This window comes from uncultured Tenacibaculum sp. (genome assembly GCF_947498805.1).
GTDB lineage: Bacteria > Bacteroidota > Bacteroidia > Flavobacteriales > Flavobacteriaceae > Polaribacter.
The window spans coordinates 115343-173013 of the sequence record NZ_CANMLT010000005.1 but is presented as its reverse complement, the minus strand read 5'-3'; the positions used below and the strand labels follow the sequence as shown (position 1 = coordinate 173013).

61 protein-coding genes (2 of these 61 running past the window's edge) are annotated in these 57671 nt (G+C 31.6%); 13 read left to right on the top strand and 48 right to left on the bottom strand.

The window, feature by feature from the left end:
• The 7 genes from Q0873_RS11365 to Q0873_RS11335 all read right to left on the bottom strand — a co-directional run.
• Window positions 1-1206: the 5' portion of a DUF2306 domain-containing protein gene (locus tag Q0873_RS11365; protein ID WP_299107256.1), read on the bottom strand. 894 nt of this gene lie to the left of the window's left edge; only the first 1206 of its 2100 coding nucleotides appear in the window; it begins with the start codon at window positions 1204-1206; the stop codon falls past the left edge of the window.
• A gap of 148 nt (window positions 1207-1354) precedes the next feature.
• Window positions 1355-2095 (bottom strand): LytTR family DNA-binding domain-containing protein, encoded by a 741-nt coding sequence (locus Q0873_RS11360; protein WP_299107253.1) that lies wholly within the window; start codon window positions 2093-2095, stop codon window positions 1355-1357.
• A 134-nt stretch (window positions 2096-2229) separates the two neighbouring features.
• On the bottom strand, window positions 2230-3078 hold the full coding sequence (locus Q0873_RS11355) for a CPBP family intramembrane glutamic endopeptidase (RefSeq protein ID WP_299107250.1): 849 nt from the start codon (window positions 3076-3078) through the stop codon (window positions 2230-2232).
• A 50-nt stretch (window positions 3079-3128) separates the two neighbouring features.
• A complete protein-coding gene (locus tag Q0873_RS11350; RefSeq protein WP_299107247.1) occupies window positions 3129-3890 on the bottom strand; it encodes a helix-turn-helix domain-containing protein in 762 nt (253 codons plus the stop codon).
• Between the two features lie 448 nt (window positions 3891-4338).
• Window positions 4339-5190 carry a GNAT family N-acetyltransferase gene (locus Q0873_RS11345; RefSeq protein ID WP_299107245.1) on the bottom strand — a complete coding sequence of 284 codons (852 nt, stop codon included), beginning with the start codon at window positions 5188-5190 and terminating at the stop codon, window positions 4339-4341.
• The gene (locus Q0873_RS11340; RefSeq protein ID WP_299107243.1) at window positions 5187-5675 is read right to left on the bottom strand and encodes a hypothetical protein; all 489 of its coding nucleotides are present in this window, start codon (window positions 5673-5675) and stop codon (window positions 5187-5189) included. Before Q0873_RS11340 ends, Q0873_RS11345 begins: the two co-directional genes overlap by 4 nt.
• Before the next feature lie 48 nt (window positions 5676-5723).
• A complete protein-coding gene (locus Q0873_RS11335; RefSeq protein WP_299107241.1) occupies window positions 5724-6155 on the bottom strand; it encodes a helix-turn-helix domain-containing protein in 432 nt (143 codons plus the stop codon).
• Window positions 6156-6237: 82 nt separating this feature from the next.
• Between Q0873_RS11335 and Q0873_RS11330 the strand changes: the two genes are divergently transcribed.
• Window positions 6238-7248: an NAD-dependent epimerase/dehydratase family protein gene (locus Q0873_RS11330; protein ID WP_299107239.1), complete on the top strand. Its 1011-nt coding sequence runs from the start codon at window positions 6238-6240 to the stop codon at window positions 7246-7248.
• 133 nt (window positions 7249-7381) lie between these two features.
• On the opposite strand, the gene Q0873_RS11325 is transcribed toward Q0873_RS11330, so the two are convergent.
• The 6 genes from Q0873_RS11325 to Q0873_RS11300 all read right to left on the bottom strand — a co-directional run bounded on the left by Q0873_RS11325 (window position 7382) and on the right by Q0873_RS11300 (window position 15130).
• Window positions 7382-8230 (bottom strand): hypothetical protein, encoded by an 849-nt coding sequence (locus tag Q0873_RS11325; protein ID WP_299107237.1) that lies wholly within the window; start codon window positions 8228-8230, stop codon window positions 7382-7384.
• A 129-nt stretch (window positions 8231-8359) separates the two neighbouring features.
• Window positions 8360-8875 carry a hypothetical protein gene (locus tag Q0873_RS11320; RefSeq protein ID WP_299107235.1) on the bottom strand — a complete coding sequence of 172 codons (516 nt, stop codon included), beginning with the start codon at window positions 8873-8875 and terminating at the stop codon, window positions 8360-8362.
• A gap of 256 nt (window positions 8876-9131) precedes the next feature.
• Window positions 9132-10940: an acyl-CoA dehydrogenase family protein gene (locus tag Q0873_RS11315; protein WP_299107233.1), complete on the bottom strand. Its 1809-nt coding sequence runs from the start codon at window positions 10938-10940 to the stop codon at window positions 9132-9134.
• A gap of 25 nt (window positions 10941-10965) precedes the next feature.
• Window positions 10966-12156, bottom strand: a complete 1191-nt coding sequence (locus tag Q0873_RS11310; RefSeq protein WP_299107231.1) for an acetyl-CoA C-acyltransferase — start codon at window positions 12154-12156, stop codon at window positions 10966-10968.
• An 86-nt stretch (window positions 12157-12242) separates the two neighbouring features.
• Window positions 12243-14648, bottom strand: coding sequence for a 3-hydroxyacyl-CoA dehydrogenase/enoyl-CoA hydratase family protein (locus Q0873_RS11305; RefSeq protein WP_299107229.1), 2406 nt, complete (start codon window positions 14646-14648; stop codon window positions 12243-12245).
• Between the two features lie 17 nt (window positions 14649-14665).
• A complete protein-coding gene (locus Q0873_RS11300) occupies window positions 14666-15130 on the bottom strand; it encodes a MarR family transcriptional regulator (RefSeq protein ID WP_299107226.1) in 465 nt (154 codons plus the stop codon).
• 185 nt (window positions 15131-15315) lie between these two features.
• Here Q0873_RS11300 and Q0873_RS11295 point away from each other — a divergent pair, with 185 nt between their 5' ends.
• Genes Q0873_RS11295 through Q0873_RS11270 form a run of 6 tightly spaced genes read left to right on the top strand, consistent with a single transcriptional unit; the run spans window position 15316 to window position 20575 of the window.
• Window positions 15316-16245, top strand: coding sequence for an ABC transporter ATP-binding protein (locus Q0873_RS11295; protein WP_299107224.1), 930 nt, complete (start codon window positions 15316-15318; stop codon window positions 16243-16245).
• A 3-nt stretch (window positions 16246-16248) separates the two neighbouring features.
• A complete protein-coding gene (locus Q0873_RS11290; RefSeq protein ID WP_299107221.1) occupies window positions 16249-17574 on the top strand; it encodes an ABC transporter permease in 1326 nt (441 codons plus the stop codon).
• Between the two features lie 14 nt (window positions 17575-17588).
• Window positions 17589-17903 carry a hypothetical protein gene (locus tag Q0873_RS11285; protein WP_299107219.1) on the top strand — a complete coding sequence of 105 codons (315 nt, stop codon included), beginning with the start codon at window positions 17589-17591 and terminating at the stop codon, window positions 17901-17903.
• Between the two features lie 7 nt (window positions 17904-17910).
• Window positions 17911-18753 carry a mechanosensitive ion channel domain-containing protein gene (locus Q0873_RS11280; protein WP_299107218.1) on the top strand — a complete coding sequence of 281 codons (843 nt, stop codon included), beginning with the start codon at window positions 17911-17913 and terminating at the stop codon, window positions 18751-18753.
• A 48-nt stretch (window positions 18754-18801) separates the two neighbouring features.
• The gene (locus tag Q0873_RS11275) at window positions 18802-19434 is read left to right on the top strand and encodes a hypothetical protein (protein ID WP_299107216.1); all 633 of its coding nucleotides are present in this window, start codon (window positions 18802-18804) and stop codon (window positions 19432-19434) included.
• Window positions 19412-20575 carry a sigma-54 dependent transcriptional regulator gene (locus Q0873_RS11270; RefSeq protein WP_299107215.1) on the top strand — a complete coding sequence of 388 codons (1164 nt, stop codon included), beginning with the start codon at window positions 19412-19414 and terminating at the stop codon, window positions 20573-20575. Before Q0873_RS11275 ends, Q0873_RS11270 begins: the two co-directional genes overlap by 23 nt.
• A gap of 32 nt (window positions 20576-20607) precedes the next feature.
• On the opposite strand, the gene Q0873_RS11265 is transcribed toward Q0873_RS11270, so the two are convergent.
• From Q0873_RS11265 to katG, 3 genes are all read right to left on the bottom strand, one after another.
• Window positions 20608-20853 (bottom strand): hexameric tyrosine-coordinated heme protein, encoded by a 246-nt coding sequence (locus tag Q0873_RS11265; RefSeq protein ID WP_299107212.1) that lies wholly within the window; start codon window positions 20851-20853, stop codon window positions 20608-20610.
• 71 nt (window positions 20854-20924) lie between these two features.
• Window positions 20925-21548 (bottom strand): Crp/Fnr family transcriptional regulator, encoded by a 624-nt coding sequence (locus Q0873_RS11260; RefSeq protein WP_299107210.1) that lies wholly within the window; start codon window positions 21546-21548, stop codon window positions 20925-20927.
• 81 nt (window positions 21549-21629) lie between these two features.
• Window positions 21630-23837, bottom strand: coding sequence for a catalase/peroxidase HPI (katG, locus tag Q0873_RS11255; protein ID WP_299107208.1), 2208 nt, complete (start codon window positions 23835-23837; stop codon window positions 21630-21632).
• Window positions 23838-24138: 301 nt separating this feature from the next.
• Here katG and Q0873_RS11250 point away from each other — a divergent pair, with 301 nt between their 5' ends.
• The 3 genes from Q0873_RS11250 (at window position 24139) to Q0873_RS11240 (ending at window position 25528) form a co-directional block, all read left to right on the top strand.
• Entirely contained in the window at window positions 24139-24780 is a 642-nt protein-coding gene (locus Q0873_RS11250) for a peroxiredoxin (RefSeq protein ID WP_299107206.1), read from the top strand.
• 108 nt (window positions 24781-24888) lie between these two features.
• The gene (locus Q0873_RS11245; protein WP_299107204.1) at window positions 24889-25197 is read left to right on the top strand and encodes a thioredoxin family protein; all 309 of its coding nucleotides are present in this window, start codon (window positions 24889-24891) and stop codon (window positions 25195-25197) included.
• A 73-nt stretch (window positions 25198-25270) separates the two neighbouring features.
• Complete coding sequence (locus Q0873_RS11240) at window positions 25271-25528, top strand: hypothetical protein (protein WP_299107202.1); 258 nt, start codon at window positions 25271-25273, stop codon at window positions 25526-25528.
• 32 nt (window positions 25529-25560) lie between these two features.
• Here the strand turns inward: Q0873_RS11240 and Q0873_RS11235 are convergent, their stop codons facing one another.
• Window positions 25561-25983, bottom strand: a complete 423-nt coding sequence (locus Q0873_RS11235) for a hypothetical protein (protein WP_299107201.1) — start codon at window positions 25981-25983, stop codon at window positions 25561-25563.
• A 129-nt stretch (window positions 25984-26112) separates the two neighbouring features.
• Here Q0873_RS11235 and Q0873_RS11230 point away from each other — a divergent pair, with 129 nt between their 5' ends.
• Window positions 26113-27081, top strand: a complete 969-nt coding sequence (locus Q0873_RS11230; RefSeq protein WP_299107200.1) for an oxidoreductase family protein — start codon at window positions 26113-26115, stop codon at window positions 27079-27081.
• Here the strand turns inward: Q0873_RS11230 and Q0873_RS11225 are convergent.
• Entirely contained in the window at window positions 27076-27768 is a 693-nt protein-coding gene (locus Q0873_RS11225) for a LytTR family DNA-binding domain-containing protein (RefSeq protein WP_299107199.1), read from the bottom strand. The two genes, Q0873_RS11230 and Q0873_RS11225, sit on opposite strands and share 6 nt — an antisense overlap.
• Window positions 27765-28829 (bottom strand): sensor histidine kinase, encoded by a 1065-nt coding sequence (locus Q0873_RS11220; protein ID WP_299107197.1) that lies wholly within the window; start codon window positions 28827-28829, stop codon window positions 27765-27767. The genes Q0873_RS11225 and Q0873_RS11220 overlap by 4 nt, the downstream gene beginning before the upstream one ends.
• Before the next feature lie 236 nt (window positions 28830-29065).
• Between Q0873_RS11220 and Q0873_RS11215 the strand changes: the two genes are divergently transcribed.
• Window positions 29066-31249, top strand: coding sequence for a DUF5916 domain-containing protein (locus tag Q0873_RS11215; RefSeq protein ID WP_299107195.1), 2184 nt, complete (start codon window positions 29066-29068; stop codon window positions 31247-31249).
• Between the two features lie 132 nt (window positions 31250-31381).
• Here Q0873_RS11215 and Q0873_RS11210 read toward each other — a convergent pair whose 3' ends face one another.
• The 7 genes from Q0873_RS11210 to Q0873_RS11180 form a co-directional block, all read right to left on the bottom strand.
• Window positions 31382-32044: an SLATT domain-containing protein gene (locus Q0873_RS11210; protein WP_299107193.1), complete on the bottom strand. Its 663-nt coding sequence runs from the start codon at window positions 32042-32044 to the stop codon at window positions 31382-31384.
• 131 nt (window positions 32045-32175) lie between these two features.
• Window positions 32176-33360 (bottom strand): reverse transcriptase domain-containing protein, encoded by a 1185-nt coding sequence (locus tag Q0873_RS11205; protein WP_299107191.1) that lies wholly within the window; start codon window positions 33358-33360, stop codon window positions 32176-32178.
• Window positions 33361-33735: 375 nt separating this feature from the next.
• On the bottom strand, window positions 33736-34287 hold the full coding sequence (locus tag Q0873_RS11200) for a hypothetical protein (protein ID WP_299107189.1): 552 nt from the start codon (window positions 34285-34287) through the stop codon (window positions 33736-33738).
• Between the two features lie 194 nt (window positions 34288-34481).
• Window positions 34482-35726, bottom strand: coding sequence for a hypothetical protein (locus tag Q0873_RS11195; protein ID WP_299107187.1), 1245 nt, complete (start codon window positions 35724-35726; stop codon window positions 34482-34484).
• A 365-nt stretch (window positions 35727-36091) separates the two neighbouring features.
• On the bottom strand, window positions 36092-36922 hold the full coding sequence (locus tag Q0873_RS11190; RefSeq protein ID WP_299107184.1) for a sulfite exporter TauE/SafE family protein: 831 nt from the start codon (window positions 36920-36922) through the stop codon (window positions 36092-36094).
• A gap of 43 nt (window positions 36923-36965) precedes the next feature.
• Window positions 36966-37994, bottom strand: coding sequence for a methionine synthase (locus Q0873_RS11185; RefSeq protein ID WP_299107182.1), 1029 nt, complete (start codon window positions 37992-37994; stop codon window positions 36966-36968).
• A 25-nt stretch (window positions 37995-38019) separates the two neighbouring features.
• Window positions 38020-39018: a DUF1852 domain-containing protein gene (locus Q0873_RS11180; RefSeq protein WP_299107180.1), complete on the bottom strand. Its 999-nt coding sequence runs from the start codon at window positions 39016-39018 to the stop codon at window positions 38020-38022.
• Window positions 39019-39202: 184 nt separating this feature from the next.
• Here Q0873_RS11180 and Q0873_RS11175 point away from each other — a divergent pair, with 184 nt between their 5' ends.
• Window positions 39203-39688 carry an Lrp/AsnC family transcriptional regulator gene (locus tag Q0873_RS11175; protein ID WP_299107178.1) on the top strand — a complete coding sequence of 162 codons (486 nt, stop codon included), beginning with the start codon at window positions 39203-39205 and terminating at the stop codon, window positions 39686-39688.
• Window positions 39689-39953: 265 nt separating this feature from the next.
• Here Q0873_RS11175 and Q0873_RS11170 read toward each other — a convergent pair whose 3' ends face one another.
• The 22 genes from Q0873_RS11170 to Q0873_RS11065 all read right to left on the bottom strand — a co-directional run.
• The gene (locus Q0873_RS11170; RefSeq protein WP_299107176.1) at window positions 39954-40724 is read right to left on the bottom strand and encodes a trypsin-like serine protease; all 771 of its coding nucleotides are present in this window, start codon (window positions 40722-40724) and stop codon (window positions 39954-39956) included.
• A gap of 72 nt (window positions 40725-40796) precedes the next feature.
• Window positions 40797-41357, bottom strand: coding sequence for a hypothetical protein (locus Q0873_RS11165; protein ID WP_299107174.1), 561 nt, complete (start codon window positions 41355-41357; stop codon window positions 40797-40799).
• A 176-nt stretch (window positions 41358-41533) separates the two neighbouring features.
• Window positions 41534-41719, bottom strand: a complete 186-nt coding sequence (locus tag Q0873_RS11160; protein ID WP_299107172.1) for a hypothetical protein — start codon at window positions 41717-41719, stop codon at window positions 41534-41536.
• Between the two features lie 23 nt (window positions 41720-41742).
• Entirely contained in the window at window positions 41743-42171 is a 429-nt protein-coding gene (locus tag Q0873_RS11155) for a hypothetical protein (RefSeq protein ID WP_299107170.1), read from the bottom strand.
• Complete coding sequence (locus Q0873_RS11150) at window positions 42171-43685, bottom strand: hypothetical protein (protein WP_299107168.1); 1515 nt, start codon at window positions 43683-43685, stop codon at window positions 42171-42173. The genes Q0873_RS11155 and Q0873_RS11150 overlap by 1 nt, the downstream gene beginning before the upstream one ends.
• A gap of 228 nt (window positions 43686-43913) precedes the next feature.
• A complete protein-coding gene (locus tag Q0873_RS11145) occupies window positions 43914-44918 on the bottom strand; it encodes an alpha/beta hydrolase (protein ID WP_299107166.1) in 1005 nt (334 codons plus the stop codon).
• Between the two features lie 126 nt (window positions 44919-45044).
• Complete coding sequence (locus tag Q0873_RS11140) at window positions 45045-45635, bottom strand: hypothetical protein (protein WP_299107164.1); 591 nt, start codon at window positions 45633-45635, stop codon at window positions 45045-45047.
• A 981-nt stretch (window positions 45636-46616) separates the two neighbouring features.
• A complete protein-coding gene (locus Q0873_RS11135) occupies window positions 46617-47399 on the bottom strand; it encodes a DUF6193 family natural product biosynthesis protein (protein WP_299107162.1) in 783 nt (260 codons plus the stop codon).
• A gap of 98 nt (window positions 47400-47497) precedes the next feature.
• A complete protein-coding gene (locus Q0873_RS11130) occupies window positions 47498-47923 on the bottom strand; it encodes a hypothetical protein (RefSeq protein ID WP_299107160.1) in 426 nt (141 codons plus the stop codon).
• Window positions 47924-48026: 103 nt separating this feature from the next.
• Window positions 48027-48554, bottom strand: coding sequence for a hypothetical protein (locus Q0873_RS11125; protein ID WP_299107158.1), 528 nt, complete (start codon window positions 48552-48554; stop codon window positions 48027-48029).
• 55 nt (window positions 48555-48609) lie between these two features.
• The gene (locus tag Q0873_RS11120; protein ID WP_299107157.1) at window positions 48610-49218 is read right to left on the bottom strand and encodes a hypothetical protein; all 609 of its coding nucleotides are present in this window, start codon (window positions 49216-49218) and stop codon (window positions 48610-48612) included.
• Window positions 49219-49329: 111 nt separating this feature from the next.
• A complete protein-coding gene (locus tag Q0873_RS11115) occupies window positions 49330-49842 on the bottom strand; it encodes a Clp protease N-terminal domain-containing protein (protein ID WP_299107155.1) in 513 nt (170 codons plus the stop codon).
• A gap of 70 nt (window positions 49843-49912) precedes the next feature.
• A complete protein-coding gene (locus Q0873_RS11110) occupies window positions 49913-50812 on the bottom strand; it encodes a hypothetical protein (protein ID WP_299107153.1) in 900 nt (299 codons plus the stop codon).
• A 108-nt stretch (window positions 50813-50920) separates the two neighbouring features.
• Window positions 50921-52504 carry an NAD(P)/FAD-dependent oxidoreductase gene (locus tag Q0873_RS11105; RefSeq protein ID WP_299107151.1) on the bottom strand — a complete coding sequence of 528 codons (1584 nt, stop codon included), beginning with the start codon at window positions 52502-52504 and terminating at the stop codon, window positions 50921-50923.
• Between the two features lie 164 nt (window positions 52505-52668).
• A complete protein-coding gene (locus Q0873_RS11100) occupies window positions 52669-53442 on the bottom strand; it encodes a LytTR family DNA-binding domain-containing protein (RefSeq protein WP_299107149.1) in 774 nt (257 codons plus the stop codon).
• Between the two features lie 40 nt (window positions 53443-53482).
• Complete coding sequence (locus Q0873_RS11095; protein ID WP_299107147.1) at window positions 53483-53935, bottom strand: hypothetical protein; 453 nt, start codon at window positions 53933-53935, stop codon at window positions 53483-53485.
• Between the two features lie 17 nt (window positions 53936-53952).
• The gene (locus Q0873_RS11090) at window positions 53953-54411 is read right to left on the bottom strand and encodes a GNAT family N-acetyltransferase (protein ID WP_299107146.1); all 459 of its coding nucleotides are present in this window, start codon (window positions 54409-54411) and stop codon (window positions 53953-53955) included.
• Between the two features lie 150 nt (window positions 54412-54561).
• On the bottom strand, window positions 54562-55062 hold the full coding sequence (locus Q0873_RS11085) for a cupin domain-containing protein (RefSeq protein WP_299107144.1): 501 nt from the start codon (window positions 55060-55062) through the stop codon (window positions 54562-54564).
• Entirely contained in the window at window positions 55040-55222 is a 183-nt protein-coding gene (locus Q0873_RS11080) for a hypothetical protein (RefSeq protein WP_299107142.1), read from the bottom strand. The genes Q0873_RS11085 and Q0873_RS11080 overlap by 23 nt, the downstream gene beginning before the upstream one ends.
• A gap of 1 nt (window position 55223) precedes the next feature.
• Window positions 55224-56813 (bottom strand): sodium:solute symporter, encoded by a 1590-nt coding sequence (locus Q0873_RS11075; RefSeq protein WP_299107140.1) that lies wholly within the window; start codon window positions 56811-56813, stop codon window positions 55224-55226.
• 120 nt (window positions 56814-56933) lie between these two features.
• Window positions 56934-57563 (bottom strand): NAD(P)H-dependent oxidoreductase, encoded by a 630-nt coding sequence (locus Q0873_RS11070; protein ID WP_299107138.1) that lies wholly within the window; start codon window positions 57561-57563, stop codon window positions 56934-56936.
• 83 nt (window positions 57564-57646) lie between these two features.
• Window positions 57647-57671, bottom strand: the 3' end of a protein-coding gene (locus Q0873_RS11065) for a peroxiredoxin family protein (protein WP_299107137.1). It continues 803 nt past the right edge of the window; only the last 25 of its 828 coding nucleotides appear in the window; its start codon lies beyond the right edge, outside the window; it ends in the stop codon at window positions 57647-57649.

Genomic DNA, 57671 nt, shown 5'->3' with positions numbered 1-57671 from the left:
TTTGTCTTGAAGAATAGAGCTAGCAACGTTATAATCCCAATTATTTATCATAAAATAATCTCCTGGTTTTACGGACCCTCGTTCTCGTTCTCTTGGGAAAGTATACACGTACCTTTGAATTTTAGGATGCAATACGCCCGATGTTGAGGTAAGAAGATTTTCTATGGTTGCTTGTTTTTCAATAGCTAACAAGCCGTTATATTCGTTGATGTTATTCGCTTTAAGTGTTTCTTGTAAATTAATAGTACCATTTTCCACATATTTTCCAAAAAGCAAACTTATAAGTCCTGCTTTAGAATCTTTGATGTCACTAATTTCAGAAACATCACCATATTCAAACACAACTTTACCGTTTTCCAATACTATCATACTGGTGGTTTCTGATTCTTCTTTTAAATAGTCATGTAGCTCTTTAAACTTTTCTTTTGAAAAGTAGGAAGTATCATCTATGGTTATTTTTGCGATGGCTGTTCCTTGGAAAGAAGGTTTACTATAAAACCAAGTTTGTAAGCTTGTATAGGATAAAATAAGCATAATCACAGCAATAGCGGCAGTTCCTTTTAAAACAGCTTCAATTTTATACTTTTTATAATAATAGCGCACAGTATCTTTTTTATGGATAATCAAATAAGCTACAAAAAAATTAGGAATCCAACTTAACCAAACAGAAATTCCATAGGCTAAGTCAAAATTTTTGGTAATTGAAATCAGCATTGGTAACCAAAAACGCAATGTTACAGCGGCAAAAGTACCTGCATAGCTATAAGTCATGTATTCTTTATGAGCAGCGACATCTCCTTTTCTAATGGTTCTGTAACCCATATAGGTTGCTGCTATCCAAAGAAGAGCTCCAAAGGTAAAACCTATTTCAGTTGGTAGCCCACCTCTAGCAAAGAAGCCTATGTAAAATCCAACTGGTCCTGCAATAAGAATAGCCCCTACATAAATCTTACCTATGATTCTATGAAATTTAGGGTATTTCTTTCTAATCTGACCTATGAATTGAATCCAACCAATTAATAAGGCAATTCCTCCGAAAGCAATATGAATAAAAAAAGAAGTTTTATAAATAAGACTGTTTAATACTTCTTGTGGTTTCATAGCTAATAGATCTATTGGACCATCAGCAAGAAAATATTTTAAAGGTCTTGTAACACCAATAAATAAGCAAAAGCAAATAAATATAAGCCATAATAATCTTTTCATTTTTTGATAAGTTTTTTGAGTTTTATGGACCCAAAATAGAATCTAAAAAGAAGGATGTACTAGAAAAGAATTACGAAGGTATAAAACCTCTTTTATTTGGTTAAAATAAAGGGATGTGGTATAAAATAGCCTTTTTTTGGTACGAATTTTATAGGTTAAGTAGGTTGTTTTTATAGCTTTTTGAAACAGGAAGTTCCAGTTGAGCAAGGAAGATTGTATTGGTATCTTTCCAAGACTTAAAGTACGTTGGGTTGATTAAATGTGACCTATGAATTTGGATAAGAAAATCAAAATCTGTTTGAATTTTTTTCAAAGTACTCCTAATCAATTTTGTTTTTAACTCTTCGTTTTCCATGTAGAAGATTTCTACATAATTTTGAGCATTAGAAACACAAACTAACTCAGCTTGTTTAATTTTTAAGAAATCTAATTTATTGCTTCCTTTAATGATAATTTCTTTTGTTTCTTCTTTAGAAATTAGTTTAAGAGTATATTTCCTAGCTATAACAATTATTGGAGTTAGAATTAAAAAAACATTAATAATTATCTTGAAAAAAAACTCAGGGAAATGGTAAATCCCTTTTATAAATGAACTTTTATAAAAAGCGTAGGTAATAATTGTATACAGTGTATATAGAATAATATAGGTGCAAACCTCATAAAGAAGTGTCCATTTTTTAGTCTTATTATACGTGATTTTTTGTAGAAAACTAATAGTAAAGTAACTTATGAAAATAGCAAGACCAAACCCTGTACTTACCTTTAACCATATTTTTAAATCCATATAACCATGTTCAAAGGGTCTAGCTAAGATGCTAAACAAGAAGCTCCAAATGGTTAATACAATGGCTACAATCGTGTGGTGTTCTACTGATGGGTTTAATTTCATTGATTCAAAAAAATACGTGCTAAAATTACATTTTAAATTGAATAAAAAAAGAAATTACTATTTCTTTAAAGCTAAATAAGAAAAAGTCACCCTGAGTAAAGAGCGACTTTCTTTTTTCAATAACAATTTTCCCACTACACTTTTTGGATACTTTGTAGTTTTACTTTTTTTATTTTTCTCCAGTATAAGAAACCAAATATTAAGATTAAATCTACGCACACAAAATTACTTAACATAGCAAATGCAAATTCATCTTTCAATTCAGTAATTGATAATGCTATTGCATTAAAATGATTGTTTGCACCATGTGCTAAAGCAGCAATGATTATTGAGTGTCTATTAAAACCTACATAAGCAATAATTAAAGAGAAAGCTACACATACTAATGGGTAGGTAATGAAAGCTTCCATATAGGGGTGGTTCGGGAAATTGTATCCTTTTAATGCCACAGGTAAGTGCCAAAATGCCCATATAAAACCAAGAATAACCACTCCTTTTATTTCTCCAAAGGCATTCATTAATTTTTCCTGTAGATAACCTCTCCAGCCAATTTCTTCTCCCATAACCAAAAAACTTGTAGCTAAATACCCTAAGGCTATTACTAATACAATTTCAGTAGTACTTCCTAAGATAGCCCAATTGGGTGCAGAACGATATCCTAGTTCTACTTGACAATAGAAACCAATGATTACATAGATTAAAGGAATGACAATGGCCAAAAGAGTACCTTTTAATGAAGGCTTAAAAAAGCGTAAAGATTTCCAGTTTCCACCTTCTTTTTTATTAATTATGATGGCAATTATAGCCGGTAAGAATCCATAGACTAAAGAAAAAACGGTTCTAAAAATAAGGTCTGAAAAATTAAAGATGTTTAAAAACAAGAAACCAAGTCCCCAAGAAACACCTAATATCCAGAGTGTATATTTTTTGGCTTTTTTTAGGTTTGTTTTTTGATCTGTGTTGCTGTTGATTGTTGTATTCATAATTGTTGTTACTCATTTAAATTTTGAGCAAAACAACTGATAAACAATCGTTAAATCGACTCACTGGAAGCAATGAGACTTTTTTCTATGCTTTTTTTGAATTGTAGCGGTGTTATTCCTTCCTGTTGTTTGAAAACTCTATTAAAAGTTGCTTTTGAATTAAATCCTGCATCAAATGCGATAGCCAATAGTGTTAGGTTTTCAAATTGTTTATTACGAATGTTTTCTTTAAAATGTTCAATTCGATAAGAGTTTACATATTCGTAAAAAGTAGTGTCAAGAGAAGTGTTCAGATAGTTTGAAAGTTTTTTATCCGTAGTTGCTAATTGAATCGCAGTTTCTCTTAATGTAAGATTTTGATTTTTATAAATCTGTTGGATTTTGAAAAGTTCTTCGAGTTTCTTTTGTAATTCAGGAGAGGTATTTACTGCTGAAGGTGGTTGCTCCGTTTTAATTTCCTCTATTTCTAAATTGTTATCACTTACAGATGGTTCTCTTTGTAGAAGAAATACATGTGTTTGATGTAAACTATAATACCCAATATACCATATTAAACAGGCTAAAAAAGTAAGGTTAAGAAATAATATTACCTCTAGAGAAGGATACACAAGAAGTATTCCTCCCGAAATAAAATCTATAACAACAAAAGAAATCAAGCCATAAATCCAAATAGAAAGCCATTTTAAATCAATTCCTCTACTATAAGAGTAGTTTTCTTTTACTTGTTTTCTGTATTTTTTTAAAAGTTTAAAACTTAAAACTAAGTGGTAAATAAAATATACAAAACCAATAAATGGAATGATAAAACTCATTAAAACCAGTTTGTTTTCTAATGAGTTATTGGAATTAGTTAATAGATATTTAGGGACAGTGAATAGTAAGATGGAGATAAAAAATGGGATTAACTCTTTTACTATTTTTTGTGAATTGATTTTTGGGTTGTAGATAGACTTTATATAATTAAGTAACAATGGGCCCAAAGCCATGGGGATAATAGTTCCTATTGGTAAAATGACAAACAAAAAGCTTGAATTGTTGATGTAGTACGCAGCGTAGGTTAGAAATAATGCCAGTAAACACCCAATAATTCCAATTAGAATTTTGTTAGAAAAATGCTGCTGGGTTCGTTTTATTAGTAGTATTATTAATAATATACAAAGACTAGAACCTGAGTATAAAAGAAAAGTGAAAAGCTCTTTCAAGAGTAGCAGTTTTTAGATGTTTTTGCTACACAAAGATAAAAATGTAAGCTTGTTTTACTTAGATTTTAGTGTTTAATTTTAGTTCCATTTCCAATTGATCTAGGGTGTTTTTAAGACCTAAGTGTTCAAAGAAGCCATTTAACTTTTTAGAGTTTTTATCGACATTAATTACAGATACTACACTTTCATTACCGTTTAGCAAAGCACTCATTAGTGAGGTCCCGATTTTTTGTTTTCGGAACTCTGAGTAAACCGCTATTTGTTGTATTCTTTGGCTTGTAGGATTGTAGATAATATATCCAACGAGTTTATTTTGAACATATGCTCCCAAAGAGATATTGCTCGATTTTAAAGTGTTTAGTGTATTGTTTGAATTTTGCCAAGTAGGAGAGACGTTCCAAAAGGATTGCATCAATTGCCAATCATAAGTATCAATAGGTTTGATTTCAATGGCAGGGTTGGTCATGGTTATATTAACTATTCCTTTATAACAAGCTAAGGTTCTTTTTACTTTAAAACCTGATTTTTCATAGGATTTAATTGCTTGAACATTATTAGAGATGACTTCCAATATGAGTTTATCAATTCCTTTCTCTTTTAAAAGAGGTAAAATAAAGGAGTACATCTGTTTGGTGAGTCCTGCACCTCTATTTTCAGGAATAACTCCTGTACCACCATTATACACTACCTTTTTATTATCAATTGTATCAAAACCATGTAAGATAAAAGCTACTAGTTTTTCGTTTTCAAAAGCACCTACAGATAAAGATAAGTCACTTCTGTCTGCCTTCATCTTATCTACTAACTGTTCATGTGTCAGTTTGAAAGGAATAAAATAATCAGAAAAGGAATGGTTAAAAACTTCTAAGATTTCTTGTGAGCTTATTCCTTCTAGGGTTTTGATAGTCATGTTAATGTTTTTATCGTTGTAATTATGTTACGAGATTCTTCAATTAATGTACTCTCAAGTTTTTGAGTAAGTAAAGGTAAATTGTCAAAATCGGGAGTCTCTTCAATAATTGCTTCTAAAATCGAATATTTGGGCATTTCACTTTTATTTTTATTCCATTCAGAGTCTTTGAGTAATTCCCAGTATTCTTTTTGAACTTTTATAGTATTACCAAGTAACCAAATTTCAAAGCGCATTTCTACATGGTTTAAGACCAGACCAAGCTTAAGTTTTTTACTTTTTAAAAAATCATTGGTATAATAAAAATAAGTATAATCCATATAGCCATGAAGAATACCAGTAAATGAATATTGATCGGAAAGATTTTTTATAAAGTCTACCCTTAGTTTCATCACAAATTTCACCAATGCATTATAAGCAATGAGAATATCGCCTTTATCAAGTTGCTCTTTGTATTTAGCTACATAATAGTTTAGGTTTTTCATGTTTACGATTTTTCATAAGTACACTTGTATGTTGAGTTTTAGAAGTGTTTATTTATAGTCTTCTAACCAATTTTTATAATTTTCAACAATTCGCTTATAAGATTCATCTTTGTTTTTTTGAGCCGTATCTAATTGTTTGTCTAAATTTAAACTTGGATGAAATTCTTGCATATAATCTTTGCTCCAAAAGGTTAACTCCATTAGAGTAGGGGTAAGACCCAGTCCTTTGTCTGTTAAAAAATAAATATTAGTTTTTTTATTTGCTGGTAACTTAGTTTTAGAAAGAATTCCATATTCTTCAAGCATTTTTAACCTCGAAGATAGAATATTGGTAGCAATAGCTTCTGTACTTTCTGTAAAATCTTTAAAGGTACTTTTTCCTTCAAAAAGCATTTGTTTTATAATAACTAAAGACCACTTATCTCCCACAATATCAAGAGCTGAAGTGATAGGGCAGTTAGATCGAAATGTATTTCCCATATAATAATTTTAAAATATTACTTGCAAAATAAAAGTAATGTTATATTTTTGCTTGCAAAACAAAAGTAAAAAATAAAGTCAAATGAAAAAAGTATTGTTAACAGGTATTTCAGGTTTTATAGGACAACATTGTGCTATTGAATTATTAAACAAAGGATACAAGGTAAAAGGTTCTTTAAGAAGTCTTAAGAAAGCAGATTATATAATAGATATACTCAAAAAGTATACTGATGCAACAGAACATTTGGAGTTTTGTGAACTTAACTTGCTAGAAGACGAAGGTTGGAATGAGGCAGTAGCCGATTGTGATTTTGTAATGCATGTAGCTTCTCCGTTTATTTCTAAAATTCCGAAAGATGAAAATGAACTTATAAAACCGGCAGTAGAAGGAACCTTAAGAGCATTAAAAGCAGCAGATAACGCAGGTATAAAACGAGTAGTTTTAACCTCTTCTATGGTGGCAATGCTAGGGGATGTAATGGGAGATGGAAACATTAATGAAACTAGTTGGACCAATGTACATGCTAAGAATGCAACTGCATATTTAAAAAGTAAAACATTGGCGGAGAAAAGTGCATGGGACTTTGTTAAGGATAAAAATATGGAATTGGTAACGATACATCCGGGTCCTGTTTATGGTCCTACTACTTCGAGTAATTTATCTGGAGAGTCAATGTCGTTATTTAAGAGAATCATTACGGGAGAGTTAAAACAAATGATCAAGGCAAGTATCAATATGTCTGACGTAAGAGATGTTGCCAAAATTCATGTAGCAGCATTAGAAAATAAAGAAGCAGCCAATCACAGATTTATTGTTGCTTCGGAGAGGGCTTATACATTTACAGAGATTACAAAACTTTTAAAAGAAACTGGTTATGACAAGGTGAAAACAGGAGTCGTTCCTAATTTTATGGTGAAGTTATTGGCCAATTTTAATAGTGAAATGAAGGGAATGATGCCATATGTAGGAAAAAAATACGAAGGTGATATAGCTAAAACAAAAAGTACCTTTAATTGGAAGCCTGTAGCATTTGATAAAATGGTTTTAGATACCGCCACATCTGTTCAAAATGTTTTAGAAGCTAAAAAGTAAGCAAAGTAGCCTAACAACTTTTTGATTGACTAAAATAAACAGTATTAAACTGATAAAGTTGCTTGTTTCAGATCAAATGAAATGAGCAACTTTTAAATCAATACTTGCTTATATAAATACCAAGTTTAGTTTTTTAATTAGTGATCAATAAATTCTTAGAGGCCTTTAATCCGCATTTTTGATATTTGTGATATGCTTTTGCTGCTCTAAGTCTTATAGCATCGTTTGATTCATCTTTTATGTATCCAGATATGGCATCGTGAATCGTATATGCTTCTGGAGCCATTAAACCAGTTGTCCAAACTAGAGGGTTTACATTTGCCTTTTGAAGATGAGGTTTAAAATAGTGTTTGCTGTAGCAAGCTAGAATAATAACATCTCTTTTCTTTTGATCGGTGTTTATAAATTCTTCATTTAAATTGAAATCCATTAATCCATCATGACCTATATACGCTATTAGTTGTGCGTTACCTTTAATGCCGAGTACTTGATCTTTTATTTGAATAGTATCTTTTGTAACTCCTGCACTACTGCGTAAAAATGTTTCTGTTGCTTGTTTTATGTACTTTCCGTTATAAGCATCTGCAACTAAGTAATAATCTTTATTACGATGTTTGAAAATAACTCTTTCTAAAATAAGTGAATCAATTTTTTCTTGTTTCAAGAATGTCCATTCAGAACTTCTTTTAAAAAAAGTTTTAATACCATAGGCGGTTCCCCAATAAAGATTATTTCTTGGGTCTTGTCCATTCCCAATCTTTTTAGGGACAGATACTATTCCTTGATATTTATTATCACAAAGTGCCACCATAATATGAATGACTTTGGTGGAGGATGTGTATTCAATGTTTGGTAAATGGTTGTTCTCTTTTTTGATTTCTTCTTTTTGAGCTATTAGATAAGAATTGGATTTCGTCTTGATTTCTTTTTTACATGAAAAAAAAGATAGGCTAAGAATTGTAACTAAAAGAATCTTTTTCATACTGAATTGAAGTGTTTTTTGTTGATTCGGTGCAATTTTCTATTGTAAATTTAGTTAAAAAAACTTGACAGATTTAGCTTTCCCATATTTTGAATGAGGTAAATGGAGTCATAGAGAAAGAATGATTCTTTATGCTATCCAGTTAACTAGAGTTTTTTTGAGTTTCCACTTATTATCCTCTAGCTCATATATTCCCATCATTCTTCCTCCACATAAAGGACCACAAAATTTAACAAAATCAATCAAAGCGACTGTATAGGACTCATTAAAAATTGGTTTGGATATGGAAGAAAATCCATACTTGCAATTCTTTTTTTCTAACCAATCAATATAGGAATAGTCTTCATTTTTAACTAAGTGAGTTAATTTTACAAAGTTGTTAAATTCATCATTTGTTATAATGGTTTTAGAATTAATCAATTCTGGATTTATTTTAAAGTCTTTAAATAGTTTTAATTGAAAATTTAGATGGTTAATGTCTTCTATTTTTAATTCGTCTTGAATCATGGTTTTAAAATCGTCATCAATAATTGGGGACCATGATGAATTTTCTAAAAATGCATTAGAGTTTAGTAAATGATGAGTTGTAATAAGTTGAGTAATTATTTTTTCAGAAGCCTCTCTGTCATTGATAAGTTGATTCATTTTTGAATCACAAGCGGTTAAAAAAATAAAGATTGCAAAAATTATATATATTAGTTTACGCATAATGCTATTCTTTCTGAAAGACAGACTAATATACATAAAATAGTTGTTGGCTATTTTGAGTATAAAAAAAGACCGTCAAAACCTAATTCGACGATCTTTTAAACAAACAACTAAATTCTAAAACCTATAAAAGTTGAAGAAATTTTTAAAAACCACCCACGCTTGTTAGCAACGCTAGGCGGTTTTAATATGTTTAGAAGCAGTATTTATTTTCTGCTTTTAATTTATCTGCAATTGTATTACGTAACTCAACTACGTTAGGGTAGTTAGCGTATTTTGTAAAACGCTTAAGTCCCATTAACATCATACGTTGCTCATCACCTTCAGCAAAAGAGATAATTCCTTCTCTTGCATTTGTAGTAATAGTTTCTACTGCGTTGTATAAGTATAACTTAGCCATAGCAATCTGTTCTTTTTGAGCATCTTCTCCAAAACGCTTTGCGTTCTTTTCAGTTCTTAAAATTCCAGATTCTGCCATGTATATTTCAATTAAAATATTAGATGCAGCAGTTAATAACTGTTGGTGCTTTTCTAAGTCTGGACCAAACTTTTGTAAAGCAGCTCCAGCTACCATTAAGAATACTTTCTTTAATTTTCCAATGATTTCCTTTTCTTCAGAGAATAACTCAGAATAATCTGGAGTATCGAAAGAAGGAATTCCCATTAACTCATCAGCAACTTTCATAGCAGGATTTAATAAATCTACATGGCCTTTCATGGCTTTCTTTACTAACATTCCTACAGAAAGTAAACGGTTAATTTCGTTGGTACCTTCATAAATACGAGCAATACGAGCATCTCTCCAAGCAGACTCCATTGGAGTTTCTTCAGAGAATCCCATACCTCCGTAAATTTGAATTCCTTCGTCTGAACAGTTTTGTACATCTTCAGAAACAGCTACTTTTAAGATAGAACACTCAATAGCGTATTCTTCAACACCTTTTAATTCTGCTTCTTGATGTGTATTTCCTTCAGCTTCACGAATAGCAATTCTATCTTCAATGTTTTTAGCAGCTCTATAAGAAGCAGACTCACCAACATATGCGCTAGCAGCCATTTCAGCTAACTTCATTTTGATAGCTCCAAATTCAGAAATTGGAGTTTTAAATTGCTTACGCTCATTTGCATAGTTTACAGCATGACTAATAATTCTTCTTTGAGAATCTAAACAAGCCGCTGCTAATTTGATACGTCCTACGTTTAATGCGTTCATAGCGATTTTAAATCCACCACCACGAACAGATAACATATTTTCAACTGGTACTAACGTATCGTTAAAGAATACCTGACGTGTAGAAGATGCACGAATACCTAATTTATGCTCTTCTTCTCCTAAAGTAACTCCATTAGGATTGTTTTTGTCATATTCTAAAATAAAACCAGTAATGTTTTTATCGTCTTCGATACGAGCAAATACGATGAATACTTCAGCAAAACCTGCGTTAGAAATCCACATTTTTTGCCCGTTTAATTTATAATGCTTTCCGTCTTCTGTTAATTCAGCAGTAGTTTTACCAGAGTTAGCATCAGATCCAGCTCCTGGTTCTGTTAAACAGTAAGCTCCAAAACGCTCTCCCATTGCTAAAGCAGGAACAAATTTTTGCTTTTGCTCTTCTGTACCATATAAAGTAATAGGCATAGTACCAATACCTGTATGTGCACCAAAAGCAGTACTAAAAGATCCTGTTCCACTTGAAATATAATCACAAGTTAACATGGTAGAAACAAATCCCATTCCTAATCCGCCATAAGCTTCAGGAACAGCAACACCTAAGAAACCTAACGCACCAGCTTTACGCATTACTTCTTCTGTTAAAGCGTAATCTTTCTTTTCAAATCTTTCTTTATGAGGAATGATTTCACGATCGTTAAATTCTTTAACCGCATCACGCATCATTGTTTGCTCTTCTGAAAAATCTTCAGGAGTAAATATATCTTCACATTTTGTTTCTTTTACTAGGAACTGCCCTCCACGTAAAATATCTTTATTTAATTCTGACATCTGTTTTTGTTGATTTTTTAGGTTGTTAACTTAAGAATTCGAAAATACCAGCAGCACCTTGTCCAGTACCTACACACATGGTTACCATTCCGTATTTTCCTTTCATTTCACGCTTGCGCATTTCATCAAATAACTGAACTGATAATTTACCTCCAGTACATCCTAATGGGTGACCTAAAGCAATTGCTCCACCATTTACGTTAATGATATCCGGATTTAAATCTAACTCACGAATAACAGCCAATGATTGTGAAGCAAATGCCTCGTTCAATTCAATTAATTCAATATCACTTTGTTGTAAACCAGCTTGTTTTAAAGCTTTTGGAATGGCAGCTACAGGACCAATACCCATAATACGAGGTGGTACTCCAGCAGCAGCATAGCTTACTAAGCGCGCTTCTGGCTCAATACCTAACTCTTTTACCATATCTTCACTCATTACCATTACGAATGCAGCACCATCACTTGTTTGTGATGAATTACCAGCAGTAACAGAACCGTTTGCAGCAAATACTGCACGTAACCTTGCTAAAGCTTCTACACTTGTTCCTCTACGAGGACCTTCGTCTTTAGTAACTGTATAATTTCTTGTTGCTCGTTTTCCATTTTCTCCAATGTAAGTTTCTTCAACATTAATAGGAGCAATTTGATCTTGGAAACGATCTCCATCCAAAGCTTTTAAAGCTTTCATATGTGATTCGTAAGCAAATTTATCTTGGTCTTCACGAGAAATATTGTACTGTTGTGCTACTGCTTCAGCAGTATTACCCATTCCCCAGTAATAATCTTCATGACCAGCATTTACGATATCGTAGTTTAATTCTGGTTTAAAACCAGTCATTGGTACAGAACTCATACTTTCAGCTCCTCCTGCAATAATACATTCAGCCATTCCTGATTGAATTTTTGCTACTGCCATACCAATTGTTTCTAATCCTGATGAACAGAAACGGTTTACAGTTACTCCAGGAACATCTACAGAATCTAATCCAATTAAAGAAATGATTCTAGCCATGTTTAATCCTTGAGATCCTTCTGGCATTGCATTACCAACAATAACGTCGTCAATACGTTTTACGTCGAATTCAGGAAGCTTCGTCATCATATATTTGATGGTTTCAGCAGCTAATTCGTCAGCTCTTTTAAATCTGAACACACCTTTTTTAGATTTCCCTACGGCGGTTCTATATCCTTTTACTATATATGCTGTTTTCATATTTTTAAAGTTTTTAGTGTTTAGTTTTAAGTTTTTTAGTGAGTATAACGCATCACTAATAACTCATCACTAATAACTCGTAACGTTTAGTTACGTAATGGTTTACCAGTTTTTAACATGTGCTGAATACGCTCCAAGGTTTTTCTTTCTGTAGTTAAACTTAAGAAAGCTTCACGCTCAAGGTCTAATAAATACTGTTCAGTAACTTTTGTTGGTTCTGATAAATCTCCACCAGCCATTACATAAGCTAGTTTGTTTGCAATTTTCTGATCGTGCTCAGAAATATATTTAGAAGCATTCATAGAGTCTGTTCCTACTAAGAACATACCTAATGCTTGTTTTCCTAATGCTAAAATATCTTTACGTTTTACAGGCTGAGAATATCCAGCTTCTGCTAGTAATAAAGCGTGTTTCTTAGCTTCGGCGATTTGACGATCTTTGTTTACAACTACTACATCTTTTCCTTTTTGAAGTAAGTTTAAGTCGAATGCTTCATGTGCAGAAGTAGCAACTTTAGCCATACCAATAGTTAAGAAGTGTTCTTGTAATACGTTTAATTGAACGTCTCCAGTGTGGAATAAATCTTGAGCTCTTAAAGCCATTTCTTTAGATCCACCACCACCAGGAATTACTCCAACTCCAAATTCTACTAAACCGATATATGTTTCGGCAGCAGCAACTACTTTATCTGCGTGTAATGATAATTCACATCCACCTCCTAAAGTCATTCCATGTGGAGCTGCAACTGTTGGAATAGCAGAGTAGCGCATACGCATCATGGTATCTTGGAAATACTTGATAGCCATATTTAACTCGTCATACTCTTGCTCAACAGCCATCATAAAGATCATTCCAATATTAGCACCTACAGAGAAGTTAGCTCCTTGGTTACCAATTACCAATCCTTGGAAGTCTTTTTCAGCTAAATCAACTGCTTTGTTTAATCCAGCTAAAACATCTCCACCAATAGTGTTCATTTTAGATTGGAACTCACAGTTTAATATTCCGTCTCCTAAGTCTTCAATAACAACTCCAGAGTTTTTAAATACCTCAGTAGTTTTACGGATGTTATCTAAGATGATAAATGCATCTTGACCTGGTTTTTTTACTTGTTCTTTAGCTTCTACATCATAATAGTATGTAGCACCATTTTTTACTGAATAGAAAGAAGTTTCTCCTTTAGCTACCATTTCAGTAACCCAAGCAGCAGGCTCTTTTCCTTCAGCTTTCATTAATTCGATACCTTTTTCTACACCTACAGCATCCCAAATTTCGAAAGGTCCATTTTCCCATCCGAAACCAGCTTTCATGGCATCGTCTATTCTGTATAATTCATCAGAAATTTCTGGAATTCTATTTTGAACATAAGCAAACATTGCTGCGAAGTTCTTACGGTAGAATTCTCCCGCTTTATCTTTTCCACCAACTAATACTTTAAAACGATCAATTGGCTTGTCAATAGTTTTTGTTAATTCTAAAGTAGCAAACTTAGCACGCTTCTTAGTACGATATTCCATCGTGTCTAGGTCTAAAGATAAAATTTCTTTTTTCCCTTCAGCGTTTACAGATTTCTTATAAAATCCTTGCTTCGTTTTACTTCCTAACCATTTGTTTTCCATCATTGTATTGATGAAATCTGGTAACTTAAATAAGTCATGCGCTTCGTCATCAGGACAGTTTTCATAAATACCATTAGCAACATGTACTAAAGTATCTAATCCTACTACATCAACTGTACGGAAAGTAGCCGATTTAGGGCGTCCAATAACTGGTCCTGTTAATTTATCAACTTCTTCAATAGTTAATCCTAATTCCTTTACTTGGTGGAATAAAGATTGAATTCCGAAGATACCAATACGGTTACCAATAAACGCTGGAGTATCTTTTGCTAATACTGAAGTTTTTCCTAAGAACTTAGAACCATAGTCCATTAAGAAGTCAGTAACTTCTTGCTTACAATCTGGACCTGGTACAACCTCAAATAATTTTAAGTAACGAGGAGGGTTAAAGAAGTGTGTTACCGCAAAATGCTTACGGAAATCTTCACTACGTCCTTCGTTCATAAATTTAATTGGAATACCAGAGGTATTAGAAGAAATAATAGTACCCGGTGTACGGTATTTTTCAACCTTTTCAAAAACACTTTGTTTAATATCTAAGCGTTCCACAACTACTTCCATGATCCAATCTACATCTTTAATTTTGTGTAAATCGTCTTCTAGGTTACCAGTAGTAATTCTATCTGCAAATTTTTTGTTGTAGATAGGTGATGGTTTTGATTTTAAAGAAGCTGTTAAAGCATCGTTTACCATACGGTTACGAACTACTTTGTCTTCTAAGGTTAATCCTTTTGCTTTTTCCTTGTCGTTAAGTTCTCTTGGTACAATATCCAATAATAAAACCTCAACGCCAATGTTTGCAAAATGACATGCAATACCCGATCCCATGATACCAGAACCGATAATCGCTACTTTTTTAATTCTTCTTGTCATTTGTCTATTGGTTTGTTTTATACAGCTTGTTTGTTAATGTCTTCGTCTCCATATATTAACTTATCAGTGATAAGCTTATTGATGGTAGCAGTTACTTTGAAAAAAACTTCTAGTTCTTTTTCCGTAACATGCTCTCTTACTTTATTGTTAAATTGGTATACATGTCCCTTCGAAACTTCTCTCATTTCTTTACCATAATCTGTAAGCTTTATGATAACACTTCTACCATCATTTGGGTTTTTCTCCCTACAAATCACACCTTTGTCTTCCATGTTTTTTAACAAACGAGAAAGGCTGGTTGGCTCCATTCCCATTTGAGGACCTAAAGCCGTTGAAGGGGTGCCATTCTCGTAATCTATATTCAACAAGACAAAGGCCGTAGCCATTGTACTATCATGTTTTGCAGCCTGCTCATTATACATTTTTGCAACCGCTTGCCATGTAGCTCTTAATTGATGATCTATTGATTTATTTTTATCCATGCCCGTCAAAGATATAAAATTTTATTATGCATGCATAGTAAATTGCAAAAAAATTATGCATGCATAGTATTTTTTATTTTCCAAAGCGTGTAACAATTGGTGTTTATCTTCTACTTATTAATTAGAAAATATGTAAGTTTGTCTGTACTGATAACTTATTTAAAGTAAATCAACTAATAAATTCAATGAATAACTTATTACAAATTAATAATGTAGTAAAACGCTATGGGGATTATACTGCATTAAACAATGTTTCTCTTGAAATACCTAAGGGAAGCGTTTACGGACTTTTAGGACCTAACGGGGCAGGTAAAACTTCTTTGATTAGAATTATTAATCAAATTACCATGCCAGATTCTGGAGAGGTAATTTTAGATGGAGAAAAATTGGCTCCAAATCATGTTGAACATATTGGATATCTACCTGAAGAAAGAGGATTGTACAAATCTATGAAGGTTGGTGAACAAGCATTGTATTTAGCTCAGTTAAAAGGATTGAGTAAATCAGAGGCTAAAAAAAGATTGAAATATTGGTTTGATAAGTTTGATATTGGCGCTTGGTGGGGAAAGAAAATCGAAGAGTTATCAAAAGGAATGGCGCAAAAAGTACAGTTTATAGTAACCGTATTGCACCAGCCTAAATTATTAATATTTGATGAGCCTTTTTCTGGTTTTGATCCTATCAACGCACAATTAATAGCGAAAGAGATCTTACAATTAAGAGATGAAGGAGCTACCATTATATTCTCAACACACCGTATGGAAAGTGTAGAGGAGATGTGTGATTATATTGCTTTAATAAATAAGTCGAATAAAATTTTAGAAGGAAAGTTAGACGATGTTAAGAAGGAATTTAGAACCAATACATTCCAAGTAGGTTTAAATACAGCAAACCCAACAGAGGTAGAGGCTAAATTGAGAGAAAATTTCACAATATTTCCTGGAGATTTTAGATTGTTAAATGATGGTCTTAAGTTAAATGTAAAGTTAACTGAAGGGAATTCGGCAAACGATTTATTATCGTATTTAACTTCTCAAGGACAAGTACAACATTTTGTAGAACTTATACCAAGTGCCAACGATATTTTTATTGAGGCGGTAAATAAAAACAGTTAAGCTATGAGCAGATTACGATTAATTATAGAACGCGAGTTTATTGCCAAGGTAAGAAACAAGTCATTTATTATGATGACGTTCTTAAGTCCATTGTTAATGGTAGGAATGGGTGCATTGGTTTTTTTCTTAATGAAGAAGAACGATGAAAAAGTTAAGAAAATAGTATTTGTTGATGAATCTGGAATGTTCTCTGAAGATGTATTCAAAGATTCGAAGACACTTAAATATGAAGATTTTACAAAGTTAGGAATAGAGGAGTCTAAAAAGAAAGTTGAAGAAGGTGATTATTACGGAGCTTTATACATTCCTAAGAAAGATAGTTTAGAAGTTTTAGCAAATTCAATTGAGTTTTTCTCAAAGGATTCACCAAGTATGACTGTAATAGGAAGCTTGGAAGGTAAAATAGAAAAGAAGTTAAGAAACGAAAAGTTAACCAGTTTTGGTATTGACTTGGCGCATATCAAAGAGTCGAGAATTTCTTCTGATATAAAAATGTTTAATTTTTCTGGAGAGAAATCATCTAAAGCAAAAAATGTTGCCAGTATCATTGCTGGAGGTTTAGCAGGATATATGCTGTTTATGTTTGTAATGATTTATGGTACTTCTGTAATGAGAAGTGTTATCGAGGAGAAAACAAGTAGAATTATTGAAGTAATTGTTTCTTCGGTAAAGCCTTTCCAATTAATGTTAGGAAAAATTATAGGAAATGCTTCTGCAGGTTTATTACAGTTCTTTATTTGGGGAGTATTGTTGTTTATAATAACAATTGTTGCTTCTTCTATTTTAGGAATTGATTTGGTTGAAATGCAAACAGCAAAAATACCAGCAGATCAAATGGAAGTAATGAAGCAAGCTGCTTCAAGTAATAAGTTTGAACAAATAGCTGTTGAGTTTTTTAGTCTTCCTTTATTTAAAATGTTTGTAATCTTTATTTTTTACTTTTTAGGAGGATATATGTTATACAGTTCGTTATTTGCAGCTGTTGGTGCGGCGGTAGATAATGAAACCGATACACAACAGTTTATGATGCCTATTATGTTGCCATTAATACTTGGTGTATATGTAGGATTTTTTACAGTAATCAATGATCCACATGGACCAATTTCTGTTATATTTTCTCATATTCCTTTTACTTCTCCAATTGTAATGCTAATGCGTATACCGTTTGGAGTAGCTTGGTGGGAGATTGCAATATCAATGTTACTGTTAGTAGCTACCTTTATGTTTATGGTATGGTTTGCTGCTAAAATTTATAGAGTTGGTATTTTATCTTATGGTAAGAAACCTACTTATAAAGACTTATGGAAATGGATTCGTTATAGCGGATAAGAAGTTATTTATAGATGGAAAATATTCAATTAAAAAAGCCTACCAATTACAAAAGGTGGGCTTTTAAGTTTCTTATTTATTTAGTTATACTAAATATAGCAGTAGCTTATGTGGTAATTAATTTTGCAGAAGGATTTCATGAATTTGCGCGATTCAGTCAAAACATGCTTATATTTTCTGTTATAGGAACTGCGATTCTTATTGCAGGAATTATTTTTACGATATTGAGCATTGTTAAAAAAGAAGAAAAGAATTATCAGTATTATATTTCCATAATAGGTTATATCTTTTTTACAGTATCATCTATTATGCTACCTTTATTTAATTAAAAAGATAATGAAAGAATTTACCAAAGAGGTTATAGAAATATTGAACTACCGATTGCCAATTGGAGGTAAAGGTGTAGATATTACTATTAAAACAGTTTTAATACTCATTGTATCACTCATTATAGCAAATATTGTTTTTAAATATTTTAAAAAGTTTGTTAGAAGAAGACTGCAAGAAGAAGACAAGAACAAGTTTAATACTGTTTTTTCCTTTACCAGTTGGTTTATTTATGCTATTATATTTTCAATGATATTAAGCTCTTCTGGAGTTAATTTAAGTGCAATCTTAGTTGCTTCTTCAGCATTGTTAATTGGTATTGGTTTGGCATTGCAAACCTTTTTTCAAGATATTATTTCTGGTATTTTTATTATTCTTGATCAGAGTGTACATGTTGGAGATATCATTGAAATAGACGGGAAGGTTGGAAGAGTAGAAGAAATCAAATTAAGAACTACCAGAGCAGTGACCATTGACAATAAAGTATTGGTCATTCCAAATCATAAATATTTATCAAACAGTTTATACAATTGGACACAAAACGGAACTACTACTAGAGAAAATGTATCAGTGGGTGTTGCTTATGGAAGTGATGTACAATTGGTTAAAAAATTATTAATTCAAGCGGCTACAGAGCACCCTAAAGTTTTAAAGGAACCAGCTCCTTTAGTGATTTTTGAAAACTTTGGAGATAGTTCGTTGGATTTTAAACTTATTTTTACGCTGGATGATAGTTTTAAAGCAATTATACCCCAAAGTGAAATACGTTTTCGAATAGACGAATTGTTTAGAGAACACAATATTAGTATACCGTTCCCGCAGAGAGATATACATATTATAAAAGGAGATTAATAGTTTAAGAGTTTATTAGTTTAGGAAGTTGCAGAGAAAGATTTGGTTATGAAAAAAAGAAAGGTAATTGAGTTATTGGTATACTTAACTCTTGGGCTGTTTTTAATGTTTTGTTATGTTGATTGGAATTTGTCCATTATTCTAGTTTCTATATTGATTTCAGTACTTATTTTGATAAAAGCTTTTGAAATAATTATGTTTTTAATAATAAAGAAGAAGTTGTTAAAACTAGGTAGACTAGAATTATTTAGATCAGAATTTTTAAGGGGACTTATCGGAATAGCCTTTCCAATTATTTTACTCTTGTTATTGAAATATTCTGACTTTTTTGAAATTGAAGGAAATAATTTCTCGACATTTTTTTTGAGAGATACAAAACAACTTGTATTTTATTATACAATAGTAATATCACTTATATTCAGGTATGTAGTTGATGATACAGCAATGTTTTATGCTACCAATAAAGGCTTAGTAACGAGAGGAAATTACTTTGAATCGTATTTTTGGAGTGATTTTTTAGAATTCAAAATAATAAAGGAACAGTCTTTGATTCGTTTTAAAAAGAAAAATGGTAAATTCCTCTTTATTACCTATGATGATACGTTTAAAGAGAAAGAGGAATTAATAATAGAAAGTTTAAGTAAAAATCTAACTGAAGATGTCAAAAATATTAATCATTGAAGACGAAGCGGCAATCCGTAGAGTTTTAAAAAAAATTATTTCAGAAGAAAATGATGCCTATGAAGTAGAGGAAGCAGAGGATGGGTTGGCAGGTATTGAAATGATTAAAGATAAAGATTACGATTTAGTATTGTGTGATATTAAGATGCCAAAAATGGACGGTGTTGAGGTATTGGAAAAAGCTAAAAAATTAAAACCAGAAGTACCTATGGTTATGATTTCTGGTCATGGTGATTTAGACACAGCCGTAAATACAATGCGTTTAGGTGCCTTTGATTATATTTCAAAACCGCCAGATTTAAATCGTTTGTTAAATACAGTTCGTAATGCGCTAGATAAGAAGGAGCTTGTGGTTGAAAACAAGCGATTGAAGAAAAAGGTGAGCAAGAACTATGAAATGATTGGTGAAAGTGATGCCATTACGCATATCAAAGAAATTATTGAAAAAGTAGCCGCTACAGATGCACGTGTTTTAATTACTGGACCAAACGGAACAGGAAAAGAATTGGTTGCCCATTGGTTACACGAAAAATCAGATCGTTCTAAATCTTCCATGATTGAAGTAAACTGTGCTGCAATTCCTTCTGAATTAATAGAAAGTGAATTATTCGGACATGTAAAAGGAAGTTTTACAGGAGCGAATAAAGATAGAGCAGGGAAATTTGAAGCAGCAAACAAAGGAACTATTTTCTTAGATGAAATTGGTGATATGAGCCTTTCTGCGCAAGCAAAAGTATTACGTGCTTTACAAGAAAATCGTATTCAACGTGTAGGTTCTGATAAAGATATTAAAGTTGATGTTCGTGTGGTTGCGGCAACAAATAAAGACTTAAAGAAGGAGATTGCTGAAGGTCGTTTTAGAGAAGATTTATATCACCGTTTAGCAGTTATTTTAATTAAAGTACCTGCTTTAAATGATAGACGTGATGATATTCCGTTATTGGTAGATTTCTTTGCAGATAAGATTTCGAAAGAACAAGGAACTCCTAAAAAGAGTTTTTCAGATGATGCCATCAAATTATTACAAGAGTACGATTGGACCGGAAATATTCGAGAGTTAAGAAACGTAGTAGAACGTTTAATAATACTCGGAGAAAAAGAGGTTTCTGGAAATGATGTACAATTGTTTGCAAGTAAATAAAAAAAGAAAGAGGTTTTAATAACCTCTTTTTTTTATGTGTTTTTCCAATAATTATTAGCTTCTGCAATAGTAGCAAATTCTGTAGCAACTGTTTGTCCAATAGCAATTAACATAGCGGCATCGTTTGCATAGGTTGGACGCATTTTTTCTCTAGCTTCAGCATCGGGTTGTGTTATTTTTATGATTAACCTCGCCATTTTTACTGCTAAAGCTCTTCCTGCTTCAGGAGTTTCAGTAATCAAAGAGTTTCCTGGAATTAATTGAACTTGTTCTGACATGTTTAAAAATTGTTAGTTATGAAGTTCAAAATTATGAGTCGTCTTGTTCAATATCAGTGACAAGGGTCACACTACGTTAAATTAATTTTTCTTCCTTGCTGTTTGAGAGTTCGATTGCGCTCTAACTTTTTAATCAATCGAGAAATGACTTCTCTAGAAGTACCTAAGTCATAGGCAATTTCTTTATGGGAGATTGCTAGCAATTTGGTGTTTCGTAATTGTGATTTTGTATGTAAGTAATTAATAAGCCTATCTTCCAACTTGTAAAAAATAAGTTGTTTGGTCGTATCTAATAATTCGCTGTAATGTTTTTGGTAATTGTTCAATATGATGTTATTTAAAGAAGGAAATTTCTTAGCCCAATCAGCCACTTTATGTATCGGAAGTAAAAGTAAATCACTATCTGTTTCTGCAATAGCCGAGAAAGAAGCTTTTTCTGAACTTTTGATATGGGCAAAACTATAAATGCAAGACTCACCAGCTGTGATATAGTATAGTAAAAACTCGGTGTCGTCTTCAGAACAAAATACTTTAACAGATCCATTTTGAATAATAGGAAGGTATTTAATGTATTGTCCTTGCTTTACAATATGCTCTTCTGCTTTAAAGCTTTTTACTATTGCATACTCCTCTATTTCGTTGATTAGAGTTTCATCGAAAAGCGGATAACAGTTTTTTAAAAAACTAGCGATCATTTCTATATGTTTGGTATGAAAAAAAGAAGAACTCAGAAAGCTCTTCTTTTTTAATATGTTATTATAAATTGATTGATTCGATTAAGCCAAATCAAATCTATCTAAGTCCATTACTTTTGCCCATGCAGCAACAAAGTCGTTTACAAAACGTGCTTCACCATCATCTGCACCATAGACTTCACAAACCGCTCTTAGTTCAGTATTCGAACCAAAAATTAAATCGGCTCTGGTTCCGTGGAATTTCATAGCACCTGTTGCACGATCTCTACCAATAAACTCTTTGTCTTCTCCATTCGTTGCTTTCCAGGTTAAAGAAAAATCTAAAACATTGCTAAAGAAATCGTTGGTTAAGTGTCCTACATTGTTTGTAAACACACCGTGTTTAGAACCATCGTAATTGGTGCCTAATACACGTAATCCACCTACTAAAGCTGTCATTTCAGGAATAGAAAGGGTTAATAAATTTGCTTTGTCTACTAGTAAATCTTCAGCAGCAACATTTAGTTTTGAATTCTGATAGTTTCTAAAACCATCAGCTAAAGGTTCCATATGACTAAACGATTCTAAATCTGTTTGTGCTTGCGTAGCATCACCACGACCTTGAGTAAAAGGAACGCTTACATTATGTCCTGCTTTTTTTGCAGCCTCTTCAACCCCTGCATTTCCAGCTAGTACAATTAAGTCTGCCATAGAAACAGTACCGCTAAACTCTTTTTGAATTCCTTCTAAAATAGGTAAAACCTTGTTTAATTCTTCTGGGTTGTTTGCTTCCCAATTACGTTGAGGTTCTAAACGAATTCTCGCTCCATTAGCTCCACCACGTTTGTCTGATCCTCTAAAAGTAGATGCCGACGCCCAAGCAGTTTTTACCAATTCTCCAACAGATAATCCTGAAGCTAAAACCATTTTCTTTAAAGAATCGATATCACCATCACTTAAGGTATAATTTACTTTTGGTACTGGATCTTGCCAAATTAATTCTTCAGAAGGTACTTCTGGACCTAAATAACGATCAATAGGTCCCATATCTCTATGCGTTAATTTAAACCAAGCACGTGCAAAAGCATCTTCAAAAGCTGCGTGATCTTTATGGAAACGCTCTGAAATTTCTCTATAAGTAGGATCCATTTTTAATGCCATGTCTGCAGTAGACATCATTAAAGCTTGTGTTCCGTTAGCATCTCCTGCTTTCGGAGCCATTCTTGCATTAGAAGCAGCAGTAGGTGTCCATTGATGTGCTCCAGCCGGACTCTTGGTAAGCTCCCAATCGTAGTTTAATAATACATCGAAATAATCATGGTCCCATTGGATAGGATTAGGTGTCCAAGCACCTTCTAAACCACTGGTAATAGTATCGTCTAAAACTCCTGTTCCGAATGAGTTCTTCCAACCGGTACTCATTTCTTCCATAGAAGCTCCATGTGGTTCAACTCCCACATACTTATCTGGGTCTGCTGCACCGTGTGCTTTTCCGAAGGTATGTCCACCTGCTACTAAAGCAACGGTTTCTTCATCGTTCATCGCCATTCTTCCGAAGGTAATTTTAATATCGTGTGCAGATTTTAACGGGTCAGGTTCTCCATTAGGTCCTTCAGGGTTTACATAAATTAATCCCATATGTACTGCACCTAAATGTCCTTCTAATTCACCATCACTCGTATCATATCTATTGTCATTTCCTAACCACTGATTTTCACTACCCCAATAAATATCTTGCTCTGGTTCCCATACATCTTCACGTCCGCCTGCAAAACCAAAAGTTTTAAAGCCCATTGATTCTAAAGCACAGTTTCCTGCTAAAATCATTAAGTCTGCCCAAGAAATCTTATTTCCATATTTCTTTTTAATAGGCCATAATAATAAACGTGCTTTGTCTAAGTTTCCATTATCTGGCCAACTATTTAATGGAGCAAAACGATGTGTTCCAGATCCTGCACCTCCACGACCATCACCAACACGATAGGTTCCGGCACTGTGCCAAGCCATACGAATCATTAGTCCACCATAGTGTCCGTAGTCAGCAGGCCACCAATCTTGTGAATCGGTCATTAAATTAATAAGGTCTTGTTTTAGGGCGTTATAGTCTATACTATTAAAAGCTTCTTTATAATCGAAGCTATTTCCCATTGGGTCGTTTTTTGAAGCATTTTGTCTAAGTATGTTTAGCTTCAATTCGTTTGGCCACCAATCTCTATTTGTAGTTCCTCCTCCAGCAGGTTTTTTTTGAGCACTATGGAAAGGGCACTTAGAAATATCACCAGAAGATCCGTGTAAATCTGAGGTATTCATAATTTGTTGTTTTTTAAGATGTTATACTTCAAATTTACGACAAAACAATGAATAATTTTTATCTATATTTTTTATTTAATTATAAGTTAAAATTATTTTAATGAAAAAGGTTTGTTGTAAGTAGTTGTTGTGTAGTGTTTTATATGTGTTTTTTTTAGGCGATAAAGAAAGCTTATTTCGCAGTATTGAATTATCTTATATTGGAATAAAAAAATATTTTTGATTTTAGGCTTTTTATCTATTTAAACCCAATACTTTTGTCATCGTTTTAAAAAATATATTAATACATAAAAATTAAAAGATGGCTACATTAGTTGGTAAGAAATTTCCAAATTTAAGCGTTGACGCAATGAACGAAATGGGTGATACGTTTAAGTTAAATGTTTTAGAAGAAGCAGTAAACAACAAAAAGAAAGTAGTATTATTTTGGTATCCAAAAGACTTTACTTTTGTATGTCCTACAGAATTACACGCTTTTCAAGCTGCTTTACCAGAATTTGAAAAAAGAAACACTGTTGTAATTGGTGCTTCATGTGATACTGCAGAGGTTCACTTTGCATGGTTAAATACTTCTAAAGATAACGGAGGAATCGAAGGAGTAACGTATCCATTAATCGCAGATAGTAACCGTAACTTATCTTCAATCTTAGGTATTTTAGATATCACTAACGAAACGTATGATGAGGCTACTGGAACTGTACAAGTAGAGGGAGATAATGTAACTTATAGAGCTACATATATCATCGACGAAGAAGGAACTGTTGTACACGAAGGTGTAAACCATATGCCAATCGGTCGTAACGTAAATGAGTACTTACGTTTAATCGACGCGTATACACACGTACAAGAAAAAGGTGAAGTTTGTCCTGCTAACTGGGAAGAAGGAAAGCAAGCAATGCAACCTAACGCTAAAGCTACTGCAGAGTATTTAGCTGTAAACTAATAAATTTTAAGTTCGTGTTTTTCAAATAGGTTAAACACGAACTTATCTTCTAACATGCTTACCCAAGCATATCTTTTGAGTTTTTACTCTTACTAAATAAAATTAATTATGGTACAAGAATTAAATCAAGACAATTTAGCACAAATTGTTTCCGATAATAAAACTGTAGTGGTTCAATATTCTGCTACTTGGTGTGGTAATTGTAGAATTATGAAGCCGAAATTTAAGAAGTTAGCTTCTGAAAATGAGAATACTGTGTTCATTATTGCAGATGCTGAAAAGTTTCCTGGAAGTAGAGAATTAGCAACAGTAGATAACTTACCAACATTTGCAACTTTTGTAGATGGAAAGTTTGTAAATCAAGTACAAACGAACAAGTTTGATGTATTAAAAGAATTGGTAAACGAAGTAGTATAATTATACGGTCATTACGAGCGAAGCGAAGTAATTTGTCTTTCGAGCATACGTAATACCATTAAAAAAATAACATATGAAATTACCAGTAATTAAGCATTTAACTTCTTTTATAGAAGAAAATGATCAAGACTATGTTTTAGAAACCATAGAAACGTTGGAAGCTTTAACAGAAGTTCCATCTTTAAAAGATGAAGAACTAGATGTTATTGGAGAATTGATCTCTAATATGTACGGAGCGATAGAAGTTTCTAAAATGATGAAAGAAGGAGCTCCTAAAAAAGAAGCGTTGAATAATTTTATGCAACGTGTTTTAGGATCTATTGATAAATAAAAAAAACCGAGCAATTGCTCGGTTTTTTTTATTTAATATCTCACGGTTCTATTCGTAATATTTTCATCGTATTTTTTAGCAAACTTTTTAAGTTTCTCTAAGTTGATTTCGCCGTTCATATCTAAAACTTTGTTCTTAATTAAGGCTTTAATCACTCTTTTTCTACTCCCTTTAATTCTACTTGTTTCAACTTTAATTTCTTCCTTAGAAAAGAAGATTACTACATAATCATCTTCATGGTAATGCAATGTTCCATTGCTTTCGTAGTTTAAATAGATAACTTCGTCATCTCCTTCTAATGAATACAATGTAGCTTCTGTTCCTTGTCTTTCAATTTTTAAAATTTCTTTTCCATCGACTAATACTTTTCCTTTTTTAAACTTAACCTTTTGTGCAAATCCGAAAGAAGAGACTAAAATTGTTAAGGCAATTGATAATAAAAATTTCTTGTTCATAATAATAAATTGATTTGTTTAGCAATGAGGTCAAGGTACATATATTTCATAATTTGATGCGCATAGTAGACTACTTTTTTACGTCTTAATTTTTGTTTTGTACTATCTTCGCAACGAGAAGCTATTTCAATGAATCCGAACTTTATTCAATACCTTTTAAACCTAACTAAAGCAAGTAATTGTACTGAGATAGAAACCATACAAAGTTTGTGGAGTGGTTATGGACGAATTGCCCGTTTTCAACTAGAAAATGCTCCGTTGCAAACGGTTGTGGTAAAGTTTATTGAATTGCAACAGGCAGCTAAGCATCCAAGAGGTTGGAATACCAATTTTTCACATCAGCGAAAAGTAAAATCGTATCAAGTAGAAACCAATTGGTATGCAAAATGGAGTGGCAAGTGTACCGATGCTTGTAAAATTCCTACTTTGATTGGTTCTTTTTCCGAAGGAGATAATCAATGGATTGTATTAGAAGATTTAAATACTAACTATCCCTTGCGTAAAATGGCCATTACCTTAGATGAGGTAAAAGTCTGTTTACAGTGGTTAGCAAACTTCCATGTACAGTTTCTTATGCAAGAGCCTGTTGGATTATGGGAAGTAGGTACTTATTGGCATTTGGCTACACGACCTGATGAATTGGAATTGATAGAAAATCAAGAATTAAAATCAAAAGCAACGGCCATAGATACTATTTTAAATAATTGTACCTATCAAACCATTGTACATGGCGATGCAAAATTGGCTAACTTTTGTTTTTCTGAAGACGGTACCAAAGTAGCCGCAGTAGATTTTCAATATGTAGGGGGAGGTTGCGGAATGAAAGACGTGGCTTATTTCTTAGGAAGTTGTATGTCCAACAATGAATTGGAAACTTATGAAACTGAGTTGTTAGACTACTATTTTGCAGAACTCAACAAAGCCTTTGTAAACAAGGAATTCGATTTTGAATTTAAAGCATTGGAGCAGGAGTGGAGAAGTATGTATCCAGTAGCATGTACCGATTTTATGCGGTTTTTATTAGGTTGGATGCCTACTCATCAAAAAATAAATGACTACAATCGTAAAATGGTAGATGCCGTATTAGCCAGTTTATAAATCAGCTAAATTCTCACGGTAATTATCACCAATTGGAATTTCTATTTTTCCAATTTCTACATCGTTTTTAGTATAGGCTGTAATTTTATCTTTATTGATAATATAGGAACGATGAATACGTACAAAACGAGCATCTAATTTTTCTTCAAAAGCAGAAATACTCGACTTGGTAACATGCTGTTCTTCTGCCAAGTGAATTTTTATATAATCCTTTAAACTTTCTATATATAAAATAGTATCAAGGAGTACTTTTACTTGTTTTCGGTCTTTACGAATAAAAATAAAGTCCTCTTTTTTCTCTTGTATGATTGGCATATTAGCAAGGGTTCCTCTTTGTAAAGTTCTAAATTTTTCAATGGCATTAAAAAAACGCTGAAAGGTAATTGGTTTTATAATATAGTCTACCGCATTGAGTTCAAAACCTTCTACTGCATAATCTCTATAGGCGGTGGTAAAAATTACCTTGGGTTTGTGCACTAAGTTTTTAAAAAAGTCGGTGCCTTTTAGTACAGGCATTTCAATATCTAAAAATAATACATCAATCTGCTTTTCTTGTAAAATTTTGCTTGCTTCGATAGCACTACCACAAGAAGCAACGATTTCAAAATCGTCTAATTGTGACAAGTGGGCTTCAATTAACTCTCGTGCTAATTTTTCATCGTCTATGATTACACAGGTATAGGTCATTTTGCAGGCAAGTTTAATTGTAGCTTAAAACGATTGTTTTCTTCCTCAATCTTTAAAGTATAATGCTCTTGATACAGCAATGTTAGTTGTTTTTGAACATTGGTTAGTCCGATAGGTTCTTTATTCGAAGATAGTTTATTTTGTGCAATAGAATTGCTGATGTCAAACAAAATCTCTTGAGCATTGCTCGTCAATTTTATATGAATATCTGCTGCTTTTAACTCCTGAGAAACTCCGTGTTTAAAAGCATTTTCAATAAAAGTTAGTAAAATCAATGGGGCTATTTTTACATCGGTACTACCTTCTTTTTCAAAATGAATATTTACCCGATCGTCATAACGTATTTTTTCTAAAGCCAGGTAGTTTTCAATCAAGTCAATTTCTTTGTGTAAGGGTACATAGGTATCATTACAACCATAGAGCATATAGTCTAACATTTCAGAAAGTTTGGCAATTACCTCTGGAGTTTCGTCAGATTTTTTAATGGCTAAAGAATATAAATTGTTAAGCGTATTGAATAAAAAATGCGGATTCAATTGATGTTTTAAAGCCGATAATTCGCTGCTTTTTTTCTGTTCGTTGAGCTGTAAATAAGCTTGTTTTTCTTTGTAGAATTTGGCAATGACCAACAATATGGCAGGGGTGAGTAAAATGGTTCCTTTTCCTATAAAAATGCGAAGACTGAGTACCCTTTTCCAAAAAATACCATAAGAATCATAAGTGCTTAGGCTACCGTTATTGTGATATTTTGGAAGATGATAAAATTCATGATAGGCTACAAAGACTACAAATACCGTACACAATAGTAAGAACAAACTTACTACAAACTGAATGTTTTTTTTAGGTGTTAGATAGCGTGGAATAAGTACATACAATACCGTATACGCCAAAATCATTTGACAGATTACATGAATTACATAATGATTTAATACTTCTCCGTACCCACTGTGGTAGTTCATGTTTACCGTACCAACAAAATAGGCAAATACCCCTATCCAAAATAAGATATGCTTGCTAATCGGATGCTTAAAGATGGTAGGTGTTTTTTGTATGCTACTCATAGGTTTGCTAAAATACAATATTAGCCTAGTTGTACCGTAAAAGTAGCCTAAACTTAAAGATTTGTAGCTCTAGACTTAAAAACCATAGACAAAGGTTGGTTTCGTTAAAAAGTAACTCCCTAAAGACCAAAGAAGGCGCTTGGTCTACTTTTTAAAATAAAGGTTGATGCTTCCCATAGTTTTGCTCGCTCCTGTGTTGTTTTATCAGCACTTAGTTGAATTTTTAATTGAAATACATGAAGCGAATAGCATTACTTTTTGGGTTCGTATTAGTACATATTGCTATACAGGCACAAACTTCCTTAGAAAAAGGGCGTATTGTGTTTAATGATACCAAAATAGATTTAGATGGTAAGTTAAACGAAGCCGTTTGGAATACCTTAACTCCTGAAGGCGGATTTTTAAGTTATATACCTAATAATGGAGCAGTAGCTCCCAACCAAACTCAGGTGAAAATGTTTCACAATGGAAAGAATTTGTACATCAGTGCGGTGTATAATGATACTTCTTCAAAGGTTCAAATAGGGTCTTTAAAACGTGATGATATTGGAGTTTCGGGAGCAGAGAGTGATTCGTTTGCCATTATGTTAGATACCTATAATCAACAACAATCAGGGTATTTTTTTATAGTGAATATGGGTGGTGCTTTGATTGATGCCCTGTTATCGAGAAATGGCGATGGATTTCGAGTAAGTACCAGCTGGAATACCATTTGGAATGCAAGAACCTCTACCAATGGGAATCAAAAAATATTTGAAGTAGAAATTCCGCTAAAAACCTTAGGGTATAAGGCAGAGGCTTCTGAATGGGGTGTGATGTTTCATACCCGAAATATTAAATTGAATGAATGGACTACCAGTACGCAAATAGATCGAAATTACGATTTATTCGATTTGCGTTTTGCCAAAACTTTTGCAGTAGAAAATTTACAAAATAACAGTGCTTCTCGTTTTGCAGTAACGCCATCGGTAACCATGAATTATTCTGAAGATGTAGCCAATAGAACAGAAGATACCATGTTGAAACCTAGTGTGGATATACAGTTTAATGTAAGCTCTTCGTTAAAATTGGATGCGACGATTAATCCAGATTTTTCTCAGATAGATGTAGATAGACAGGTAACCAATTTAAGTAGGTTCTCGGTGTTTTTCCCAGAGCGACGTAACTTCTTTTTAGAAAACAGCGATTTGTTTACCAATTTGGGAGTAAGCGGAGTGAATCCTTTTTATTCTAGGAGAATAGGGGCAAATAGTGAAATTTCTTTTGGAGTAAAGCTCTCGGGTAATATTGCCAAGAAAACACGTTTGGGAGTGTTGAATGTGGCTACCAAGGAAGAGGGAGATACACCTGCACAGAATTATGGTGCTTTGGTGGTACAACAGCAATTATCGAAACGTTTTACCGCAACGGGTTTTTTAATTAACCGACAGGAAACGGATGGTTTTTCATTTAAAGATGATTATAACAGAATTACAGGGGTGAATGTGAATTACCAATCGAAAAATAATCGTTGGACAGGATTGGCAAACTTTGCCAACAGTGCTTCCGATGGTTTTTCTGGCGATAATAGTTTTTACAATGCCGGTGTTTGGTACAACCATATCAATGCAGCAGGATATGCAGGTATTAGAAAGGTAGGTGTAAACTATATTACCGATGTAGGTTTTGTTCCTCGCTTGTATAACTATGATGCTACTACTGCAACCGAGGTCCGAGAAGGGTATACCCAAGCAAGCGGGCGTATTAGTTTAACAAAATTCTACAAAAACTCAAAATTGTTTGATAGACATCGTTATTTGAACTTATCGAATAATACCTATTGGGATGAGGAGGGGAATATGACCCAGTCTACCATTGTATTGAATAATGATTTGGTGTTTAAGAATCAGTCTACTTTATTTGGAGGGGTACGTTATGAGCATGTGAATTTAAAATATGGTTTTGACCCTTTGCGTAATGGGAATCCGATTGTTGCTGATACCTATAAGTATTTTGATGCAGGGATGGGCTATGCTTCTGCCGATAACAAAGCGTTTCAATATGGTGGTAATCTAAGTTATGGAAGCTATTATAGCGGAACGAAACATCAAATTAGTTTGAACGCCCAATATAGAATGATGCCTTTGGCACGATTGCAATTGCGTTATGAACGTAATGATATTGATTTAAAGGAATTGGGAAGTGAAACTTTTCACTTGGCACGTTTTATAGGAGAGATTTTCTTTTCCAACCGTTTAAACTGGACTACCTATGTACAATACAACACGCAATTTGATAATTTTAATATCAACAGTCGCTTGCAATGGGAATACAAACCTTTGTCGTATATCTACCTAGTAGTTTCTGATAATTACAACCAACATCTTACCCGTAATAACTGGGGAGTAGCGTTTAAAATGAATTATCGTTTTGATTTTTAATAATTAAATACTTCGTTTTATTTTTTTGATTCTAAAACCCCGCGGATGCGGGGTTTTTTGGGTTTTGTGTGTGGGCGGTATCCACGAGCTACGAGCTAATAATAATCAATACGACTATGAGTATAGACCTTGTTAGGTACTTTGTACTAACAGTAGAAAGAAGGGGAGAGCCCAGATTACTGAGTAAATAAAGTATTGATGTATGGTATATTCAGCATAGGTTTTTATTGTAAACCATTGACGAAATACAAATGTTTTTATATTACTTAAGATTTTCATCCATTTGTGTTCGTCATTATCCGAAATAGACAAATAACTATAAAAGTCATTAATGTTTCTCGCCTTAAATAAATTAAAATCAAGTTGGTCTTGATTGATGTCATAATTCCTAATTATATTATGATATCGACTATGAATAATCTTGATTTCTTCTTCACTAGGTTTTTGGGTAGATGTTTTTAACAAGCAGATTGAGTCATAAACTTCAGATAACTCCCTTCCGCAGTCATGAAATTTATCAGCTAAAGATTGATAGTTTCGTGAGTTGACGATTAGCGATAAAGCTAAAACAAGAATTGAAGCACATATAGTGAAATAGTTGATGTTATCACTAGAAAATATTTCAAGTCTATCTTCGATGAGAATTAACAAGTTCATTGCCAAAATATAAACTGAAGCAATTGTAATAGTGATATTTGCTAAGTGGTTATGTTTTGTATATCGCTTAGAAGCAATAAAACGACAGCCTTTTGTTATCCAAAGATTTTTGTAAAGTCTATTTAGTTCTTTTTCCATATTATTCTATAAAAGGGGCTACTTAGTATGACTTAATAATAAATTTTCCATTGCTGGAAATTGAAAACACTTAATGTGTGTATGTTACAAATACTTACAGAGTAAGTTCCTAAAGGAAGTAGCCCCTATGGTTAAATATAATTATATCCTACATCGCTTTCAACATAGCGCAATTGCTTATTTCTGTATTTTTTGAAGAGTATATTTATTTCCCAATCCTTGTAGTCATTTTCAGGATCAATATACCCTCTGAATTCTAAAAAGTTACGCTTTTTGCGAATAGTATCATAGTCACTATAGTTTGAGATGTAGTTAATATTGTTTTTGTGCTTAATAGCGAAAAATGTTCTGACCAATTTTTTTAGCCCAATAGGTGCTTTGTAATCAAAAGGTTCTAACTGTTCAAAAAAATTGTTTATGATTTTATCAATTTTAAAAAGTAAAGATTGGTCATTCATTTCAGAGAAATAGAAAAGCCATCCATAATTTTTATCTTCAGATATAATGCCTGTAATTGATTCATTTAATTCCTCAAGAAAAACTTCTTTATATCTATCATTATCAGTTAACAACCATTTAGGTCTAGTTGATGGTCGTTCGATACCATTTTTAAACCAAGTAAACTTACCAGCAATTCTTCTTATAAATAATTCTACATTTTTGTTAGCTATAGAAATGTTATAGTCTTGAATACTATACCCTAGAAAATCAAAACTATCGGAAAGTAAACCTTGTTCCTCTTTGTCTTCGTGTAATGTGAGGTTTAACTCATTTACAACTTTTTTTAGATTGTTTAACCGAAATTTTGAAAATGGCTCATCATTTATCAGTAATATGTCGTCAACATATCTGCTATAAAAATAGGTTCTCTTATCTATAGTTTTGTCTAAGTTTTGAAGGTAGACTTGAGCTAGAATGTTTGATATACTAGTCCCTTGAGGGACACCTATGGTTGGAGTGTGTTTACTATATTCTTCTTTTCTAGTATTTATTGGGACGGTTGGGTTTTTTATTGCACTCTCCACAAGATTGATTGCTAAAGGGTCTAGGTTCGCACCCTTTAACATATCTAACAAGATGTCATGATCGATACTATCATAGAAGGTCTTGATGTCTAGTTTTACAAAGTGTTTTTCCTTTTTATTTGCATTGATATATTTTTTAATATCTTTTACATAAGCATTTGGTCTTTTTCTATTGACTTGATCGCTAAAAAACTCATGTAGATATTCTTTTAGTGCAAGAAGTACAACTCTATCTCGAATGGTTGGTATTGATATAGCTCTAGGTATTTTGTTTCTACCCTTTAACTTCAAGAGTTCTAAAAATGGTGTAAAGGTATATTTCCCAGAATGACACTTTGATTCAATTATTTCTAATTGTTGGAGTTTGTTTTTTTGAAAAGTATGTGAATTATGTTTATCAATTCCTTTTGCTCTAGAATTCTGTAATCTTCTTTGGTAAAGAGAATCGAGGTTTTCGATGATAAAAAATTTCCTAAAATATAGCATTAAAACTGTGCCTAACTTGTTTATACACGTACCTTTTGTTCGTTACCTTATTTGAGAGTATATACAGGGTTTATGTATTTTTTACAGGTTTCGAAAATAGGCTAAAGGAAATAATAAAAATTACGGGTTTCCATATTGTAGGAAAGGTTTTTTCGTAACTTTTATATAAGTAATAAGAAATTATTTGTAGTCATTGTTGTGAGAAGGATTTTTAAAGATTTCATTTTTGTGTTTCTCAGCATATTTTCGATATAAATACCTCAGAGAACCATCTGGATAATTTGAAAATTCGTTGCCTAGTTTACTCATTTCTTTTTCTGAATTTTCATCAGAACTTTTAAAAAAACAACTTTCATCTTTAGGTAATAGTTCAATTGCACGTTTTATGATTTTAGATGATTTAGTTGCTCCGATCTCATTTAAAGATTTTACTATTTGTTCTTTTTGTTCAGGAAACCATTCTTGTAAAAAACTCAAAATACTATCAGCTTGATCTGCATTTTCTATATGCATACATAGAAATAGATTTAGCTCTGTTTTATTTAGGGAATTAGGATCCTTATCGTATCTATTTACAAGAATTTGATGCAATGCAATTGAAAAGTCAGAGTCATTTTTTAAAGAATACAAACTTTCAAAATCTTTGTTTTCTATAATTTTGTTTCTTCTTTTTAATTCGTTCTTTATTTCGTCTGTCATCCAAGAAATGTTATTAAAAGAATCTTCACCCATGTAATTTAAGATTTTGTTTTTATAAAATTTATAATTAATTATTGGATAATGTTTTAGTTACGTGGTTTAGACATAGAACTTAGCAAGTAATTACTGAATGGAAAAGCCGAAAGGGTTTTCCAAAGAATATTGTAATTAAGCAATTGAATATATACAGTGTTGGTAATAGTCGTATTTGAATATTCAATATTTGATTAATCACAACCACAGGCTTTTTTTACAGCTTCGTGTTGTGAACTTCTATTAGTGTTTTCATATATCTGGGCATCATTCCAGTATGTGATAACTACCGTTTTTCCTGAGTTCGAGCAATTAAAACTGTAAATGGTATAATCACCGTCTGAATAATATTTTTGATTATAGATTTTATATGTAAAATTCTTACAAGGGCTATTATAGCTATAATTGTTATCTGGATTATACAACCAGCTATTCTTTCCTGAATTTTCTGTTGTGTATCTTTTTAACCCATTAGTGTATATTGTATAAACATTGTGATTATAATGACCATTTTTTACGTTATAAACTTTTTTTATTTCACAAGCACTACAAGTATATTTTCTACCACTAGTATCATTATGATTGAAATTTCCTTTATATATTTCAACATATTCTCCATTACCATTGATAATTGAACCTGACAAATAACCATTTAAATCATAATATTTAGCATTAAACAAACCACCATTTTTTCCAAATTTAGGTCTGTTTTTATAAAATTCCTCATATTCTAAAGTACCATTTTTATACCAAGATTTCTCCCATATAATTGAATCATTTCTATATTTTACTTCGCTCCGTTTATTTCCATTATAATACCAAGTTTTTGACGTGTCATTTCTAAAATAAGTATCATTTATTTTTTTAGCTTCATATTTTGAATACCATTTATTGCCATTTTCATAATAAAAATCGCTTCTTCCTCTTAGTCCTAATTTAAAATAATTATAGAATTCTATCCCTTTTTTTTGACCGTTACAATACCAATACTCCCAATTTCCAGTTTTTATACCGTCTTTGTAAAAACCTTTTTTTAAAATTTGTCCATTTTCGCAATAACTACTATAATCTTTATGTTTTATTCCGTTTTTATAAGTTAGACTTTCCTTTAGTTGTTTGTTTTCATACCAACTTTTTGAAAGACCATTTAAAGTGTCGTTTAAGTATTTTTCTTCCCTAATTTTCACGCCTTTTTCTGAATACTCAATCAACTTACCATTTTTTTTTCCGTTTTTATATTCTATGCTTTTTTCTAATTGTCTGTCTTTATAATAATATTTCCAAGTACCTGTTTTGTAATAATTATCATTATTGTCTTTTTTTACTTTACCTTCTTCTTTCAGATTTCCATTATCATAAAAGGCTTTTCTTTCTTCTGCACAACTAAATAAAAAGAAAGTTAAAATGTAAAAATTAATAAGTCTTAAATATTTTTTCATAGGTATCATAATTATTACCATCTTGTTTATATATGTGTACCTTTTGCCCGCTTATATACCTTATTAGGAACTATATGCGGAATCCAAGTACTTTTTATAGATTTCTAATTTAAGGTGAAGGGAATAGTATAAATTACGGGTTTCCTTACTGTAGGTAAGGTTTTACAGTAATTTTTTAAATTAAAGAGATTTTACAGTAGGTAGTTTTAGTTTTAACCTATTGGTTGTATTTTTTTAGAATCCATTTTTCTATGGTAGGGGTAATTAGAATAGTGGCATTTAGAATTTTATTGTTATACGTGTCAATGTATTTTATGTTTACGGTACTATTTGTTTTTTACGTTGCCAATTATCTTAGTGTTAAATCATAAAATGTTAGAATTCAATACCAATTTAATCCCTACAATCAGTAACAATAGAGCAAATGCTTTTTTTAAGGTTGTTGAAGGTAATTTATGAGCTAATTTTGCTCCAATACGTGCCGTAAAAAAGCTAGCTGCGCTTACACAAATGAATGCATACATATGAACAAAGCCTAATACACCATTTGGTAATGTTTCTTTTACACTGGGATCAAGAAATTGTCCAAAGATTAGAAACCCTATAGCACCTGCACTAGCAATAGGTAAACCACAGGCAGCTGATGTACCTACTGCGTGCTGAATTTTTAAACCATAATTACTTAATAGAGGTACGGTTAATGTACCTCCACCAATTCCAAAAATTGAAGAAACAATTCCTATAAATGCACCCAAGGTAGTTTGTCCGACAGGCGATGGTAGTTTGCTAAAGTCATTTTCTTCTAAGGCTTTGTTTTTCATAAACAACATTTTTAATCCTACTAAAAAAGCACCGATACCAATTATTGCTTGAAGAGAATTACCGTGAATAACAGATGCAACAGCTGCTCCAAGTAAAGAACCAATTACTAAGCCTGGAGCCATACGTTTCCATACGCTCCAGTTTACTGCATTACGGCTATTATGTGCTCGAAGTGAACTGATAGATGTAACTATAATGGTAGCTAAAGATGTTCCAATACCAATATGTGTAAGTGCAGCATTTGGTACACCTTGTATTTTAAAAATATAAATTAATGCTGGGACAATTACCATACCACCACCAATACCAAATAAGCCTGCAAGGATACCTGCAAAAGCTCCAGCAATTAGGTAATAAAGAATAAATATATCCATGTCTTTTGTGTTTAAAAGGTTTATGTTTGGTAAAATAGAAAGATTAAATGGATAATTCTTTACGAATAATTTCTGTTCCTGCTGTTAAAGCATTTAACTTGTCTTGAGCAACCTTTCTAGATAAAGGAGCCATTCCACAATTTGTACAAGGATACAGGTTTTCGATGGCTACAAATTCAAGAGCTTTGCGTAAGGTGTTCGCTACTTCTTCGGGTGTTTCAATTTTATTAGTTGCCACATCTATGGCGCCAACCATTACTTTTTTTTCACTAATGAGTTCAATTAAATCAATAGGTACTCCAGAGTTATGACATTCTAATGACACGATATCAATATTAGAATTCTGAATTTCAGGAAAAATTTCTTCGTATTGTCTCCACTCAGAGCCCAATGTCTTTTTCCAATCATTATTAGCTTTTATTCCATAACCGTAACAAATATGAACGGCAGTTTCACAATTTAAATCTTCCATAGCTCTTTCTAATGTTGCCATTCCCCAGTCGTTTACTTCTTCAAAGAAAACATTAAAAGCAGGTTCATCAAATTGAATAATATCTACTCCCGCTTTTTGTAGTTCTTTGGCTTCTTCGTTTAGAGCTTTTGCAAATTCCCAGGCTAATTTTTCTCTACTTTTATAATGATTATCATATAATGTGTCTACCATAGTCATGGGTCCTGGTAATGCCCATTTTATAGGTTTATTGGTTTGTTTTCGTAAAAATTTAGCATCTTCTACAAAAACAGATTTTCTACGAGAAATCTCATCTACAACTATAGGAACACTTGCATCATAACGGTCACGAATTTTTACAGTTTTACGATTTTCAAAATCTACACCACTTAAATGCTCTATAAAAGTAGTTACAAAATGTTGACGTGTTTGTTCACCGTCGCAGATAATGTCAAGTCCGGCTAATTGTTGTTCATGTAACGAAATACGCAAGGCATCTTGCTTTCCTTCAAGTAGTTTATCTCCTTCTAATTTCCAAGGAGACCAAAGCTTTTCCGGTGTTGCGAGCCAAGCAGGTTTAGGTAAACTTCCAACAGTAGATGTAGGTAATAATTTTTTCATAATAAATTATAATATGGTGTGTGAATTAAAGAGTGAAATTAGAAGACCACTGTTCCAAGAAACTTTTATGAGGCTTAATAAAGTGCTTCTCGGCAAATTTACCTTGCTCAATTGCTAAAGAGGTACGCTCTTCTCGGTCGTATATGATTTTTGTTAAAGAATAGTCTTGATTTTTCAAGCTAGGATTATAACTCAGTCCAGCAACAGCATTAGCGTTATAAATTTCAGGTCTATAAATCTTTTGAAAGGTTTCCATTGTACTAATGGTACTAATTAATTCAAGGTTTGTATAATCAGCTAATAAGTCGCCAGAGAAATAAAATGCTAAAGGAGCAAAGCTATTAGGTGGTATAAAATAACGAACCTTTAACCCCATTTTTTTGAAATATTCTTCTGTTAAAGAAGATGTGTTACTCTTGTATTCAAAACCTAATATAGGATGATGATTTTCAGTACGATGATATGTTTTGTTACTTGATACACTTAAACATATAACAGGTAGTTTTGAAAAGTGTTTTTTATAGGTTTCTGAGTTCACAAAAGACTTAAATATATTACCGTGTAATTCACCAAAATTGTCAGGAATGCTATACTGGTTTTTATCTTTATTATATTCTGAAAGTAAAACGCTAAAATCATAATCACGCACATAAGAAGAAAAGTTGTTTCCAACAATACCTTCAATACGTTTATCTGTTTTATGGTCGTTAATATGTGTTTTTAAAACCTCAATTGATGGAAATGTTGTTCCACTATTATCAATGTCGATATTAACAGAAATAATTTCTAGTTCAACCGAATATCTATCGTTATTGGTATTATCCCATTTTGCCAAGCTATTAAAACGATTATTAATCATTTGAATAGTATTACGTAAGTTTTCTTGACGATTTGCACCTCTAGCTAAGTTGGCAAAGTTGGTTGTGGTTCTTGTATTGTTAGACGGAATATAGTTTTCATTGAAAAAATTACTCTTTACTATAAATGTAATTTCATTCTTATTTGAATTCTGAATACTTTTCATAGTCTTCTTCTTATTAGTTTCTAAATTTTTGGATATAGTCGATTTCATGTGGTAATAATCTGTAGTATTTATACCTTACAAATCTGAAAACAAAAGATGAAATATTTTAATTTAAGATTGAAATTAGATAAATTATCTTTTTAATGTATTTTTGAAGAGAATTTATCTTTTAGTACCTAAAAAAATGAAAAAAACAGATAATTATTCTTTAGAAAATCTAGATATGATTGATTTGAAGTTGCTCAGAATACTTCAAAATAATGCTAAATTGACAACTAAAGAAATAGCAGCTCGTGTAAATTTATCGCCTACGCCTGTTTATGAAAGAATTAAACGATTTGAAAAAGAAGGTTTGATAGAAAAGTATGCAGCTATTGTAAATGCTGAAAGAGTTGGTAAACAATTAACGGTGTTTTGTAATATTACTTTAAAAGAACATACTAAAGAAATCGGAAATAAATTTGTGAAGGATATTGTTTCCCTTAAAGAAGTAGTTGAGTGTTATAATATTTCGGGTGATCATGATTTTTTATTAAAAATTATGATTGAAGATATGAAACACTATCAATCTTTTGTGATTAATGAGTTAGGTTCGGTAAAAAATATTGGAAGTGCACATAGTACTTTTGTTATTGGAGTTATAAAACATAGCTATGCTGTGCCGATATAAATCTTATACTTTATAAAATAATTGGTTTATCAAATTTTGAGGTCTAACTATGTCTATTTTCTTTTAGTCTATAAAGTTTAATTTTGCCTCCAAAATCTGAGGTGATTAAGTACAACTTGTTTATATATGTACCTTTTGTCCACTTATATACCTATTTGGAATATAAGCGGAGTTTAGGTACTTTTTATATGTTTAGAATGTAGGTTAGAGGAAATAGTAAAAAGGTAATATAAAAGTAAGTTTGACCTGCGTTTTTAGTTTTAACCTATTGATTGTATTTTTTTAGAATCCATTTTTCTATGGTAGGAGTAATCAAAATACTCACATTTAAAATTTTATTGTTATACGTATCTATTCTTTTTTTTCCGTGATGTATACCACATACATAAAAAGTATTGTCTTCTTTAAACCATAAAGGCGCACCGCTGTCTCCTGTACAGGTATATAGATTATTATAACCTACAATTTTCTTTGAACTTTCTAGTATGAACTCAGTTGAAGAACCACTTTTATCTACTAAAGTATCACGTGTGTCTGAAGGGAAACCTGTTAAGTGAAAATCCTTTTCGTCATGCGCAGTAATATTTTCATATGACTTAACTTTAAAAGTGGTTATATCAAGTCCTTCGAGTGGGGTTAGGTTTTTAATTTTTATGATGGCAATATCTTTGTTTCTCTTATGAAAAAGACCTTGGTGATAATGGTAAATTTTTAAGTGTTTCTTTTTTAGTCTAATCCACTTTCCATTCACAAATACTTCTATTTTGGTAATAAACGGACTGTTCATCACGTTGTGATTTGCGGTAATTATTAAATCTTTTTTAATAAAAGACGCTGTTGAAAGCTTAGGTGCTTTAAATAATCGTTTCACTCTTAAATGAATAATCCCATTAAAAGGAGCAGTAAGTTCCTTCCCATCAATGATATGAACCCTTTTGTTTTCTAATCCGAGTCCGGTAGGACCACATACACCTGATTGTGAAAATGATAAAGAGCTAGCTAGTATAAAGACGATTGTTAAAATGATTTTGTTCATTTTTTTTTAGGTATTGGTTTTGTTAGTTAGTTGTTGTTCTAGTCGGTTTAGTTTTGAGAAAGTGGTTTTCAATTAGCGCGCAATTGCGGTTCTAACAACTTTAAACTTTAAATATTTATCCTTTTCAACTCTGAATAAAAAATACAAATCTTTAAATAGGACATTTGAATTATTCTCTTTCCATGTATTGTCTTGAATCCATTTATAATTCACTAGGTTTAGAAAATGTGTATCGCAATGATTTATGGCTTCTACTTTACTTCCATAAACTTTATTAAAGATTAATTCTTGAGGTCTTTTATAAAATTGATAATTGTGAAACTTTCCTTCTTTTTTATCTTTTAAAACTTGTTGTTCTCTTTTCTCATACTCAACTCTATTATACAAGTTAAATCTACCTGTTCTATTAGTTCTTAATACATATTCTTTATGATTTTCATTTAATATATAATATGCATCGTCATTTTTTGTTTGAGCATCTTGAAAGGAAACAGTTTTTAAGTTAAGTTTTAACGTGTTCTCATGTGGAAATTGAGGAATGTTTTCTTCGTCATTTTGACAATTTTGAAATACGACTATAACACCAAAGAATAGAAGTATTAGTTTAATAAAGTGGATTTTTCTGTTTTTCATATTCGATTAATTTAAAATTCAATTTATTCGGTTGAATTGTTTTTGTTCCCATGAGCTGTTTGGGAGAGAATATGAACCACAGCTTATTTATTATATGTCTATTGAACATTAGATTAGCTCAATTTAAGTTAAAAAAAAGAGCTAGTCTTACGGAAAACCGTAATGAAAGTAAGGTTTTACCTTATTTTTTTAAGAATGCCATACAATAAAAAGGAATACGTAATTATAATAAGTAAAAAAGGAATCGTTTTTATTTTAAATGACTTCCAATTCATTATTCCAGAATGAGATTTATAAACACCTATAAAATATACAGCAATAAATAATATGGCTGTTAATACAATAATTAATGTTCTTTTCATTTTTTGTGAATTTGTTTTGTTATCTAGTCTTCTGATATCCATTCACAACACCAACGAACGTTCAGGTATTTTACAATTTTGGTTTCTGATATTTTTTCTACAATGTTTATTTGTTTAAATACATGGTGTTTAAAACTATTCTCTTTTTGATACTTGTCTTTTATATAATTTAAACTTTTAATATTTAGATTTTTAATGTTTTTAACATTGCAGGTATCTATTTCGGTTTTCTTATTCAAAAAAAACTGTTCACCACAAATGTGAAAAATTACCTTATCCTTTTTTAATTCTTTTCTATAGATATTAAGACTTAGTTTATTTCCGCTTCCATCTTCCACAATACATTTTTTATTGTTTTTAAGATCAAAAAAAAGATATATACTTTCTTTTTCTTCCTGAGAGTGAGAGTTGTATGTAAATAAGCAAATGAATAGTATAATGATATTTTTCATTACTGACAGTTTTCGTTTTTATTACTTTCAATATAGTCATTTATGACTCTTTTAATTCTATTTTTTTTATCTTGTGATAAATTTGTCCAAGTGTAAATTGCATTAGAACCATACTCATAAATTAAACCTTCCCAAGCTAGATCCATATAAAATTGACGAGAATTTTGGTTATTGTCAAATTTTTGTAAAATATCTGCAATAGTCTCTCTATAATGAGTAGCCATTTGTTGATGTTGCCAATTCTTATGACGTCTGAAATAGTCGTACATACCTGGAAAATTACCATCTAAGGCATCTAAAACATCTTGTCTAGTTACTCCGTCAATATTTCCGCCATTATCAAGTACGGATAATAATTTTCTATACATTTCGGCGTGTATTATTTCATGAACGATAGTTTTTATTACCATTAAATTAGGACGATAATTTACTCCATTGACACTACTATTATTATTTAATCTAATAGTAATAATATAATCAGGTGAAGGATGCAATCCGTTATTATTAGGTGCAATAGTCCTACCTTTTGAATTTCCAATATCTCCCATATCAAGTTTCAAATGACTCACAGGGAAATCATTGTCAAATTTTTGAATCATTTTATTTAAATCTGTACTTGATGACACAAGTTTATTATACAAGCAAAGCGCTTTATCTGTAAGGTTATTAATAATTTGTTCTTCTCCTTCTGCAAGTTCTTTTACACTATTGGCATATAAAGTACCTGCACCACTCGTAATACTGCCGCCTCCGCCACTAGAGTAAATAGGTCCTGTTGAGTTACCATTTCCAAGATAATACCAATTAATCGACGAAATGTTTAAGGTAACAGGTGTTCCACCACCACCTTGATTTTCATCGCCATTAACAGTTCCTAAATCTATCTCTTCAAGGACTCCGTCTTCAGGTAAATAATCAGTGTTCCAGCAATCTTCTTTACTTTGAAAGAAAATTAGAAAACTTGCGCTCTGTATATTAACACCTTCTTTGATCACAAATCGTTTTGTTATTTTTCCATTTACAATTTTATATCCATCAAAAAACTCTCCATTTAGTTTATTAAAGTACATTTTTGCACTTATAATCTTTCCATTATCGGCAATTTTTTCTGGGTAAATTGTATAAATAATACTTTCTATTTTACCATTTAAATTTATAAAGAAAAGTTTAGATTCATAATCACCTTTTCTGTTTACCTTAATATCAGCTAAAGTTAGTTGGGCTTCGTCAATACCATACAGATTATCATGTCTAATTGTATTCCAATTTGGTATTAATTCCAGAAAAGAAGAGTTATCCTTACTTGCACAGTGTTTTCTTTTTTGTCTTTCAATCTCTACATCAAAAAAAAATTGAGCATCTTGAAAGGAAACAGTTTTTAAGTTAAGTTTTAACGTGTTCTCATGTGGAAATTTAGGAACGTTTTCTTCGTCATTTTGACAATTTTGAAATACTACTATAACACCAAAAAATAAGAGTGTTAGTTTAATAAAGTGGATTTTTCTGTTTTTCATATTCGATTAATTTAGAATTCAATTTATACGGTTGAATTGTTTTTGTTCCCATGAGCTGCTTGGGAGAGAATATGAACCACAGCTTATTTATTATATGTCTATTGAGTATTAGACTAGCTCAATTTAAATTAAAAAAAAGAATTAGCCTTACGGAAAACCGTAATGAAAGTAAGGTTTTACCTTATTTTTTTAAGAGTAGCGTAAGGAGGTAAAAAACGTATTACTTTTTTATTGGATGTTTAAATTTTGTCTTTCCACTAAAAAATCAAAAGACATTTCAAATAAGCTTTTGCCATTTACTGTTGCGCTCCAAGGACCATGACCTTTATCTACTAAGGGTACTAGTTCGCTATAGATATCTAACGTGTTGTATATATTATTTAATTCGGTAGCTTCTGAATATAAAACGGTAGGGTCTAATGTTCCATGAGCAATGAACAATTCAGGATCATTACTATCATATCGTTCCGTTCCATATACCAAATTAAACACGTCCAATTTTACATTACTTCCCCAATAATCAATAATACTTTTTACCACAAAAGTTTCACTAAGATTTGTAGTAGATAGAGTAGGATCTTCATAAAGTGGAATTTCGTCTCTAAAATCCTCTTGGTTAGAAATACCTAAGGCAATGGCGGTAATTGCCCCTGCTGACGCACCTCCTACAGTTATATAATCTGAGTTTATGTTATATGTATTCGCGTTTGCAATAATCCAACGTAGGGCAGCTTTTGCATCTCTTTGAGCGGCATACATTGCAATGCTAGTTTTTGTATCTCCCGGAGATGATGAATTTTGAAGGGTAATATCAATCCATTTTTGTGGAGCAATTCCTGTAAAAATAGTTCCTAAATCTTCTACGGTTCTATAATCTATAGAAACAAAGACCCATCCTCTTGAAGCAAAGTAATTTCCCATTGCTATTATTTCGGGTTTGGTCTTTGTACCCCCTTGAAATCCTCCGCCATGAATAAACATAAAAACAGGTCTGTTTGTAGAATTGTTATTGGGATGATAAACATCTAGTAATATCGGCATTTCTTGAGTGCTAGGGCTTATGCCATCATGACTGAGTCCTTTAGCAAATACAATATTTTCATCTACTAAAACCGTATAAGAAGATGTTTGTTTAACTACTGGTATTGTATTGTTTATAGTAATTGATTCTTCTGTATTGCATGCTATAAATATAAAAATTGCAAAAACTGTTACATAAACTACCCTATTCATACGAAACTATTTTAAGTTATTCTTATTCTAAGACCCTACTTTCTTATAAAGGTTTAATATGTGTTAATAGTTTGTTGTTTAGGTGGTTGAGTGAGGGTTGTATAAAATGCTTGTGAAAGTTTTGTCTTATTTTTGAAAAATTTCATATTCTAACGTCTCTCCCATAATAAATTTAACTAAACCTCTTTCTTTACTCCAATAAAATTTACTTAGATTACTTTTACTATGTTCGTATTGAGGGCTGTTTTTTGTGTCAAATTCAAAACATTTAACCTTTTCGCCACTCAAATATTTTAAATGTAAAACTGTGTCTTTTAGTTCTTTCTTTATGTTTCTTATGTTGAAGCTATATCCATAAACATAAAAATGTTTTAAGCTAGGTTCATTTTTAGCCTTTTGAGTGAAATCAACTTGAACTCTATTACTCCAAGCTAAGTCGTTTTCATTCATGTCATTTATTCTAATACTAGCTTCTTGATATTGATATTCACTTAATTCTAATTTATTACATGGTGAATAGTTTAAATTTTTCTTATATACTATAAGTGAATCAATGTCTTGATTTTGATTCTTAAAATATAATATTTGATTAACCTTATAATTATCCAACCATTCAATGTCTTTTTTAGGTAGATTTATTTTTTCACAACCACTAAAAATGCATGATTGAAATAGAAAAGCTAGTGTCAATAGTAATAGGTAAAATCTTGTTTTCAATTTGTTTAAATGTTTAATAGAAATTAGAATTTCTGAATGTCAGTAAAAGAGTAGGTGTACACCTGAGATTTATGGTGTTTTCTTACGGATATATTTTTTAGTGTAAGAATTTATAAGAATTATAGTTTATCAATTCTGCCAATATGTATGGGAGACAACCTAACACTAGAATACCAACGGTTCTTACTTTATTTTGTTTAAAGTTTTCAATCAGGTTAGCAATACTAATAGCTGTTTTTAATTTATAAAATGTTGGGGCAACTAGAATCAACAATAAAATGTTTTCTCTGTAGTAATAAATGGATGATATTCCATATTGAATAATATCAATAATAAAATATATAACCAGAAGAAAAGTAAGGGAAAAAATCAGGTAATTGTTTTTAGGGTTTTCTTTCAGAAATTTAACACCAATGAATAGACATATAATGCCGCAAACTATTTTTGTATAGGCTATGGAAATGGGAATTATAAAAGCCCACAAAACCTCTGGTGTTGAATAATGGTATAAAAGATTATACCCTTGGTATGCATAAAGAAAGCTTACAATCAACCATATAATTCCGAATATTTTTTTCATTTTGAGTAGCAATTTATTAGATAAAGTTAATTAAATATTTGGAAGCTTTTAAAGGATTAGGTATTTAAAAAGTATTTATTTTTTTGTTTGATTTTTTATATATCAAAATAGCTGTTAAAACTAGAAATACGATTCCAGAGCCATAGGTGAATCCTAACAATAAATTTTGCTGTTTGCACAGGTTAATCCCAGAGACTTGAGAAATACATTCTCCAAACCCTGTTTCGTATTTTAAACTAACGCCTGTATTAAGTGCCATGAAATAGAAGAGTAACGTCCCGAAAAACGAAAATATAAGCCCAGTTATGTAGAGAACTTTTTTCATAGTGTTTTTATATTGTCTTTTTTAAGGTGTCGATGTTCTTAATTTAAGGAGAAACTGTTGAAATTAAATAGATTACTTAATTTTTACTGATTCCCTTTTTGGCAAGTGCTAAATCTTTAGGTAAATTACTTTTAACTAATTCTAAAGTTTCTTTAGCATTTCCTTCTCCTAAATATTGATTTCTATTTTTTGTGACTATGTAAATAATTTCACCTGTTGAAGGATTCTTATTGGTTTTTTGTTTTATCTCTTTGGGTAAGGACCAAGAGTTTGATTTTGGAGTTACATTTGGTAAATCTAAAGAATCATAAGGATATCCAGTACATCGACTAAAGCAAAGAGTGTATAAACTTGTATAAGGAAAAAGTTTACTAATTAGATGATCTTTGATTGCCAATTGAATAAACGGATTTAATTCTGCAAATCCATCGTTGAGTATTTTATTCCAAGTATATTCTATTTCATTTTCATCGTCAAATGATTCAGATTTCTTATTCGGGTGAATGAAATTGAATTTAAGAGACAATTCTTTAGTAGAAATATCATTGTTAAGCCATACATGTAAAGATTTTACTAGGTTGGTAATGTTGTCAGTTTTTCCATTAGCTAAACAGACCCCATCTTTCCAAAAATCTGACAAATAGAGTTTTTCCTCTGAGGCAATATAGACTTGTGAGAACTTATTGTTTTTCTCAATTCGAGCATAGGAAAACGGGCGTTCTTTTGGTCGTTCATTTTCAACCCTGATTTCAGAATTAATTGCTTCAAAAGCATTATTTAATCCAATAGAAAGTCCTCCAGCTTTTGTTAATTCAGGATATAAGTCTTTATTTAAAAGTTTTTGTATGAAATTTTTCAAATCAGTTTTTTATTAATAATGCTCCATGTCAATTTCGTCCAAATCTTCTTTCGGAAAGCCAAATTCTTGTATCAAAGTTTCTTCTATTTGGACGGTCATTATTCCCAAATGTTTTTTAAGATACCTTCATTAATTATTTCTGTTTTCTCATAAAACGGATTATAGGAATCAGCTTTCCATTTGTTAGCTTTGAAAATATATGAAGAATATTCATATTCTAATTCACGTTCAATTTTTTTTCCTCTCTTGTTGAATAACCAACCTATTTCAAAAATTAAATTGTCACCTTCATTTGGGATATAGTCAAAGTCAAAACAGTTTTGTTTATTCAATTCCTCTATTACGAAATTTTCAGTTAATCCTTGAGTCAAATTTTTGGAAGGCATAATCATTAAACCGTCCATTCCACTCCATTCATGACCTAAATATTTACTTAATTTCCATCTAATAACTTTTAGAAAATCTTTTTTACCTAAAGATTTTATTTCATCTGAATAGAGTTTTTGAATTTTATCGGTATTCATATCTGAGCAAGCGCACAACTTCAATCTTTCCTTTCGATTACACATAGCTTTTTTTATTAAGTAGGATAATTTAGGTTATCGTAAAAATATGATAAAACCGTATTTACTTTCGATAGGGTTCGTCCATAAAATCTTTATTTCTAGCAAATATTCGAAGTCTACTTTTTATTTTATCAATTATGGATGGTTTATCAAACTTTATAGGCGTAACCATTTCTAATTTCTTGAGTTTTTCTAATTCCGTTGGACTAATTTCTAGATCTATTATGAATTTGTCTAATTTCAAAAGAAATTCATTTCCTGTTAACTTTTCAACTCTAATGGATTTGATTTTAGCTAACTTTATTTTTTTCTTCCATCCATTTTTTAAGATGGTAATTGATTTATATTCAATAATTATTTGTCCATATTTGGAATACAGAATACCATTAAGGATGACTAAAACGAAAGTTAAAATAGCAAATGATAGAGATGTAGTTTCAATTAGATGTTCATATTTCAAAAAAGAATCATCAGTACTTGGTGAAGTATATCGTAATAAAAAGTAAAAGTAGGCAACTCCAATTATTTTAAACACTACAAAATACTTGTGCCTAAAAATGTAGTTTCGATTAATTATGTTCAATGTCATGGTTGAATGTTTAGCAATTTTTAGTGAGGTAAAGTTAATTAAAAATATGAAGGCTTTATTTTCTCTTAATGGCAAATACGATGGTAGAATTAGGTAGTACTTTAATAGATTTCTTTTTTTTCATTAACGTGTGAATATTGTTAGGATCTGTTTTATGTTCTGTTCTTATTAAAAATCTCCAGTTATTTAGTTCTAATTCCTTGTTTATTTTGATAACTAAATATTCAGCTGAGCTTTCTGAATGGTATGAATAATCGAGTCCGTTAATAACCATATCGCAAGCACCATCTATTGCTGAAAGTTCAAACCACTGTCCATTGAGTTTTATTCCTATTCCGTTTGCATAAGCATAGGTTTCATATTTAATTTCTGTTCTTCCACTTGTTGTTTTTCCTAAATAAGATTTTGTGCTCACATCATAAACTTCCTCTTCTTGAGGTAGTATATTTAGTGTCGATTCACTTCCTTGAAAATCAAAAATTAACTCTGTTTGCTTGTTTTTTTTTACAATTAAAATTCCATTTACACTACCATTAAAAACGCCATTTTTAAGATCTTGAAAAACGGAATTAAATTCTTCGCCAACTTTAAATATGGTTTGTTCTTGTCCAAAACAAATGCTTGTAAAAAGTATTGTAAGTAAAAAGGAGGTAAATATTTTCATACTATTTTTTTTGTAGGATATAATAATTTGCAATTTTAGTGAGGTAAAGTTAATTAAAAAGATAAGATCGTAATATAGAGATTAACTTTTAACAAATTAATTATACGTTTATTAGGTCTTGTTTAATAGATTATTTAGGTTTTTTGGTAATCCAATAGATGTTAAAAACCGATTAGAACCTATAAATTCTAAGGTTTTAGAGGTTCTCATTTCTCTATACTTTTTACTTTCATTTTTAAAGATTAAGTAATCCATTCCAATCTCTCTCAAATATCTACCAGCGTAACTTTTTTTATCTGCTAACATGAATAATAAAATATATTCTGGTTTAGTTTCTTTATCAAAATACATCTTTGAATAAAATTTTACATTCTTTAGTGTATATTCAAATTCTTTGGTTAAAAAGTATCTTTCAATTTCATTTTCAGTTTCTTTTTCAGATTTTAAAGATTCAGAGAGTTCTTCAAAATTCCAGTTCTTAGAATCAAATACCTTTCTTGGTAGATTATCTGATTTTAAAAGAGCAATGAGAAAATGTAGAGAAGATATATATTCAGAGTTTAAGTCTATTGCTGTTAATCTGCTATCGGCTAAGACTTTTTCGGCTTTATTACTTAATTTCATTTTATTCTTCAGGTATTAACTACTTGTCTAGTGAATGCTTAAGTCTCATTTTTTTTACCAAAATGAAGTTTTAATACGTCCAGTTTTTGATGGTTCCGTCATCTTCAAACCAAATTTCAATAATAAATTTTTCCTCGATTGCTTTACCTTTACGTTTTAGAATATCAAACTGTAATTTTGAAAGTGCTTTTTTCATTGATTTGATACAATATTTATATTCTCGTTTTGAATCCCAATAGGTTTCAATAAAACCTTCAGTTGTATACTCAGGCATTATTACATCTGTTACTTTTCCTTTTTTTCCAATTACTATTGAGTATTTCTGTCCGCAATCTATTTTATTTGAATCGGTCCATTTGAATTTTTTTATTTGATTAAATAAAATACTATTAATTGAGCCTTTTTCAATTCGATTTATTCCTTTTTCTAAATCTATATAGTTCTGAAGGTTATCAATATCTACTATGTTACCTTTTTCTATAGTTATCATTGTTTCATGTAAAAATACTCTTTCAAAGACTCCATCCCAGCGTAGTATTTTATTAGCTTTAGATTTTATAGGAAAACTAATGTTTCCACTGTACCAATCAACAAAAACACTATTGTTATGGACTTTGCTTCCGAAAATTTTATGGATATAGTTTTTAGAAATTTGATTTTCATTGTCCAAAGAATGACAATCGATAATTGCATTAACAAATAAACTATCATTTCTTATTTCATAAATGGCTTGATATCCTCTCCAGCAATTAAATGAATTTCCTGAACTTCCATCAATAGAGTTTCTAAAACTCAAATTAAATAGCCTCCCTTGGTCATCTTTAGTTTTTTGTAGATATTCTTCAATTAGTAAGTTATATGTTTGAATAGTATCATTCTTATAGATAATATAATCTGGACCCTGCGGACTCAAAGCAAAGGAGTCAACAGCAAGCCCCATAAAGAATAGCAATATTAAAAATCTTTTCATAGTTTTTTAATTGTAGTCAATAAATTGAACATTCTAATGTAACTAAAAAAACGTACTGAACCCAAAAGGTTAAGTACGTTTATTGATATTAGAACAAGTGAATAGGTATTACAATACCTTCTTCAACATATTTTTTCCTGTGACGGCCGTTGCCGATAAGATTCCTGAGAATAGGGCACCACCTACACCGGCAGTAACAATATCTTGTCCGGTTAAATAAAAGTTTTTAATAGGTGTTTTTGGTTTTAAAAACCCTTGTCTAAATCTAGATGGACTGTGATCCAAACCGTAAATCTCACCTTTTTCGTAATTCACAAAATGTTCTGTGGTTAATGGAGTAGACAATTCATAATAACTTATTTTGCCTTCTAAATGCGGTAATTGTTTGTATAACTCTTGTAATAATCGTTGTGCTATTTTTTCTTTGATACTTTCGTATTCATCTCCACGTTTTTTCCATGAAGATCCTTTCCACGCTTCAAAAGCTTCATAAGGTACCAAGGTGATAATATCAATGGAACTTTTTCCAGGATAGCGGTTCGACCAATCTGGATCTTTGGCACATGGGAATGACATATACACCACTGGGAAAGGTTGCGATAAATCGTCTAAATAATTTTGCACGCAGCTATCGTGGTCTCCTTTTTCAGGATATACCCAATAATTGGTAGTTGGTATGTTTAGTTCTTCTGGAGTTCCTTCCAATCCGATATATAGGCTTACATGGGCCACCGATGGTTTTACCTTTTGTAATTGCTTTTTTAACTGGAATTTTTCTACCGTTTGTTGAGGTACTAATTTGTTATAGGTAGTAATCAATCCGGCATTACTAATAATATTTTTTGCGGTGATTTTTTTACCATCTTTCATTTGTACACCAGTAGCTTTTCCTTTTTCAATCATTACCTGATCTACTTCGGCACTTACTAAAATAGTCCCACCTGCTTTTTCAATCACAGGATCAATGGTTTTGGCAATTTGAGAAGATCCTCCAATAGGAAAATTTCCACCATCAAAATAATGACGTGCCACTGAGGCATGCATAGAGAAACTACTTTGTTTTGGAGGCAATCCGTAATCACCATATTGACCCGTAAGTACTTTAATGAGCTCTTCGTTATCGGTCATTTCACGAAGTACTTGATAAGTAGTTTTATCGGAATATTTATGAAAAGGTTTGCGTAAATATCCGCCTATAATGCTATTGACAAAAGGTGATAAGGTTTTACTGATATAATAGTTTTTACTGGCTTTTACAGCTTTAAAAACCGTGTCGACATAGGTATGAATGGCTTGCTCTTCTTCTGGGAAGTAACCAATCATTTGCTTTTTAAAGTTTTTAACACCTTTTACAAAATCATAATGTTTATCACCAATAATAATCTTGTCATATACTTCGCCCATGTCTTGCCATTTTAGTTGACTATCGGTTACATAGTCGAATAATTTTTTTAGGATGCTTTTTTCACGTTGTACTTCTCCTATATAATGAATTCCTACATCCCATTCGTAACCTTTACGTTTAAAAATATGGGTAAATCCGCCAGCGGTATAGTGGCGTTCAAGTACCAATACTTTTTGTCCTTCTTTGGCAAGAATTGCAGCAGTGGCAAGTCCGCCCATTCCAGAGCCAATAATAATGGTATCGTAATTTTCTTGTAGTATAGGTTTCTTTTTATAAGATTGAATCATAGTACTAGGGTAGATTAAGTTCCTAAGGTACTAAATAAAAATTCCCATGTACATTTTTGGAAGTTATTTTGTTTAAAAAGTAGGGGAGTGGTTCGTTTTTATTGCAATTTTAAAATGGTACAAGTTTATGCGATATAGGTCATGAAAAACTTTCGAAATAGGGCTTAGGAGTGAAAAACAACGGTATTGTTTTTATAATTTTTAGAAACAGGAATTTCTATATGCGTAAGAGAAAGCGTATTGGCGCTTTTCCAAGATTTAAAATGAGTTGGATTGACTAAATGCGAGCGATGAACTTGAATTAAAAAAGGATGTTTTTGTTGAATTTTCTTTAGAGAAGATCGAATCAGTTTTGATTTTGAGATGCCTTGTTCTAAAAAGAAAACTTCCACATAATTCTGAGATTTTGAAATACAAATTAATTCCGATTGCTGAATTTTTAAAATGTCTAATTTGTATTCTCCTTTAATAGTTAACAACGGATCTTTTTGTGGTGTTGTTACTGGGACTACTTTTTGAGGAACAAATCTTAGAATAAACCATCTCGCAAATAAAACAATTGGAGCAAATAAGAAAAGGGATTTGAATAGTGCGTTTGAAAACTCAGAGAAATTCCAAATACCTTTTAAAAACGGACTTTTATAATAGGCATAACTCAATACATGGTTTAATAGAAAAAAGAGTAACAAAATGCTTATTTCCAATCCTATATTCCATTTTTCTAGTTGCACATAAATATTGTCTTGAACGAGTACAGCGATAAAATAGCTTAGAAAAGTAATAAAACTAAAACCAATACTTAAAAACAACCACCATTCTTCCAGTCCAGCTTTTCCACTATCAAAGGGTTTGATGATATAGGTAAAAACGAAGATCCAAAGACTACTAAAGAGTCCTACCCATACATGATGTTTTATAGATGGATTGAGTTTATTCAAGAGTTGTGAGAATTGTTTAGTTTTTGGAGTCTAATATATGCTAATTTTGGTCGGTATAATCGTAAAGTTTATCATCTTCCTCCAAAAACTTTTTAAGCTTCCATTCTGATACTTTTCGAATGCGTTTAATTCTATGAGACAACTCTGGATTATAAGTACATCTCTCTTCTTGAAATCCAATCCAATCTGGAAACAATTTTTTAGCGATGTTAAATATTCTTTTATTAAATCGATCTGAAGCGGTATTTTCTATTTCATTTTTAGGATATACAATAAGATTTGTACGATGCATAATAACATGCATAAAAGGATTACGAATATTAGGATTAGCTCTTTCAAGTCCTTCGTCTTCCCAAAAAACTGCATCTTGTAAAATAGCATATTCCATTTTTGGATCGGTATAAGATGAATTTTTTGGTAAACTATTTCTATGCCACCATAAAGCTATTGGAAATGCAATACTTCCGAAAAGACGTGGGACAAATTCTTCCATAATTATAGTTGTTAAAGCTAGTTAAAATGTAACTTCATTCCTTCGTGACTTGCTTTAAAGCCCAAGTTTTTATAAAATTCAATTGCTTTAGGACGTTGTTTGTCTGAAGTGAGTTGTATCAAGTGTGCACCTTTTTCTTTAGCTCTTTCTATAGCCCAAACAAACATTGTCTTTCCAATTCCTTTACCCCTTTGATCTTTACGAATTCTTACTGCTTCAATTTGTGCTCGTATTCCTCCTTGATAAGTAAGATATTGAAGAAAGGAAAGTTGTAGGGTGCCTATGACTTCCTTTTGTTCATTTTCTACCACGATAAGTTCTTGGTTTTTATCAGAAACTATTTGTTCAAAAGCATTAATATATGCTTTAGGTAAGGGTAACTGATAATTTTCTCTTTTTGCTCCAAGTTCATCATCCGCTATCATTGCTACGATAGTTTCAAGATCATTTTTTGTGGCGTTTCTAAAAGTAAGCATCGTTTCGTATTTATGAGTTGGGTATGACGTATCCTTAGCGATACTAAGTTAAGAAAAACACGATTGCTTTAAACTATTGAATTTAAAAAGCATAAACAAAGCCTATTAAAACAGGTAGAATATGGTTTTAATTTCATAGCAATTAATCTTTTAATGATGTGTCAGCTTTGTTATAATGGCTTTATGTTGTGGGAAGAGTGCAATTAAGGCTTCTCTTTCTGGTAATACAAAATCGTTGAAGTCAAATCCCGGAGCTACTGTACAACCCGTAAAAGCATAAGTGTTTTCTGCTTCCACTTCCGCAGCAAACCAATATCCCGCAGGTACCACAAACTGAGGTTGTTCGTTTTGTTCTAAATTATTTCCTATAAGTACAAAAGAATAGTCTCCTTCAGGAGAAATCATATGCAATTTTAAAGTACTTCCTTTGTAAAAATGCCAAATTTCATCTTGGTTAATTTTATGAAAGGCTGAGAACTTTTCCGAAGTCAATAAAAAGTAAATTGATGTCGAGTAATTTCTATCTCCTACAAATTCTGGAGATAAATGTTCGTTTTGGATAATTCCGTTACTTCTATAAGTTTCTTTAAAATATCCACCTTCTGGGTGTGCGGTTAAATCAAATTGATTAATGATCTGTTGTGCTGTCATCTTCTGGTTGTTCTTTAGCTTCGTTGGCTTTTTTTATAATAGCTTTTAATCGTTCTTTATTGCGTTGCTTTTCTACACGAAGCTTGTTTTCTTTTTGCTTCATTAAGCGTGTATGCTTTGCCTTGTTTACTGTATTCTTTGCTTTTCCTTTCTTTGGCATTTTAATTGTTTTTATATCTTGATAGTACAATACCCAACCAAGCAATTCCTAAAATTAAAAATAAGATTGCTCTCCAATCTTCAAACCCATTTAATATGGCTCTAGTAAAACCAAGAAAAGACATAATTAATGGAAGAACAATTGATGTACTCTTCTTGTTCTTATTATTTATTAAAAGTAAACCTAAGAAGGTAATGGCTCCATTTAAGATTAATACAAAGAACCCGAAATCAAAGCCTAAACTATTTTTACTATATACACTTATAAAATAGGTAAGTACTGGAGCTACCAAACAAATTATAGGAACTAATTTGTCTTTTACATTGAGTTTGGTAAATAATCCAAACGCATACAATCCAAGTAAAGGACCATAGGTATACCCAGCAAATTGGAATATTTTAGCAATGACGCTGGCATCAGCAATAAAATATTTAAATATTAAAATCGTAGCAATTAGGATAAATGAAAATAACACATGTATCTTTTTACGAAGAGCTATTTTTTCTTGTTCATCTTCTTTTTTATCTATTTCTAAAATGTCAATACTAAAGGAAGTAGTTAAGGAAGTTAAAGCACTATCTGCACTTGAATAGGCGGCAGCAATTAACCCTAATAAGAAGAATAGGGAAGTAGCAATACCTAATTCGCCACTCATCGCAATAGTTGGGAATAAATTGTCTCTATGTGCATCAATTCCGTTCGTAGCTGCGTAGTCGGTTAGTAAAACTCCTAAGGCTAAAAAGAAAAAGTTTACAATCACTAATACAATGGTAAACCAAAACATGTTCTTTTGTGCATCTTTTAAGTTACGACAGGTTAAGTTTTTTTGCATCATGTCTTGATCTAATCCGGTCATTACAATGGCAATAAAGGCACCTGAGAAAAACTGTTTCCAAAAATAGCTTCCAGCTTTTACATCGTCAAAAAAGAAAGTTTTAGATAAATCATTATCGGCAATATAGGAGAATAAACTGTCTATTTGCATGGCATCTTTAATCATTACAATACAAACACCTACAGCAATCAGCATAAATAAGGTTTGCAAGGTATCTGTCCAAACAATGGTTTTAATTCCTCCCTTAAATGTGTATAACCAGATTAGTAAAATGGTAATGGTTACGGTTACCCAAAATGGAATTCCGTAAGCATCAAATAAAATTAACTGCAATACATTGGCTACTAAAAACAAACGAAAAGCCGCTCCTACAGTTCTTGATAATAAGAAAAAGGAAGCTCCTGTTTTATAGGAGTATCTTCCGAAGCGATCTTCTAAATAAGTATAAATAGAGGTTAGGTTTAACTTGTAATAAAGTGGTAATAATACCAATCCGATTACAGCATATCCTAATACATACCCTAACACCATTTGCATATAGCCCATTTGCTGACTCTCTACCCAACCAGGCACAGAAATAAAGGTAACTCCAGAAAGAGATGCCCCAATCATACCAAAGGCAACTAAATACCAAGGAGAAGAGTTATTTGCTTTAAAAAAGGTGTTGTTGTTAGCAGATTTACCAGTGATGTACGAGATAAGAATTAATACACCGAAATAAGCTAAAATAAGTAGGAGTATATGTAGTGGTTGCATACAGTTAAATTATGAATTACGAATGTACTAAATTGTAACTATAAATTAAATGTTGGCAAGGAAGATAGCTATCAAATGAGCGCAATTGAAAACTTTCGACTGCGCTCAAGGTGACATTAATTACATTTCTATAATAACTTCTTCGGTTTTTCTACGAACTTTTTTAAGATCTTTCATATAGTCGTCTTCAGCTCTAAACCCAACAGGTAATACTAATACTGAGGTTAAGTTGTGTTGTGCTAAATCTAATATTTCGTCATATTTTTCAGGAACAAATCCTTCCATTGGACAAGAATCGATTTGCTCATTGGCTGCAACAGTCATTAAATTTCCTAAAGCAATATACGCTTGGTTTTTGTTCCAGTTACGTAACTCTTCTTGTGTTTTACTAGCTACAGAAGAAGAAAGCATTTCTTTAAACGGATTTAAAATCTCGTCTGGAGTATTTCTAACATTTTTTACTAGTGTAAAGTAGTTTTCTACATCTTCTTGTGTAAACTCTTTTGGAATACATAGAACCAATACATGTGATGCTTGGGCTACTTGTTGTTGGTTCCAAGAATGTGGTACCAATTGTTGTTGTAATTCTTTGTTATTAATAACCACCATTTTTACAGGTTGTAAACCATATGAAGTAGCTGTTAAGTTAAAAGCTTCTTTTAAAATATTGATTTGTGCTGTAGATAGTGATTTATGTTCGTCAAATTTTTTAACAGCATAACGCCATTGTAAATTTTCTATACTATTCATGTGTTATAATTTTGAAACAAAAATACTATAGAAGATTAGAAATCGACTGTTAACTTCATTATAAAAATTGATACTACTATTAACTAGCCTTTATAGTTATCGATAATT

Excerpts from the sequence above, each read along its gene's own strand:
- Q0873_RS11085 (WP_299107144.1), bottom strand. The coding sequence starts at position 55,062 with ATGACAGCACAACAGATCATTAATCAATTTGATTTAACCGCACACCCA.
- Q0873_RS11155 (WP_299107170.1), bottom strand. The coding sequence starts at position 42,171 with ATGAAAAATATCATTATACTATTCATTTGCTTATTTACATACAACTCT.
- Q0873_RS11170 (WP_299107176.1), bottom strand. The coding sequence starts at position 40,724 with ATGAACAAAATCATTTTAACAATCGTCTTTATACTAGCTAGCTCTTTA.
- Q0873_RS11190 (WP_299107184.1), bottom strand. The coding sequence starts at position 36,922 with ATGGATATATTTATTCTTTATTACCTAATTGCTGGAGCTTTTGCAGGT.
- Q0873_RS11345 (WP_299107245.1), bottom strand. The coding sequence starts at position 5,190 with ATGACTATCAAAACCCTAGAAGGAATAAGCTCACAAGAAATCTTAGAA.
- Q0873_RS11220 (WP_299107197.1), bottom strand. The coding sequence starts at position 28,829 with ATGAGTAGCATACAAAAAACACCTACCATCTTTAAGCATCCGATTAGC.
- katG (WP_299107208.1), bottom strand. The coding sequence starts at position 23,837 with ATGAATACCTCAGATTTACACGGATCTTCTGGTGATATTTCTAAGTGC.
- Q0873_RS11070 (WP_299107138.1), bottom strand. The coding sequence starts at position 57,563 with ATGAATAGTATAGAAAATTTACAATGGCGTTATGCTGTTAAAAAATTT.
- Q0873_RS11210 (WP_299107193.1), bottom strand. The coding sequence starts at position 32,044 with ATGGAAAAAGAACTAAATAGACTTTACAAAAATCTTTGGATAACAAAA.
- Q0873_RS11230 (WP_299107200.1), top strand. The coding sequence starts at position 26,113 with ATGAATCCGAACTTTATTCAATACCTTTTAAACCTAACTAAAGCAAGT.
- Q0873_RS11175 (WP_299107178.1), top strand. The coding sequence starts at position 39,203 with ATGAAAAAAACAGATAATTATTCTTTAGAAAATCTAGATATGATTGAT.
- Q0873_RS11340 (WP_299107243.1), bottom strand. The coding sequence starts at position 5,675 with ATGAAAAACCTAAACTATTATGTAGCTAAATACAAAGAGCAACTTGAT.
- Q0873_RS11120 (WP_299107157.1), bottom strand. The coding sequence starts at position 49,218 with ATGAAAATATTTACCTCCTTTTTACTTACAATACTTTTTACAAGCATT.
- Q0873_RS11305 (WP_299107229.1), bottom strand. The coding sequence starts at position 14,648 with ATGACAAGAAGAATTAAAAAAGTAGCGATTATCGGTTCTGGTATCATG.
- Q0873_RS11200 (WP_299107189.1), bottom strand. The coding sequence starts at position 34,287 with ATGGGTGAAGATTCTTTTAATAACATTTCTTGGATGACAGACGAAATA.
- Q0873_RS11315 (WP_299107233.1), bottom strand. The coding sequence starts at position 10,940 with ATGTCAGAATTAAATAAAGATATTTTACGTGGAGGGCAGTTCCTAGTA.
- Q0873_RS11195 (WP_299107187.1), bottom strand. The coding sequence starts at position 35,726 with ATGAAAAAATATTTAAGACTTATTAATTTTTACATTTTAACTTTCTTT.
- Q0873_RS11240 (WP_299107202.1), top strand. The coding sequence starts at position 25,271 with ATGAAATTACCAGTAATTAAGCATTTAACTTCTTTTATAGAAGAAAAT.
- Q0873_RS11320 (WP_299107235.1), bottom strand. The coding sequence starts at position 8,875 with ATGAATCAACTTATCAATGACAGAGAGGCTTCTGAAAAAATAATTACT.
- Q0873_RS11115 (WP_299107155.1), bottom strand. The coding sequence starts at position 49,842 with ATGAAATTAAGTAATAAAGCCGAAAAAGTCTTAGCCGATAGCAGATTA.
- Q0873_RS11285 (WP_299107219.1), top strand. The coding sequence starts at position 17,589 with ATGGAAAATATTCAATTAAAAAAGCCTACCAATTACAAAAGGTGGGCT.
- Q0873_RS11280 (WP_299107218.1), top strand. The coding sequence starts at position 17,911 with ATGAAAGAATTTACCAAAGAGGTTATAGAAATATTGAACTACCGATTG.
- Q0873_RS11075 (WP_299107140.1), bottom strand. The coding sequence starts at position 56,813 with ATGCAACCACTACATATACTCCTACTTATTTTAGCTTATTTCGGTGTA.
- Q0873_RS11350 (WP_299107247.1), bottom strand. The coding sequence starts at position 3,890 with ATGAGTTTTATCATTCCATTTATTGGTTTTGTATATTTTATTTACCAC.
- Q0873_RS11110 (WP_299107153.1), bottom strand. The coding sequence starts at position 50,812 with ATGAAAAGATTTTTAATATTGCTATTCTTTATGGGGCTTGCTGTTGAC.
- Q0873_RS11300 (WP_299107226.1), bottom strand. The coding sequence starts at position 15,130 with ATGGATAAAAATAAATCAATAGATCATCAATTAAGAGCTACATGGCAA.
- Q0873_RS11335 (WP_299107241.1), bottom strand. The coding sequence starts at position 6,155 with ATGGGAAATACATTTCGATCTAACTGCCCTATCACTTCAGCTCTTGAT.
- Q0873_RS11275 (WP_299107216.1), top strand. The coding sequence starts at position 18,802 with ATGAAAAAAAGAAAGGTAATTGAGTTATTGGTATACTTAACTCTTGGG.
- Q0873_RS11080 (WP_299107142.1), bottom strand. The coding sequence starts at position 55,222 with ATGCCAAAGAAAGGAAAAGCAAAGAATACAGTAAACAAGGCAAAGCAT.
- Q0873_RS11250 (WP_299107206.1), top strand. The coding sequence starts at position 24,139 with ATGGCTACATTAGTTGGTAAGAAATTTCCAAATTTAAGCGTTGACGCA.
- Q0873_RS11225 (WP_299107199.1), bottom strand. The coding sequence starts at position 27,768 with ATGACCTATACCTGTGTAATCATAGACGATGAAAAATTAGCACGAGAG.
- Q0873_RS11105 (WP_299107151.1), bottom strand. The coding sequence starts at position 52,504 with ATGATTCAATCTTATAAAAAGAAACCTATACTACAAGAAAATTACGAT.
- Q0873_RS11235 (WP_299107201.1), bottom strand. The coding sequence starts at position 25,983 with ATGAACAAGAAATTTTTATTATCAATTGCCTTAACAATTTTAGTCTCT.
- Q0873_RS11245 (WP_299107204.1), top strand. The coding sequence starts at position 24,889 with ATGGTACAAGAATTAAATCAAGACAATTTAGCACAAATTGTTTCCGAT.
- Q0873_RS11130 (WP_299107160.1), bottom strand. The coding sequence starts at position 47,923 with ATGAATACCGATAAAATTCAAAAACTCTATTCAGATGAAATAAAATCT.
- Q0873_RS11265 (WP_299107212.1), bottom strand. The coding sequence starts at position 20,853 with ATGTCAGAACAAGTTCAATTAATTCCAGGAAACTCTTTGATTACTGAA.
- Q0873_RS11145 (WP_299107166.1), bottom strand. The coding sequence starts at position 44,918 with ATGAATAGGGTAGTTTATGTAACAGTTTTTGCAATTTTTATATTTATA.
- Q0873_RS11090 (WP_299107146.1), bottom strand. The coding sequence starts at position 54,411 with ATGCTTACTTTTAGAAACGCCACAAAAAATGATCTTGAAACTATCGTA.
- Q0873_RS11360 (WP_299107253.1), bottom strand. The coding sequence starts at position 2,095 with ATGAAATTAAACCCATCAGTAGAACACCACACGATTGTAGCCATTGTA.
- Q0873_RS11295 (WP_299107224.1), top strand. The coding sequence starts at position 15,316 with ATGAATAACTTATTACAAATTAATAATGTAGTAAAACGCTATGGGGAT.
- Q0873_RS11290 (WP_299107221.1), top strand. The coding sequence starts at position 16,249 with ATGAGCAGATTACGATTAATTATAGAACGCGAGTTTATTGCCAAGGTA.
- Q0873_RS11260 (WP_299107210.1), bottom strand. The coding sequence starts at position 21,548 with ATGATCGCTAGTTTTTTAAAAAACTGTTATCCGCTTTTCGATGAAACT.
- Q0873_RS11095 (WP_299107147.1), bottom strand. The coding sequence starts at position 53,935 with ATGGAAGAATTTGTCCCACGTCTTTTCGGAAGTATTGCATTTCCAATA.
- Q0873_RS11125 (WP_299107158.1), bottom strand. The coding sequence starts at position 48,554 with ATGACATTGAACATAATTAATCGAAACTACATTTTTAGGCACAAGTAT.
- Q0873_RS11330 (WP_299107239.1), top strand. The coding sequence starts at position 6,238 with ATGAAAAAAGTATTGTTAACAGGTATTTCAGGTTTTATAGGACAACAT.
- Q0873_RS11180 (WP_299107180.1), bottom strand. The coding sequence starts at position 39,018 with ATGAAAAGTATTCAGAATTCAAATAAGAATGAAATTACATTTATAGTA.
- Q0873_RS11160 (WP_299107172.1), bottom strand. The coding sequence starts at position 41,719 with ATGAAAAGAACATTAATTATTGTATTAACAGCCATATTATTTATTGCT.
- Q0873_RS11215 (WP_299107195.1), top strand. The coding sequence starts at position 29,066 with ATGAAGCGAATAGCATTACTTTTTGGGTTCGTATTAGTACATATTGCT.
- Q0873_RS11325 (WP_299107237.1), bottom strand. The coding sequence starts at position 8,230 with ATGAAAAAGATTCTTTTAGTTACAATTCTTAGCCTATCTTTTTTTTCA.
- Q0873_RS11165 (WP_299107174.1), bottom strand. The coding sequence starts at position 41,357 with ATGAAAAACAGAAAAATCCACTTTATTAAACTAATACTTCTATTCTTT.
- Q0873_RS11355 (WP_299107250.1), bottom strand. The coding sequence starts at position 3,078 with ATGAATACAACAATCAACAGCAACACAGATCAAAAAACAAACCTAAAA.
- Q0873_RS11310 (WP_299107231.1), bottom strand. The coding sequence starts at position 12,156 with ATGAAAACAGCATATATAGTAAAAGGATATAGAACCGCCGTAGGGAAA.
- Q0873_RS11150 (WP_299107168.1), bottom strand. The coding sequence starts at position 43,685 with ATGAAAAACAGAAAAATCCACTTTATTAAACTAACACTCTTATTTTTT.
- Q0873_RS11270 (WP_299107215.1), top strand. The coding sequence starts at position 19,412 with ATGTCAAAAATATTAATCATTGAAGACGAAGCGGCAATCCGTAGAGTT.
- Q0873_RS11185 (WP_299107182.1), bottom strand. The coding sequence starts at position 37,994 with ATGAAAAAATTATTACCTACATCTACTGTTGGAAGTTTACCTAAACCT.